Source organism: Saccharopolyspora shandongensis (assembly GCF_900106995.1).
In the GTDB taxonomy this organism is placed as follows: domain Bacteria; phylum Actinomycetota; class Actinomycetes; order Mycobacteriales; family Pseudonocardiaceae; genus Saccharopolyspora; species Saccharopolyspora shandongensis.
The window spans coordinates 170747-227364 of sequence record NZ_FNOK01000008.1 but is presented as its reverse complement, the minus strand read 5'-3'; the positions used below and the strand labels follow the sequence as shown (position 1 = coordinate 227364).

Genomic DNA, 56618 nt, shown 5'->3' with positions numbered 1-56618 from the left:
AGTTCGCGGTGCAGGTTGTTCATGACGGCGGGTTTCCCTTCAGGCTCCCGATGCCGAGCGACGCCCCGGCGGTCGGCGTTCCGGTCGGTTCCGGCGGTTGCTGCTCCAGGAACGTCAGCGTGGGCACGAAGAACAGCGATCCGGTCACGGCGGTGGAGAAGTCCAGGATCCGGTCGTGGTTGCCCGCCGGCGCGCCGACGAACATGTTGGTCAGCATCTGCTCGATGACCCAGGGGTCGGCGGCGTAGCCGATGAAGTAGGTGCCGAACCGGCCCCCGGTGAACTCGCCGAAGGGCATGTTGTCCCGCACGATCTGCCGTTCACTGCCGTCCTCGGCGGTGATGGTCGTCAGCGCGACGTGCGAGTCGGCAGGCTTCACGTCGTCGGCGAGTTCGATGTCGTCGAGCTTGGTGCGGCCGACGACCCGCTGCTGCTCCTCGATCGGCAGCTCGTTCCACGCCACCAGGTCGTGCAGGTACTTCTGCACGACCACGTAGCTGGCGCCGGCGAAATCCGGGTCCTCGTCCGCCGCGACCGCCACCGCGGCCCGCGCCGCCACCCCGGTCGGGTTCTCGGTGCCGTCCACGAACCCCAGCAGGTCCCGCTCGTCCCAGTACTTGAAGCCGTGCACCTCGTCGAGGATCGTCACCGCGCCCCGCAGCCGCGCCAAGATCTGCGCCGCCAGCTCGAAGCACAGGAACTCCTGCCTGGCCCGGATGTGCAGCAGGACGTCGCCCGGCGTGGACACCGACCGGTGCTTCGCCCCGACGAACTCCGGCAGGGGATGCAGGCCCGCCGGGCGCGGCCCCGAGAACAGGCGATCCCACGCCTGCGATCCGATCCCGGCCACGCAGGTCAGCCCGCCCTCGGGGTAGCGGAAACCGACCGCGCGCTGCAGCGCCGCGAGATCGCCGAGCGCATCCCGCACCTGCGACTCGCCGCCGGCCGAAACCGAGAGCACGAGGAAGATCGCCGAAGGCGTCAACGGCGCCAGCACCGGCTGCGGCACTGCATCGGTCGATTCGGGGCTCGACATCGTGGTGCTCACCTCCCAAGTGGCCGACTCTAAGGGGAAATTTCCGAATCGGCTCCGCGTACTGGTGCGGGTAGCGGCCCCTGCGGAAGTTGTGGCCGGGCCTGCTGCGGGATGCGGCCGACGCCGCATTCGACCGGCCCCGGTGCCACAGAGGCTGTCTTGGATGTGGTGCCGCAGGGTCGTGGTCGATCGGCTGGTGGCTTCGAGGTGGTGAGGCGAACGGACTGTTCGCCTCGCCTGTCGAGGCGAACGGGCCGTTCACTCCGCGCCGGCCAACGACGACTCACCACTGCGCCAACGGGTTCGAAAGCAGCCTCTACAGCCTGGTGTACGCGTCGATGTCGCGCTCGAACTCGGTGATGGCCTCCGCGGTGAGCGTGGGGCGGGTGTCCGCGATCGCCTGCAGGTACTCGTCGGTCGTCGCGAGGTCGCCGCGCTCGTGCAGCACGTCGCGCTCGAACGCGGTCTGCGCGCCCTGGCGCGCCGCGAACTCGATGTCCGCCGGGGTGAACAGCTCCGTCCGCTCCACCAGCAGGTCCAGGTCGACGTTGCCGCGCGCCGGGCCGAGGTAGCGCGACCAGATCGCCCGGCGCGCGGGCGGATCCGGCGGCCCCACCGGGATCAGGTAGTCGAACCGGCCCGGCCGCAGGAAGGCTGGATCCAGCGAGCTCACTGAGTTGGTGGCGCAGACCAGCAGGCGGTGGTCGTGCTCGCGGAATCCCGGGATGAGCTTGAGCAGCTCGTTGGTCACGCCGTGCGCGGGGCCCGCCGCCGGGCTGGAGCGGGTCCCGGCGATCTCCTCGACCTCGTCGATGAACAGCACCAGGTCGTCGAGTTCCTCCAGTTCCGCGAACACCTCCCGCAGGGAGGTCGCCAGCCCGTCCGGGGAGGCCGCGGCGAGACGGGACGGGAACAGCTCCACGAACGGCCATTTCAGCCGGGAGGCGATCGCCTTGGCGAAGCTGGTCTTGCCGGTGCCCGGCGGCCCGAACAGGACGATCGCCTTGGGCGGCAGGACCCCGTGGCGCTCGGCCTGCTCGCGGTGCGAGATCGGCAGCACGACCCGGCGTTCGATGACGTCCTTCTCCCGCCGCATGCCCGCCATCGCGTCCCAGCCGCCGGGCGGCAGGAGCCTGCCGCCGAGGTGTTCGAGGACGTCGAAGTCGGCGGGGTCGAGCTCCTGCACCTTCTCGAAGTAGGTCAGGTCGGTGCGGGGCCGGTAGCCGGAGTTCTCCATCGCCCGGAAGCCCGCGGCCCCCTCCGACACCAGGCTGGCGATGCGGTGCACCCCCGCGCTGCGCAGCTTCTTCTCCAGCTCGGCCAGCAGCGCGCTGCCGATGCCGCGGTTGCGCCACCGGGCGTCGAGGGCGAACATCGCCAGCCAGGCCCGGTCGCCCTCCACCTTCGACGCCGCCATGCCGACGACGTCCTGCTGCACCACCGCGACCAGGGCCGGGTGCCCGGCCCGCGCGAGCGACACCACCTCGGCGGCGGAGAACGCCGGCTCGCCGCCCTCCCTGCTCTGGTCCCAGATGTGGATCGCCTGGTCCAGGTCGTCGTCGTGGAAATCGCGCACCCGCCAAGTCGGCACGGCCCACCTCCCGGTCTTCCGCGCTGCGCGGCCGCGCCGGCCGCGAGCCTGTGTCGGGCATTACGAGTCGGGGTTTTCCGCGGTGCCGTTCCGCCTTCGCCGAATCGGCACCGGTCGAATTCTCCGCCGGGCATTCGGGGAAAGTCAAAGAGACATTTTCGATTTCGAAATAGGTCGCACCTATTTGCGCGCCGGGACGCCGTGTGCATGCGACGATACGCGGCTTTCGCATCCCGGGATAGGATGTTCCGCGGTCCTCTGGCGTTAGGTGAACAGAATGCTCTTCCGGCAGCTCGAGTACTTGGTGGCATTGTCGCGCGAACGGCATTTCGTGCGGGCCGCGCAAGCGTGCTCCGTTTCCCAGCCGGCGCTGTCCGAGGCGATTCGGAAGCTGGAGGAGGAACTCGACGTCCCGCTGATCCGCCGCGAGCGCCGTTTCCAGGGCCTGACGCCGGAAGGCGAACGCATCGTCCGCTGGGCCGAGAAGATCCTGGCCGACCGGGATTCGATGCGGCTGGAGGTGAGCGCCCTGCGCACCGGGCTGACCGGTCAGCTGTCGATCGGCGTCATCCCGACGGCCGCGCCGGCGGTGCCGCTGCTCACGGCGCGGTTCTGCGCGGAACACCCGCTCGCCCGCGTGCAGGTCATGGCGGACCTGCCCACCGACGAGATCTTCCGGCGGCTGCAGAACTTCGAGCTCGACGTCGCGATCGCCTACCTCGCCGACGCCGAGGCGGCCGGCATGGTCAGCGTCGCGCTGTACCGGGAGCGGTACGTGCTGCTGACGCCGGCCGAAGGTGAGTTCGCCGCCCGCGAGTCGGTGACCTGGGCGGAGGCCGGGCGGGTGCCGCTGTGCCTGCTGACGCCGTCGATGCGCGGCCGGCGCACCCTGGACGCGGTCTTCGCCGAGGTCGGGATTTCGCCCGTCCCGCAGCTGGAAACCGACTCGATTGCGGGCCTGTGCGCGCACGTCGCGATGGGACGGTGGTCCAGCATCGTGCCCGCCCCGTTCGCCCGGGCCATCAGCGACGCGACCGGGGTGCAGGCCGTTCCGCTGGTGGCCCCGGAGCACGAGGCGCGGGTCGGCCTGATGACGACCGCGCGGGAGCCCGGATCGGTGATGGGCCGGGCGTTCATCGAGGTCGCGCGGTCGGTGGACGTGGCAGGCGCGCTGGAGTGATCCTCACGGCACCGGGTCCGGCCGCAGCCGCTCGGCGCCGCTGTAGACGTTCATCGAGGTGCCGCGCAGGAAGCCGATGAGGGTCAGCCCGGCGTCCGCGGCCAGGTCCACGGCCAGCGAGGACGGTGCGGACACGGCGGCCAGCGCGGGGATCCCGGCCATCACCGCCTTCTGCACCAGTTCGAAGGAAGCCCTGCCGCTGACCATCAAGACCGAGTCGCGAAGCGGCAGCCGGCCCGCGCGCAGGGCGTCGCCGACGACCTTGTCCACCGCGTTGTGCCGCCCGACGTCTTCGCGCAGGCAGGTGAGCCGGCCGTCGGCGGTGAACAGCCCGGCCGCGTGCAGGCCGCCGGCGCTGTCGAACACCCGCTGGGCTTCCCGCAACCGGTCGGGGAGGACGGCCAGCGTCGACGGGTCGATCCGCAGCGAGTCCTCGCCGAGGGGCCAGGTCGTCGTGGTGCGCACCGCGTCCAGGCTCGCCTTGCCGCACAGCCCGCAGGACGACGTGGTGTAGAAGTTCCGCTCCAGCGACGCATCCGGCGGTGCGACACCGGGAGCGAGGGCGACGTCGACGACGTTGTAGGTGTTGCCGCCGTCGGAGGTGGCGCCCGCGCAGTAGCGGATCGAGGTCACGTCGTCGGCCGAACCGATGACGCCCTCGCTGACCAGGAATCCGACGGCGAGGTCGAAGTCGTGCCCCGGGGTGCGCATGGTGACGGTGAGCGGGCGGCCGCCGACCCGGATCTCCATCGGCTCCTCGGCCGTCAGGGTGTCCGGCCGCTGCGATCGCACTCCGTCGCGGATGCGCAGCACCGGCCGTCGCACGGTCACTCGGCCCATCGTCGCGTCCTTTCCTCGATTTCACCGGGCGATCCCGGCACGACGTGGTGTCCACATCGGATCGATCCGATGTGGACGTTCCGGTGGTGTCAGGAGCGGGGTTCCAGCCGGACCACGATTCCCTTCGAGGTGGGCGTGTTGCTGATGTCGGCCACGCTGTCCAGCGGCACCAGGACGTTGGTCTCCGGGTAGTACGCGGCGGCGGAACCGGGCGTCGTCGGGTACGCGACGACGCGGAAGTCCCGCGCCCGCCGCTCGACGCCGTCGTGCCACACGCTCACCAGGTCCACGGCGGCGCGGTCGGCGAGCCCGAGCGCGTCCAGGTCGACGGGGTTGACGAGCACGACCCGACGGGCGTTGTGGATGCCCCGGTAGCGGTCGTTCGGCGCGTACGGAATGGTGTTCCACTGGTCGTGCGAGCGCAGCGACTGCAGCACCAGATGCCCTTCGGGCGCGCTCAGCATCTCGAACTCGTTGCGGGTGAAGACCGCCTTGCCGCTGGGCGTGCGGAAGACCCCTTTGTTCACCGGGTTCGGCAGCGCGAACCCGCCCGGCCGGGCCACCCGCGCGTTGAAGTCCTCGAAGCCCGGCACCACCCGTGAGATGCGGTCCCGGATCGTGCCGTAGTCCGCCTCGAACTCCTCCCACGGGATGTCGGGATCTGCGCCCAGCGTCAGCCGCGCCAGGCGGCCGAGGATCGCCACCTCGCTGAGCAGCATCTCCGAGGCCGGTTCCAGCCGACCGCGCGAGGCGTGCACCACACTCATCGAATCCTCGACGGTGACGAACTGCTCGCCGCCGGACTGGATGTCCCGGTCGCTGCGCCCCAGCGTCGGCAGGATCAGCGCGATCTCGCCGCACACCGCGTGGGAGCGGTTCAGCTTGGTCGAGATGTGCGCGGTCAGCCGGCACCCGCGCATCGCCCGCTCGGTGGCCTCGCTGTCCGGCGTGGCCCGCACGAAGTTCCCGGCGACGCCGAGGAAGAACCTGGCCCGGCCGTCGAGCATGGCCCGGATGGAATCCACCGAGTCCCAGCCGTGCTCGGCCGGCGGGGTGAAGCCGAACTCCCGCCCCAGCGCGTCCAGGAAGGACTGCGGCATCTGCTCCCAGACGCCCATGGTGCGGTCGCCCTGCACGTTGCTGTGCCCGCGCACCGGGCAGGCTCCGGCTCCCGGCTTGCCGATGTTCCCGCGCAGCAGCAGGAAGTTGACGATCTCGCGGATGGTGGGGACGCCGTGCTTCTGCTGCGTCAGGCCCATCGCCCAGCAGACGATGACGCTCCTGCTGGCCAGCACCCGGTCGCGGGCCTGCTCGATCTCCTCGCGGGACAGCCCGGTGGCGGCGCGGACCTCGTCCCACGAGACCTGGCGGGCCTGCTCGGCGAACTCCTCGAAGCCGGTGGTGTGCGCGCGGATGAACTCGTGGTCGAGCACGGTGCCCGGGGCGGCGTCCTCGGCCTCCAGCAGCAGCCGGTTCAGCGCCTTGAACAGCGCGAGGTCGCCGCCGGGGCGGATCTGCAGGAACTGGTCGGCGATGGCGGTGCCGCGGCCGACGATCCCGCGGGCCTTCTGCGGGTTCTTGAACCGGATCAGCCCGGCCTCGGGCAACGGGTTCACGGCGACGACCTGTCCGCCGTTGCGCTTGGTCTCCTCCAGCGCGGACAGCATCCGCGGGTGGTTGGTGCCGGGGTTCTGGCCGACGACGAAGATCAGGTCGGATTCGTGGATGTCGTCCAGGCTCACGCTGCCCTTGCCGATGCCCAGCGTCTGCTGCATCGCGGCACCGCTGGACTCGTGGCACATGTTGCTGCAGTCGGGCAGGTTGTTCGTGCCGAACGCCCGCGCGAACAGCTGCAGCAGGAACGCGGCCTCGTTGTTGAGCCGGCCCGAGGTGTAGAACAGCGCCTCGTCCGGCGAGTCCAGCGCGCGCAGCTCGTCGGCGAGCAGGCCGAGGGCGTCGTCCCAGCTGATCGGCTCGTAGTGGTCCGACCCGGGGCGCTTGACCATCGGCTCGGTGAGCCTGCCCTGCTGGTTGAGCCAGTAGTCGGACTTGGCGCCGAGCTCGGAGATCGGGTGCTGCCGGAAGAAGTCGGCGGTGACCCGGCGCGACGTGGCCTCGTCGTTGACGTGCTTGGCGCCGTTCTCGCAGTACTCGTTGAGGTGCCGCTGCTTCGGGCCGGGTTCCGGCCACGCGCAGCCGGGGCAGTCGATTCCCTTGGTCTGGTTGAGGTTCAGCAGCGTCAGCATGGTTCGCCTGACCGAGGTCTGGCCCAGCGAGTACTCCACGGCGTGCGCCACGCCGGGCAGTCCCGCGGCCCAGGTCTTGGGCGGGGTGACCGAGAGGGCGTCCGCACCGGGATCTTCGATCTTGCTCATGGCGTGACAACCCCTCGTCCGTTTCGGAATTCCGCCGCGCTTTTCAGCGTTCGGGACCGGCGGGAGAAAGTCAAAGAGGGAGCGGCGATGATCTGATAGGCGCCGCTTATCGACCCCGGTGCGATCGGTGATAGGCATCGCTTATCGGCTGGTAGGGGCCTCCGCTTTGACCATTCGGACCCGGTACCGGAAACTGGTGCCCGACCGGGATTTCCGCATCGCCGAGAATTGCGAACCGCACCAGGCGTTCCGTCGGCGGCGCACCGGGCGGGGAATCAGATGGATCTCGCTGCACGAATCGGCGCCGAGGCGCCCGCGAAGAGCTGGGGGCAGGCGCGGGACGCCGCCAGGGACGCCGGGGAGCCGCTGCCCGCGGTTGCGCGCGAGCTCGCCGACGCGCTCGGCCACGCCCTCGCCGAACCGCTGGTCGCGCTCACCGACCTGCCGCCGTTCGACACGTCCGCAATGGACGGTTGGGCCGTGGCCGGGCCGGGGCCGTGGCGGCTCGGCGGCACCGGCGTGCTGGCCGGCGGGCGGCCGGAACCGCTGGCGGAGGGCACCGCCGTGAGCATCGCGACCGGCGCCGAGCTGCCACCCGGCCCGATCGCGGTGCTGCGCAGCGAGCACGGCGAGGTGGAGAAGTCGGCCCGGATCCTGTTCGACCGCGCGCCGAGCCCGCCCGCCCCGGGCCGCGATGTCCGGCCCCGGGGTCAGGAATGCCGCTCGGGCGAGCCGCTGCTGCCCGCCGGTACGACGGTCACGCCCGCCGTGCTGGGCCTGGCCGCGGCGGCCGGGTACGACCGGCTCGTCGTCCACCGGCGCCCGACGGTGGAGCTGCTGGTGCTCGGTGACGAACTGCTGGACTCCGGTCTGCCCCGCAGCGGCGCGGTCCGCGACGCGCTGAGCCCACTGCTGCCGCCGTTGCTGCGATGCGGCGGCGACGTGATCGGCCGGCGCCGGATCGCCGACGACTTCGAGCTGTTGCACGACGCGATTCGGCACTCACCGGCCGACGTCGTGGTCACCACCGGCAGCACCGCCGCCGGTCCGGTCGACTTCCTGCACGCAGCACTCGCCGAGACCGGCGCCCGGCTGCTGGTCGACTCCGTGGCCGTGCGGCCAGGGCATCCGATGCTGCTCGCGGAGCTTCCGCCAGCCGCGGACGGGCGGAACCGCCGCCTCGTCGGGCTCCCCGGCAACCCGCTCGCGGCCGTCGCGGGAACGGTCACGCTGGCCTTGCCGCTGCTGCGCCGCCTCAGCGGTCGGCCGGACGCGGAGCCGCGACGCGTCGCGGTCTCGGTCGAGCTGCTCGGCCATCCGCGAAGCACCAGGCTGCTGCCGGTGCTGCTCCGCGAGAACGCGGTCGCGCCGCTTCCCTTCGACGGTCCCGCGATGCTGCGCGGTCTCGCGCTCGCCGACGGCCTCGCGGTGGTCCCGCCCGGCGGTCTGCCCGTCGGCTCCACTGTGGACGTTCTGGAGGTGCCGCGGCCGTGATCACCCGGCGGGCTGCGACGGCTCCACGGTGACCTCGAGGTGCTTCATCAGCGGCTGGTCGCTCATGAACACCAGCGTGCGACCGCCGGGGCGCGCAGGAAGGCCGTTGCCGCCGACCGGAATCCGATCTCGGTGTCGTTCGCGGTGCTAATTTGGCGAAATGGCCCGCCCGTTCGAGTCGCTCGCCCGTTCATCTCAGCTCAAGCGGCTGCGTGAGCTCGCCTTTCCCACCCTCGAACGCCACGGCGTCGAAACGCGCGGGATCCGGCTCGTGCAGTACGAGGACAACGCCGTCTTCCTGGTCGACGCCGGTTCCGCGAAGTACGTCCTGCGCATGTCCGTGCGGCACGGCCGGAGCCCGCAGGAGCAGCGCTCGGAACTGGCTTGGCTGGCTGCGCTCGCGTCGGAAAAAGTAGTGCTGGTACCGAAATCCGCGGGGGAGGGGCGGGTGATCACGCAGCCGCTCGCCGGCTGGCCGGAGCCGGTGACGTCGGTCGTGTTCGAGTGGATTCCGGGGACGACGGCGCCGTCGTACTCGTCCCCGGGCGTCGCCGAGCAACTCGGCCGCCTCACCGCGAGGCTGCACGATCACGCGCACCGGTACCGCCCGCCCGCGGAATTCGCGCGACCGTCCTGGAACTTCGACGACGTGTTCACCGGCGGCGCCGCGCTGGCGGATCCGAAGGCGCGCGCCCGTCTCGACCGGGCGGAGCTGGATCTGCTGGGCCGGGTGTCGGCGATGGTCGGCGACCGGATGCCCGATCGCACCCCGGCGGACTGGGGGCTGAGCCACGCCGACCTCCACCGCGGCAACCTGGTCCGCACGCCGGGCGGCGACACGGCGGTCATCGACTTCGACGACTGCGGGTGGGGCTACTACGCCCTCGACATCGCCACGGTGCTCTCCTCCGTGCTGCGCGTCTGCGACGCGCGGTCCTACGCCCGGTTCGCGGCGGGATACCTGCGCGGATATCGCGCGGTGCGCGAGCTGCCCCCGGCGATGGCCCGGTTCGACGAGTTCCTCGTCATGCGCGACGTGATCATCCTGAACTTCGTGCTGAGCTCGGCGAACGAGGCGGTGCTGAGCTGGGGGCCGGGCCGGGCGAAGGAGATCTTCGAACTGATGCGGGCCTACGCGGAAACCGGGGAGTACGCCGGTCACCTGGACGTCACCGGCATGTCGCGGACGGCACCCGCTTGACGCGAATCCGCAAGCATGCGTGGACAGAACGCCACATGGAGATCGGGCTGCAACGACTGGGAGCAACCCGCCGCATCCCGATGCCCGGCGGCGCGGGTCAGCGGGCGTGCCTCAGGAAGTGGTTGGTGCCGACCGGGATTCGTCGAGCAGGCCCAGGTAGCGGCTGAGGTGGGTGGCCGCGTCGAGCATGGCGCGGCCCTGCGCCGTGAGCTTGCGCTGCCAGTCGGCCAGGGCGCGGGACAGCGCCTCGGTGCCGCCGGCCGTCCGGATCTGCTGGACCACGGTGGAGATGTGGCCCAGCGGGTAGCCGCCGCGCCGGAGGAGGTGGGCGAGCTCGGCGTCGCGGATGTCGCTCGCGCGGTAGCGGCGGTATCCGGTGGCCGGGTCCCGCGCGGGGACGAGGACGCCGGCGTCCTCCCAGTTGCGCAGGGTCGCGGGCGTGACGCGGAGCCGGTGCGCGAGTTCGCCGATGTTCAGGGGCACGGCGGTTTCCGGCTGGTCCGGCGCGGCATCAGGCTCCGCAGTCAGGTGATCTACGGCTTTCCGCACCGCGTCGAGGGTTTCGCGGTCGCGGAGCAGCTGGCCGTGGCCGCGATCGATGATCAGCAGGGCGTAGTCGAGCGCGTCGTCGTGGAGCGCGTTCATGATCTGGCCGCCGGCCGCGTGGCCGTACGCCGAGACGAGGGCGAGGTAGGCGCGCAGGGCTGCCGCGTGCACCTCGGTGTAGACCCGGTAGCCGCTGTGCGTGCGTTCGGCGGGCGGGAGGCACCCATCCCGCTCGTAGTTGCGGACCGCCTGGGTCGAGATGCCGTGCTCGCGCGCGAGGTCGGCTGGTCGCAAAGTTCTCACCGGTTTGAGACTTTACCGCATGGAGTCGTGACCATTGCTCCGGAAGTCTCAATAAGGTTTTTCCAACCTCGATTTGCGTGGCGGTGCGGGTGGCGGAACCTCAGAGGCTCCCTGGTCTGTGGGTGCCCCTCCTGATGTATGTCCGATACACGGCGTCAGGGCCGTCCTCGCCAGGAAGCCTCTGAGGACCCGCGGCGGTGCAAGTGTCGTAGGTGGGCTATGCGCCTGCGGCGCATGCGACACCCCATCGACGTGCACCTTTGCGGCCCGCGGCTGCGGGCCGACCAGGATGAAAAGGCTCAACCGATCTTTCAAGGATACGATTCAGACACATGAGTCAGGACATCAACGACTTCGTGACCCCGGCGTGCGACCTGCTGGCCTTCGGCGAGCCGACGCACCTGGAGCAGTCCTTCGGGCGGGTTCGCAACCGGCTGTTCGCCCAGCTGGCCGACCGGGGCTTCCGGTCGATCGCCCTCGAAACCGATCGCGTGGCCGCGCACGCCGTGAACGACTACGTCCAAGGGGGCGCGGGCACCCTCGACACGGCGATGAGCGAGGGTTTCTCCCACGGCTTCGGGGAATTCGACGCCAACAGGCGGCTGGTCGCCTGGATGCGCGAGTACAACGAGAACCGCCCCGCGGAACAACGCCTGGTCTTCCACGGCTTCGACGCCGCCATGGAGACGATGAGCGCGCCCAGCCCGCGCGGCTACCTCGAATTCGCCCGCGACTACCTGGGAATCGACCTCGACCTCGCGAGCCTCGCCGGGGACGACGAGCGGTGGAGCCGCACGGAGGCGATCCTGGACCCGGCCGAGTCGGTCGGCGACACCGCCGAGGCGGAGAAGCTGCGAACGATCGCCGACGACATGCTCACCACGTTCTACGTGCGCGCACCGGAGCTGATCGCGGGGACATCGCGCGCCGAGTGGATCAGGGCCAAGACGCGCCTCACCGCCGGTCTCGGCCTGCTGCGCTACCACAAGCAGTCGGCGAAGCGCATCGAGCAGAGCGTGCGGGTCGCCGGCCTGTCCGCCACCCGGGATGCGCTGATGGCCCAGAACCTCCTGGAAATCCGGGACATCGAGGCCCGCCGCGGCGCGACGCTGGTCTCCGCGCACAACCTGCACCTCAAGCGGAGCCCGAGCTACATGCGCATGGGAGACATGGACGTCAACTGGTCCGGGGCCGGCGCCATCCTCGCTTCGCTGATCGGCGAGCAGTACACCGTCGTCGCGGGCAGCCTGGGCCGCAGCGCCGCCATCGGCCTCGGAGAGCCCGAGCCGGACACCTACGAGGGCATCCTGCAGACCCGCATCACCACCTGGGGCCTGGCGAAGCCCACCACGATCACGGCGGCCCGCACACGCACCGACACCACCCCGCAACAGGGCTACTTCCCCCTCGACGAGGCGATCCTCGGCGCGGTCGACGCGATCCTGCACATCGCCGACGGCGCGATCCCGGAGTGACGTGACCGGCGCTGCCGTTCGCGGGATTGCCGTGCGGTGAACCACGTCGCTGCTTTTCACCAAAGACTGCCGCGGCGTTCGCCGGTCACCGGGGCGAATCCGGTGACCGGCGGTTGCGCGAGGCGAAGCTGCGGGCCTTGTTGCGGTTGCCGCAGACCCGCATCGAGCACCAGCGCCGGCTGCGGTTCTTCGAGTTGTCCCAGAAGACCCAGCCGCAGTCCTCGGCCGGGCAGCGCTTGATCCGTTCGATCTCACCGGTGATCAGCAGTACGGCGAGCGCGGACGCCAGGGTGGCGAACGCGCGGGGCACGGCGGGCAACTCCGGTGCCGGTCGCAGGGCGGGGCCGTCGTCCTGCAGCGCAGCGGAGGCCGAAACCAGCAGCGGCAGCTCGCGCAGCACGGAATCGGCTTCGGCGAGCACGTGGGCACGCTGGTTCTCGGTGCCGAGCAGTTCCCGGACGCCGCTGCGGAACCGGTGGCAGCGGTCGTGGTCCTCGGCGGTGACGACCGGCGTCGAAGTGGTCAGGTCGGCATCGGCCAGCCACCGGGCCAGGCCCGCAGTGTCGGCGAGCGCGTCGGTGTCGTCCTCGATGTCGACGGTGTTCGCGAAGGCGATGACCAACTCTGCCTGCGCCGACGGATCGGTCACCGGGCCACCTCCCTGACGTTCGATAACCGGTCAACGCAATGGCAGGTTACCCATTCGCGGGATGGCTGTGTAATGATTCGCGTCGCCACTATCCACCTAAAGGCTTTTGCTGGTTACATCGAGGTGTGTTGAGATGACTGACCGACTCGCCGAGCACGCGCCCCCGGACATGGCGGCGCTCCGGGAGCCCCGCGATCGCAGCGCGCACAACACGCTGGTCCTGGTGGTGTTCACCGCGATCACCAACCTGGCCGACGGTGTGATCAAGATGGCGTTGCCGCTGATCGCGACGACGCTGACGGCCTCGCCCGCCGCGGTGGCGGCGGTGTCGATGACGCTGACGCTCCCGTGGCTGCTGACGGCGCTGCACGTGGGCGTGCTGGTCGACCGGTTCGACCGCCGGAAGCTGTTGTGGCTGGCCAACTCGATGCGCCTGCTGACGCTCGTCGCGCTGCTGTTCGCCCAGTTCTCCGGCGCGATCACCTTGTCGCTGCTGCTGGTCGGCGGCGCGGTGCTGGGGATCGCGGAAGTGATCGCGCTGACCTCGGCGATGGCGCTGACGCCGACCGCGGTCGGGCCGCGCTGGCGGGAACGGGCCAACGCCTGGATCACCGGCGCGGAGACGGTCTGCAACGAGTTCTGCGGCCCGTTCGTCGGCGGCCTGCTCGTCGCCGCCGGAAGCGCCTTCGCCCTCGGCGCCACCGCCGCCGGATACGTGCTGGGCACGGTCGTGCTGGTGTTCCTGGTCGGCCGGTTCCGCGTGCCGCGGTCGGTCGATCGGGCACCGGAGAGCGTGAGCCGCCAGATAGGCAGCGGCCTGCGATACCTGTGGCGACAGCGGCTGCTGCGGCTGATGGCCCTGGTGCTGACCGTGCTGTGCTCCTGCTGGGGAGCGTGGCTGGCGCTGATGCCGCTGATGGCGACCACGTTGCTGCGCCTGGACGCCCGCGAGTACGGGGTGCTGCTGAGCGCGCTCGGCATCGGCGGACTGGTGGGGGCGCTGACGGTCACCACGGTCAACCGCCTCACCGGACGCCGGTGGGCGCTGTTCGCCGACCTCGTCGGCACCTTCGCGATGGTGGCGACGCCGGTGCTGACCACGGAGCTGTGGATCCTGGCCGCGGGAGCGTTTCTCGGCGGCATGGGCGGCACGCTGTGGGCGGTCAACTCGCGCACCATCGCGCAGTACCTGGTCGCCCCGGAGATGATGGGCCGCTACAGCGCGGTGGCGCGGCTGTTCAGCTGGGGAGCGATGCCGGTCGGCGCCGGAGTGGTCGGGCTGCTGGCGGAGTTCTTCGGCATGCGCGCGGCGTTCATCGTGTTCGCGGTGGCGGTCCTGATCACGGTGCCCGCGTTCCTGCGCACGGTGACTCCGCAGGTCCTGGCGGACGTCGAGGAGGCCAAGCGGCGACAGCTCGCCGAAGCCGCTTCCTGACGACTGGAACGAGGCGTCGTCCGGATCTCCCTGCGTCGCAGGAGGTTCGGGCGACTGGGATTCCGGCGATGGTGCGTTGCCGGAACGGCCGACGACGGTCGACTCCACGGGATCACCAGGAATTCAGGCGCCGAGTATCGGATTCGGCGCGGGCCGCCGCCCATTGAGAACCCGAACGGTCGACGCGGTCGCGCATCCCGATCGTGTGCGCACGGCCCCTGGTCGGGTGCGGTGGCCGCCTGCGATGATCGGGACGTGGATGCCAACGCCCCGGACGGCCGCGCCGGTATCGACGCCGCCCTGGTGGAACGCCTCATCGACGCGCAGTTCCCGCAGTGGAGCGGCCTGCCCGTGACCCCGGTGGAGGTCGACGGCTGGGACAACCGGACCTACCGGCTCGGCGCAGATATGACGGTGCGGCTGCCCACCGCCGCCGGTTACGTCCCGGCGGTTGCGAAGGAAACCCGCTGGCTGCCGCGGCTGGCGCCGTCGCTGCCGGTCGCCGTGCCGCCGATCCTGGCGGAAGGCGCCCCGGGCGAGGGATATCCCTTCTCGTGGTCGGTGCGCGGGTGGTTGCCCGGCGAGACAGCCGATCGGGGCCGCATCGACGACATGCCGCGGTTCGCCGCTTCGCTGGCGGAGTTCATCAAGGCGCTCCAGCGCTGCGACGCCACCGGAGGACCGCTCGCCGGCGCCCACAGCTTCTACCGGGGCGCTCCGGTGCTCCGCTACGACGAGGAAACCCGCCGCTGCCTGACGATCCTCGGCGGGCACGTCGACACAGTCCGGGCCGCCGCAGTCTGGAACGCCGCCCTGGCGACCGAATGGCGCGACGAGCCTGTCTGGTTCCACGGCGACATCGCCCACGGGAACCTGCTGGTGGACAACGGGAATCTCGCGGCCGTGATCGACTTCGGGACCTCGGGCGTCGGCGACCCGGCCTGCGACCTGGTGATCGCGTGGACGTTCTTCTCCGGCGAGAGCCGCCGGACGTTCCGCGACGCGGTCGGCCACGACGGGGCGACCTGGGCACGTGCGAGGGGCTGGGCCCTGTGGAAGGCCATGCTGACGCTCGTGGGATGCATCGACGAAGACCCGGAAGGGGTCGCCGTCCAACGGCTCGTGATCGACGAAGTCCTCGCCGACCACGATCTCTTCGGCAATTGACCGTCTCATGTGGACTGCGGAGGGGAATGCGTGGATCAGTGGCCGTGATCTGCGGATCAGCACCGCCGCGCCGTCCTGGGTGGGACGCATCCGCGAGGCCCAGGCGGAACGAGCTCGCGCGCTCGCCCTGGAGCAACCGACCTGATCACGGCCGGGCCGACCGTGATCTTGGGGATCCGCTCCAACTCGCAGCTGCCGCCGCGAAAGCGCGAGGAAAGCGCGGCTTGCGACGATCTTCGGATGCTGACGGCCGACTCGGATGCAGGGGGCACCCGAGACGGCCGAACCGAATCGACGAAGCGGACAAGGCCGTCGCCGGGCGTTGGGCGTGACGTGATCGGGTTCAGCCACGTCGGTTTCGCCGGATGCGCACCTGTTCGGAGAAAACTGGGAACAAGGGGGGTCAGGTTCGAATCCGGCCGTGCCGGCGCAATTGGAGGCCCGCCGATCGGCAATGCGAGTGCTGATCGGCGGGCCTTTCGCCGGGTTCAGGCGGCGAGCCTCGCCCGCCACCACTCGACGGTCTTCGCGAGCGCTTCCGCGGCCGGGGTGGGCTCCTCCTCGAACGCCTCCGAGTAGGCGCTGGAGTCGATCACGAACGGCGAGTCGAACTGGTAGCGGATCTCGTGCAGCTCGCGGACCAGCGGGGACACCAGGCCGACCGCTCGCAGCGTCCACCAGGGCATGGCGGACACGCGGGGCGTCGAGAGGCCGGCGATCCGGCACATCTCCTCGACGGCCTGGCGCGCCGACATGGGCGGCGCGGTGGGCACGTGCCACGCGCGGCCCCATGCCCGTTCTTCCGCGGCCAGCCGCACCAGGGCGCGCGCTACGTCGGGCGCGTAGGTCCAGCTGTGCGCCGCGTCCGGGTCGCCGAGGACCTGGACGGGCCGTCCCCGGAGCAGCTTGGGCACGACGCGCTCGGCGAGGTGACCGCCCGTCGTCACGCCGGGGCCGATGAAGTCGGACGCGCGTGCTTCCGCTACGCGGACGCGCCCCTCCTGGTGGCGGGCCAGGGCGTCCCGCCAGACGCGGGCCCGCGCCTCGCCCTTGCGGAATCGGGCGTTCAGCGGGAGGTCTTCGGTCATGGGAACGTTCGTCGGGCCGTACGCGTAGAGGTTGCCGGTCAGGACCAGAACCGCGCCGACGCGTTCGGCGGCATCGAGCAAGCCGGCCGACAACCGCGGCCAGTCCTGGGCCCAGCGGTGGTAGGGCGGAGCGGCGCAGTTGTAGATGGCCACCGCGCCGGCGCTGGCCTCGGCGAGCCGCTCGGCATCGCCGGCATCCAGCGCGACTTGCTCGATCGAGCCCTCGGCTGGGCCGCCGGAGCGGCTGATCAGGCGAACCCGATGGCCCTGCTGTGCGAGCAGATTCGCCGTGGCGACGCCGATCGGCCCCTTGCCGACTACGACGTGGACGGACATCCGATCACCTTCCCTTCGATGCCGACGACGCTACCGGCCTGCGGTTCCCGGTGGTGCGCGAATCGGCACGGACGAGGTGTCCGCGCCGATCACCGGGCGGCCGGTTGTTCATCGCGCGGGTGTCGCATCGGACCCGGCAATCGGCATCCGGGCGACCGCGCGTAGCAGGGAGCAGTCGTATCCCTGGAGACGGGCGCAACCGCCGGGGGTGCGCATTGTCCACGTCGGACAGTCCGGCCCGCTCCCGCGAGCTGCGCCTGGCCGCGAGTTCCGCGCTGTGATCGATTCGGCCTCCGCGCAGATCCGGATCCGCCGAACCCGGGGGCCGCGACGATGTCCGGGAATCCCGGCTTGCGGTGTCCTGAGACAACGGCGTCGCCCTGGTGCACTGGTTCTACCGGGGGACTTGGCGTTGATCCATTTTCGTGATCGAGTCCGCCTATTCGGCCGATGGCGCCCGGGATACGCTTTCGGCTCGGCGGGAGTGGTTCGGGGCGTTGGGGTGATGCGTGGTGGCCGTGCAGCGGGAAGATCTGGTCCAGGAGGCCAGTGACGCCGTCCTGATCGACGCCGTGCGCGACGGGGACACCGATGCGTTCGGGGCGTTGTACGAGCGGCACGTCGGCGCGGCTTACACGATGGCGCGGCAGGTCACCAAGTCGCAGGCCGAGGCCGACGACGTGGTGTCCGAGGCGTTCGCGAAGGTGCTCGAGCTGCTGCGGGACGGGCGCGGGCCGACGAACGCCTTCCGGGCCTACCTGCTGACCGCCGTGCGGCACGGCGCCTACGACCGGGCCAACAAGGCGAAGCGGACACAAGCCGTCGACGACTTCGAGGCGGTGCCGAACATCGACATCAGCCAGCCGTTCCGCGACCCGGCCGTGGAGAACGAGGAGCGCTCGCTGATCTCGCAGGCGTTCAACCGGTTGCCGGAGCGCTGGCAGATGGTGCTCTGGCACGTGGAGATCGAGGGCGAATCGCCTTCGAAGGTCGCGCCGATGCTGGGCATGACGGCCAACGGCGTTTCCGCGCTCGCCTACCGGGCCCGCGAGGGCCTGAAGCAGCAGTACCTCCAGGTGCACCTGATGCGGTTGGACGCCGAGGCCGTCGAGTGCCGGTCGGCGATCGACCGGCTGGGGTCGTGGACTCGCGAGGGCCTGTCGAAGCGGGAGACGACGCAGGTCAACGAGCACCTGGGCAAGTGCGATCGGTGCGCGGCGCTGGCGGCCGAGCTGATGGAGATCAACGGCGTGCTCAAGGCGTTCATCGCCCCCGTGGTGCTGGGCGGGACCGCGTCGGCCACCGGATACCTCGCGGTGTCGGGCAGCGGGAGCCTGGTCGGCGCCGGGGTGGTCGGCGTGGTGCGGTCGAACCCGCGCAAGAGCCTCGCGGTGGGCGGCGCGATGTTGGCCGCGCTCGCGGCGCTGGGCATCGCGCTGGCGGCGAACCAGGCGGAACGGCCGCCGCTGGCCGCCGCGCCGGTCGACCCGGATTCGCCGACCCAGCGGTCGCAGGGCCAGGCCATGACGCCGCCGGCGCCGGCGGCCGATCCCCACCCGGCTCCGCCGCCGGCCCCGCCCGCGCAGGAACAGGTGCCCGGGCCTCCGGTGGACGAGGACGCACCGCTGCTCTCGCCGCTGCCGCTGCCGCTGGTGCCGTCGGATCGGCAGCACGTCGCCGACGTCGAAGTGAACCTCCCGCTGCCGCTGCTGAACCGGAGTGTGGCGGTGGATCTCGACGTCGACCGGGACCGGATCCAGCTGGACGCGGGCGTGACCCCGGGCCGCCCCGGCTAGCAGCCGATCACCGACCGGTCGGGATGAGTTCGCCGACGACGGGAATCAGCTTCTCGCCGGTCCAGTTCCGCGCGGGCTCGGCCGGAATCATGTTGCCGCGTGACCCGCTGCCGCCAGCCGCGGCCCGGACGATCTGCGACGCCGTCCCGCGCTACGGCCGCCCGAGCCCTGCGTCCATATTGGACGGCGAATGCCGGCCCGCCCGAAGTCGCGCTTCCGGCGGGGCCCGGTGCACCGTGATCGGCATTGTCAGGGGTCGCAAGTATGTTCGCCGCATCGCGTCGTTCTGGCGTGGAAGTCCGCCTCGTGCATTGGAGATGGTGTTGGAAGTTTGGGAGACGTCGAGCACGGCACGGGTGCTGCCACCCGCACGGCCGCGCAAGCTCGCCAAGGTCCCGTTCGTCGAGCTGGCGGACGGGCGCTTGCAGGGCGTGGTTTCCAGCGGGTCGGACATCGAGCGGGTCTACGTCTCGTCGGTCGCGGCCGGTGATCACGCGTTCGCCTGCAGCACCAACAACAACCGGCCCTGCGGCGGCGCCCGCGGCTCGTTCTGCAATCACATCCGGGCCCTGATCAACGAGGCGGTCCTGCAGTACGGCGCCGGTCGCGTCGCGCGCTACCTGAAGGTCGAGATCGCGGACGAGGAGTCGGGAGCTCATGCCATCGCCGACGGCATGAGCAGCGCGAATCCGCCGCAGGCCGACAGCAAGGCGGCCGCGACCGTCTTCAGCCGGTTCCTGCGCCACCTGGCCTACCTGGAGCTCGCCCCGTCCACCGCGCCGCTGCCGGAGATGCAGTGGTTCCCGCCGACCAGGGCGGTGGTGTGATGCGCGCCGATCTGCTCGCCGAAACCATCGCCGGGCTCGACGAAGCCCTGGCGGCCGTCGACGCCTTCGACCGCGCGCTCATCGGCGGCCTGCTCCGCCCGCAGCCCGCCCAGGCCGCCGAACTGGCCGAACTCGCCGATGCCGTCGCCGGAACGCCGCTGGCCGCCGCGGTCGCCGAGGCGGCCGAGAAGGCGGCGGCCGGGGCCGCGGGCGAAGACCACTTCGCCGCACTAGCCGCCGCCCGCACCGCGCTGCTCGGCTCCGTCCACGATGCACTGATGGCCCGGGTGGCGGAGGCGACCGGGCGGGCCGCCGACGACGATCTGGTCCCGGCGACCGGCGGGGAGCACGGGGCGAACCTCCTTGCGGCCGCCCGATCCTGGCTGTCCGATCTGGCGCGATCCGGCTGGCGGGGCATCGACCACGACGTGGTCTCCGCCTCGGCGCAGGTCGTCTCCGCGATGCTGCCGGACCCGGCCCTGCGCCGGCTGGCGTCGCTGCTCGACGGCTTCGCCGCCGAACTCGCGGCGTCCTGCCCGGGCGCGGCGCTGGCGCGCATCCCGGCGCGCCGCTGGGCCGACCTGTGGTCGCGCGCGATGCTGCTGACGCTGCCCGGGGCGGCCGACGTGCCGGAGACCGGCACCGCCACCGGCCGGCTCCTGCCGCTAGGCGTGGACGTGCACGAACACGCGACCGCGGTGCAGGCCCAGGTCCACGCGGTGTTCGAGCCCGCCGGCGGCACCGAACCCCGCCTGGTGCGGGCCAGCGTGTCGGCGCCCAAGCCCGACACCATCGTCGGAGCGGGCCTCTGGCAGCTGCTCCGCCCGCACATGTCGCTGCTGGCGGCGGTCAGCGAGGGCCGCTCGATGGAGCTCGACGGCATGCCGATCACCGCCGAGGGCGACCTGATCTGGAGCGACGAGCACGCCCGCCCGGGCGAGCCCGCCGACGCCTTCGCCACCGCCCGCGTCGCCCTGGTCGCCGCGACCGTTCCGGCGACCGCGCCGCTGGACCGGCACCCGGCGCGCATCGCCGTGCCCGTCTTCCTGGAGGGCTACACCGCCGAAGTGGACGGTGCGGCAATGGCTTTCACCGTCGCCGGGCACCGGTTGGCCATCGACGCCGACCGCATTCCGGCCGCCGGGCCGCTGACTCCCGAAGCGGTCGCGGCGTCGAGCGCGTGCATCGGCCTGCTCCGCTGGGATTCCGGCGCCTTCGGCGTCCAGCCGCTCGCAGTCGAGACGACCAAGCGGAAGAAGGCCGTCGCGGTTCACGCCGGGGCGTGGGCCGGCGGCACGACCGACAAGGCCGGCGTCAAGGCGGAGAAGGCCGCCACCGACGCCGCGGCGGTGCTCCGCGAGCGCGCCGGGAGGTTGTTGCGGAAGTGACCGAAGAGATCAGCTCCCACGACAACCGCCGCCAGGTCCTGTACTGGCGGCTGCTCGCCCGGCTCTTCGACGACGAGGAGCAGGCGACGCTGGAATCCGCGAGCGTCGCCGTGGTCGAGGACATCGGCCTGCCGCCCGCGCTGCTGGATCCGCAGGTCTCCGTCGACTCGATCGTGCAGCGCCATCCGGACCTGGCCGCCGAGTTCGACGGCCTGATGACCCCGGAGTCCACATCGGACGATGATGAGCGCGATCGGGCCGCCGAGGTGCGGCGCGCGGCGCTGGTGTCGAAGGTTCTGCTCAACGTCTTCAACTCCGGCAGCGGCACGGTCACGGCGGGACAGCTGTCGCGCTGGCAGTCGGATGCGGGCTGGCTGGAACGCGCGCTCGGCTGCAAGCCGGGGGAGCTGCGCGGTGGCCGATCCGGTGGCTCCGGCGGTGCGCACGGCCTCGGCCAGGAACTCGGTGTCATCGAGGCGGACCTGGTCAAGCGGATGCACCTCCGCGAGGTGCTGGCCGATCCCGCGCTCGCCGCGCAGCTGACCCCGAGCATGTCGCTGATCGAGCAGTTGTTGCGGGACAAGAGCAACCTGTCCGGCGTGGCGCTGGCCAACGCCAAGTCGCTGATCCGCCGCTACGTCGACGAGGTCGCCGAAGTCCTGCGCACCCAGGTGGAGAAGGCCACCGTCGGCGCCGTGGACCGCTCGGTCCCGCCGAAGCGGGTGTACCGGAACCTGGACCTCGACCGCACGATCTGGAAGAACCTCACCAACTGGAGCCCGGCGGAGGAGCGGCTGTACGTCGACCGCCTCTTCTACCGGCACACCGCCCGGAAGACGACGCCGCAGCGGCTGATCGTGGTCGTCGACCAGTCAGGCTCGATGGTCGACTCGATGGTGAACTGCACCATCCTGGCGTCGATCTTCGCCGGGCTGCCGAAGGTCGACGTGCACCTGATCGCCTACGACACGCAGGCGATCGACCTCACGCCCTGGGTGCACGACCCGTTCGACGTGCTGCTGCGCACCAACCTGGGCGGCGGGAACGACGGTCCGGTGGCGATGGCCATGGCCCGGCCGAAGATCGCGGAGCCGCAGAACACCGTCATGGTCTGGATCTCGGACTTCTACGAGTTCGACCGCTCGCAGCCGCTGTTCGAGGGCATCGAGGCGGTCCACCGGTCGGGCGTGAAGTTCATCCCGGTCGGCTCGGTGACCAGCTCCGGCCGCCAGGAGGTCAATCCCTGGTTCCGCGAGCGCTTCAAGGCACTCGGCACGCCGGTGATCTCCGGCCATATCCGCAAACTCGTCCAAGAACTCAAAACTTTCCTCGGGTAATGGGCCGGTTCCCGGACTCGCCCTGCCAACACAAGCTCTGAGAAAGGCCCCTCAACATGTCCGATCTGTTGCGCGCCCCGGCCGAGATCAAGTACGCCGAGGAATTGGACTGGCTGGAGTCGATCGACGACAACCCCAAGCCGTTCGCCTGGCGGCTGTCCCCGAAGATGGTCCGCCTGTTCGTGCTCGGCTCCGAGCGGGCCGACGGCCTCGACCGGGAGATCGCGCCGAAGTGGTTCGGCGACCGCAGCTTCGTCGAGCGCGCCATCGTCACGCTGGCCTCCGACCGCGGCCTGCTGCTGATCGGCGACCCCGGCACCGGCAAGAGCTGGCTGGCCGAGCTGCTGGCCGCCGCGATCAGCCGGAACTCCACGCTCGTCGTGCAGGGCACGGCGGGCACCACCGAGGACCAGATCAAGTACTCGTGGAACGTGTCCATGGTCATCGCCAAGGGGCAGTCGCGGGAGTCGATGATCCCCTCGCCGATCATGACCGCCATGGAGTCGGGCGCGATCGGCCGCTTCGAGGAGCTCACCCGCTCCACCAGCGACGTGCAGGACGCGCTGATCTCGATCCTGTCGGAGAAGTACATCTCGGTCCCCGAGCTCGACGGCGACAACATCGTCTTCGCCAAGCCGGGCTTCTCGATCATCGCCACCGCCAACAGCCGCGACCGGGGCGTCAACGACCTGTCCTCGGCACTCAAGCGCCGCTTCAACTTCGTGCGCATCCCGGTGGTGACGAACAAGAAGAGCGAAGCGGAGATCGTCCGCTTCCGCACCGAGGAGTTGTTGCGCCGCCACCAGATCGAGCTCGACGTGCCGCCGACGCTGCTGGACGTGCTGCTGCGGAGCTTCGCCGATCTGCGCGCCTCCGCCGCCGCGGCCGGCAGCGACGACGAGAAGCTCGAATCGGCGCTGTCCACCGCGGAGCAGATCGGCGTGCTCGAAGACGCGATCCTGCACAGCAACTTCTTCGGCGACCACGCGCTGACCGCCCGCGCCCTCGCCTCCTCGCTCGTCGGCTCGCTGGCCCGGCGAGCGCCGGAGGACCTGGCGATCCTCAACAAGTACCTGCACGGCGTCGTCGAGCCGCGCAGCAAGGACGAGGGCGGATCGTGGCCGGAGTTCCTGGAGGGCGGCCGCGACGCGATCGCCACCCTGTCATGAGCGGCGCCTTCGACGCGCTCCGCACGCAGCTGCGGGAAGCCGCCGCGACGTTCGCCGACGGGCCCGACGCGCTGGAGGGCATCCTGCTCGGCATCGTCGACGACGTCGACCGCGCGCAGCGCGAACCGCTGGAGATCTTCCCGGTCTGCCACCACTCGCCGGCCTCGGCCATCGCGATGGCCCGGCGGCTGCGGCAGAAGCAGCCGAAGGTGGTCTACCTGGAGCTGTGCGAGGACATGGCGCCGCTGCTGACCGAACTGCGCAACTGCCGGCTCCCGGTCGCGGTGCAGGCGTTCGCGACCGAGGTCGAGGGGTTCCCGGCGGAGTGGTCGCCGCTGTCGGTGGTCGCCCCGATCACCGAGGCGTCGGCCGAGTACCAGGCGATCGCCTACGCGCTGGAAACACCGGGCGTGGAACTGGTCCTCGTCGACCGGTCCTCCGACCACGTCTTCCAGTGGGAGGCGGGCGAAGCCGAGCCCGCCGACCCGGACGCGCCGCCGGCGGAGGAGGAGGCCGCGCTGCACGGCGACGCGATCGGCGTGGAGATCGGCGACCTGCGGCCCCGCTTCGGGGAGCTGGAGGAGCACCTGCTGCGCCACGGCCGGGTGCGGCACTGGTCGGAGTGGTGGCACCAGTACGTCGAACTGCCGCTCGGCGACAGCGACCACGACGCCTACCGGCAGGTCATGCTCCTGATCGGCAGCCTGTTCCGCCGTCTCGCGCCCGGCGATCCGCGGCGGGTGCGCGTGGATGAGGACCGCGAGCGCTACATGTGGACCAGGATGCGCGAGCACCTGGCCGCGACCGGCGCCGATCCGGCGGACTGCTTGTACGTCTGCGGCGCGTTCCACGCGGCCAGCCGCGTCGCGGAGTTCGGCGTGCACGGCACCGACACCTTCGAGATCGGCCCGCCCAGCGCCAGCAAGTGGCAGCACGGCCTGATCCCGTCCAGCAACGCGGCGATCGAGGCGCAGTTCGGCCTGGCCGCCGGTTCGGTGTCGATCGCCGCGACGGAGTGGGCGAAGAACCTCAAGCGCACCAAGGTGCAGCCGTTCCGGCTCGCCGGGCAGGCGGGTGCGAAGAAGAAGCCGGGGAAGACCGCGCCGCCGGTCGATCCCGCGCCGACCGGGCCGTCGGACAAGCTCTCCGGCTTCCTCCAGCGGCCGCCCGTCGTCGACCGGCTGGACGAGGCCGAGCTGCTGGGCTGGTCGGTGGACATCGTGCGCGCCGCGCGCCGCAACGGATACCTCGCTTCCACCGCGGACGCGATCGCCGTGTTCGAGACGTCGATCCTGCTGGCCGGGATGCGCGACCGGGCGAAGCCCACGCCGTACGACTTCCAGGACGCGGCGATCACCTGCATCGAGAAGGACGCCGTGCCGGGCAGGCGCGACGTGCGCCGCCTCGTCGAGATCATGATGGGCGGCGACCGGATCGGTCAGGTCGGCTACGACGCGCTGCCGCCGCTGGCGCGCGACGTGCACGACCGGCTCGCGCCGCTGGAGCTCAAGCTCCAACAGCGCGGCGTGCAAAGAGCGTTGCTGGACATCGCTTCCCGGCCGGAGCTGGCGCAGTGCTCTGACGTCTTGTGGATGCTGCGCTACCTGCTGCCGCACGGCGCCGCGCGGCCGATCATGGGCGAGCGGCGGCTCGGCGAGCGGCCGATCCAGGAGTCGTGGGACGTGGCGCTCGGCACCCATCAGCGGGCGCTGATCGAACTCGGCTACGAGGGCGTCAGCATCGAGCAGGTGCTGGAGCAGCGCCTGCGCAGCGCGGCGTACGGTCCACATGCGACCACGGCCACCGTCCTGGAAGCAGTCGAGGACGCGACGCTGTACCTGCGCAGCCGGCGCCTCGCCAACGAACTGGGCACGCGTGCCCTGGAGGTCCTGGCGACCGAACGCAGCGTCGACGGCGCGCCGGAAGTCCTGCGCCGGGTGCGCCGGCTGCTGGCGTACTACCGGACCAGCGAGCCGGTGCTGCCACCGTGGATCGAGTCGTTCGTCAAGACCGGCTACGCGCACTACTGCACCCTGCTGCCGACGGCGTTCACCGACGAGGACGCGACCATCGACCAGGTCGCCGCCATGTTGGGTTTCCTGTTCAGCATGGAGGGCCTGGCGCTGTCGCTGGGCTGCGACCGGGCGCAGCTGGAGCTGGCGTTCGCGCAGTCGCACCCGCAGGAGCCGGCGAAGCTGGCTTTGCTGTGGGCGGCTCAGGTACAGCTCGGGCAGCTCTCCCGCGCGGAGCTGCGGGAGCGGTGCGACGAGTTGCTCGGCAACCCCTTGGTGGTGCCCGTTTACCCGCGCTATCTAAGCGGATTCGTGCACGCGCTGGAACCGGTGCCGGGGCTGACCGACTTCGTCGTGGAAGCGGTGTCGAACGCCTTCCGGCGGCTGCCGGACCCGGTGCTGCTGCCGTGGTTGCCCAGCCTGATCAGCACCCTCCGCTCCGGCGGTGCGGAGCTGGCGCCGATGCTCATCCGCGAGGCCGGGCGGATCTTCCCCGACCGCCTCGCGGCGCTGGACGAATGGGTGCCGCCGTGGCTGGCCCAGCCGGCGCCGGAAGCGGTGCAGCCGCGGCGAACGCCGCGCGGGAGTGGGGCCGCGCTGCTCGCCGCACACCCTGCGACCTGCGACGCGGTGGCGGATCTGCTGGGCTGCGACGGAATGTGGCAGACGGCCGATCCCGGTGGGGCAGGCGCCGAGCTGCTCGGCCGCTACCCGGAAACGGCGGCGGCGCTGGCGGAACTGCTCGCCAAGCCATGACGTCTACACAGCAACGTGACTATTTCGGGTTGTGAGGTGCCCGGCCGGGGCCGGGCACCTCAGCCGAATCAGCCGTTGCGTCCCGCCTTGACGTGGGTCAGGAAGCTGGACCAAGCGACGCTGTCGAAGACCAGCGTGCCGCCGTCGCGGTCCTTGGTGTCACGCACGCCGACAACGCCCGGAACCATCGCCACCTCGACACATTCGTTCTGTGTGGGGCTGTAGCTGCTCTTGAACCACGCCGCGTCGGCCAGGACACGTCGTTCGATCATGGTGGGGCCTCACGTTCACTCCGAGTACTGCTGTCCCACCGATCGTATGACCTTCAGCGATTCTTTCGGGCCGAGCGCTGCTGCTTGTATCCGGTTCCACAGCGTCGTGTACGCCGCTACTGCTTCTTTCGCGTCGAGGTAGCGGGCATCATCGAAGCTCTCGATGTAGACGAATTCCAGATCCGCGGCGATCCCGTGCGACGGGATCTGCAGCAGTGTGAAGGCGAAGGAGATCCCACCTGTCGAGGTCTCTGCGTCGAACGGCATGACCTGAATGGAGATGTTCTCGTGTAGTGCCACTTCCGCCAGATGGTTGAGCTGCTCGCCCATGACGTCCGCGTCGCCGATCCTTCGGCGCAAGCACGACTCGGACAGGAGCCAGTCCTGCGATACGACGGTGTGCGGCAAACGGGTAGCGATGGCCAAGCCGAGCGAGATGGACTGGTGCACCGCGCCGACTTGCCGGGACTGCAACGGAATTCTGCGCGAAGAACAGGAGTAACCGCCTGCCGCCAAGAAGCCCGAGCTGCGAAAGCCGGTGCCTTGAAGACCAGGTTCGATGCCGCTGATGCCCCCGACTCGGCATCGAACCCTCCGGCCGGTCGGCGCATTCCTCCCCCTCCCGGTGCGCCGACCGGCCCCTGGGCTCGTGAGTGCTTTGTGTCGCTATAGCAGCACAAAGCACTCACGAGATCTCGGCGACTACTGATCACGAACCGCGCGGGTGGACGGCAAGGAGCACCGTGCCCCGCTCGGCGGCTGACAGGGAAATTCGCGTGATCTTAAGCTGCCAGCTAGATCATCTGATCGGGGCGCCCGCACTCGCCTGCACTCGCGATGTCGCGCCGTATGAGAGGAGTTGCACGTGACCGCTCTTGGTCTCCACCGGGACTTCCTCCCGCAGTACGCCCAACTGGACGAGCAGGTGCGGCGAGACGTCGACGAGATGCTCGCCGAATTCGGCGCGAACGGGCGAACGAGCCTGCGACTGGAGGATGTGGCCGGAGCCAAGGACCCGAGGATCCGCGTCCTCCGAATCGACGATGCCTGGAGCAGCGTGGTGGTTGCGCACGGCGAGAGCGACAGCTACCTCCTGCTGAGCGTGCGCCGCCACGGCGAAGCCCTTGAGTGGGCGCGAAAGCAGCGCATCACCGAGAACAACCTCAGTGGCGGCATCGAACTCCGTGATGACCTGGCGATTTCCGCCGTGGTGCGGGATCTTGGCGCCTGTCACCCGGCTGAATCGCCGGACGCGAGACTGTTCGACCGTATTCCTGACGAGGAGCTGGCCAGGTTGGGCATCGACGAGGGAGTTCTCGCCGCGTGCCGGAATCTGCGCACCGTCGACGAACTCGACATCCTTCGCCCCGTGCTACCGGAATTGCAGTACGACGTGCTCGCCGACCTCGCAGCCGGCCTCAGCCCCGAAACCGTCTGGCAAGAACTCCTCCAGAACTTCCCGCGCGCAGATGAGGGACAGGACAGCCGACCCGCAGTGCAGGAGGGTCCGGGCACGTTCACCGGGGCGATGAAGCGGTCCCACGGCCACATCGTCGTGGTCAACGACTCGGAAGAACTGGCCGACATCTTGCGACAGCCGTTCGACCTGTGGCGCGTGTTCCTTCATCCGACACAACGGCGCATCGCCGAGCACCCGCCCTACAAAGGGCCCACGCGGATCACCGGCGGAGCCGGGACCGGGAAGACGTTGGTAGCCCTGCACCGCGCTCACCACCTCGCCCGCAATGCGCAGTTGGTCAGGAAATCGATCCTGCTCACCACCTACACCAAGAACCTCGCCGAGGAGCTCGCCCGCAATCTCGACCTGCTCATCACCGACCGCGTCGTGCGCGGCCGGATCGAGGTCGCCAACGTCGACGTGATCGCCCTTCGCTACTTCCGGCAACGCCACCCGAACTCCTTCGACCGGGTCCCAGAAAAGGACCGGCGGAATCGGTGGCAGCAGCTGGCCCTCCGCCACCACCTCGGGTTCACCGCTACTTTTCTCGATCAGGAGTGGCGACAGGTTGTGCTCGGTCAGCAGATCACCACGGCTGAGCAGTACCGCGAATCCGACCGAAGGGGCCGTGGAAGCCGCCTCGCTCCCGCGGTCAGGGACAAGTTGTGGTCCGCGTTCGAGGAATTCACGGCACAGCTACGCGAAGAGAACAAATGGGCCTTCGAGGAGATCGCCGACGAGGCCGCGCGGGTGCTGTGTGAGGATGAGGTGAAGCCGTACCGGCACGTCATCGTCGACGAAGCTCAGGATTTGCATCCCGCCCACTGGCGCATGCTGCGCGCCCTCGTCTGGGAGGACGATGATGACCTGTTCATCACCGGCGACACCCATCAACGCATATACGACAACAAGGTGTCGCTGCGCAGCCTGGGCATCCGCGTCACCGGCCGGTCCACGAAGTTGCGCATCAACTACCGGACCTCCCGGGAAATCCTGTTGTGGAGCACGGCCCTGCTCTTGGGTGAACGCGTCGACGACATGGACGAAGGCGAAGAGAATCTCGTCGGCTACCGCTCCAGTTTCCGTGGACGTGAGCCCGAGCCTGCGGGCTTTGCTGACGAATCCGCCGAAGTCGCGGCCATCGTGCAGCGGGTCCAACGCTGGCTGTGCAACGGCATTCCCCCGGAGACTATCGGGATCGTCTCGCGCACCGGGCAGTTCGGTGACGGCCTGACCAGGGCGCTGAAAGCTGCTGGGATTCGCGCGGCTCAACTTGGCGGTAGCGCGAGAACCAGAGGCGTCCGAATCGGCACGATGCACAAGATGAAGGGCCTTGAATTTCGCTGCGTCGTTGTCGCCGCCGTCAGCGCGAGCATGGTTCCGCTGGAAGCTGCGCTCGCCAATGCCGGCGACGATTCCCAGCAACACCAGCAGGTTCTGCAAGCCGAGCGAAACCTGCTGTTCGTCGCGTGTACCCGCGCCCGCGACGCACTGTTCGTATCTTGGCACGGGGAGCCCAGCAAGTTCCTCGCGCCTGTGCTTTCCGCCGAGTGAACGAGCAGGTGACGGTGAAGGGCCCGCTGACCGTCATGCGAGTGCTGGTCAGCGGGCACTTCGGATCGCGCGGTCTCAGCGGGTGGCGGGGAGGACGAGGGCGATGATCTGCGTGACCTCCGCGGGGTGGAAGTTGTCGTCACTGACCAGGACGACGGTGGACTCGCCGGTGCGCAGCCGGGGGTCCAAGTCATGCCTTCCACGTTGTCCACCGTGGAGAGCCCGAGATCGTGGAAGTCGGCGATGAGGCGCTTTCGCATGGGCTGGACGTTCGAGGCGGACCGGTGGGGATCGTCGGGGGGCGAGGATGGCGGGCACCCCGGTGTCCGGTTTCCGGACGGGCCACCGCGCCAGGTCCATAGTGGACCACCTGTCGTGGGCCGCGGGATCCTTCACGGCGCGTCATCGGCAACGCACTCATGGTGCTCCCCGTTACCGGATGTCGTGGTCCGGATGGGTCTGGTCGTACTGCTGCCGTGCCTCCGCGATGACGGCGCGATGGGTGAGGGACCAGTCGGCGAGCGCTTTGACCAGGTGGGTCAGGCTGGTCCCGGTCTCGGTCAGGCGGTAGTCGACCTGGGCCGGGACGGTCGGGTACACGGTGCGCAAAATGAGCCCGTCGCGTTCCAGCCTGCGCACGGTGAGCGTGAGCATGCGCTGGGAGATGCCGTCGATCGCGCGTTGCAGCTCGCGGAAGCGGCGCGGTCCGCCGGCCAGTTCGACGATCACGAGCACCGACCACTTGTCCCCGATGCGGTCCAGGACATCGCGGATCCCGCAGTCCGGGTGATCCGCGCGCCCGCAGGGATCCAGGTCGGTGGTTACCGCGGTGTGCGTGGGTGACATCGAACTGCCTCCTTGTGGCAGGAACTCGGGCTGATCAGGATCAAGCGTAGTTACCGAAGAGAACCACGACGGGAAGACCATGACTGACACGATCTTGGTGACCGGGGCGAACGGGAACCTCGGCTCCGCCACTCTCGCGGCGCTGCGCGCCCGCGGCGCCATCGCGACGGGCGGCAGTCGCACTCCGGGTGACGGGATGCGGCGGCTCGATTTCGACGACCCCACCGGCATGAACCTCGCCGGTGTGTCGGTCCTGGTGCTGATCTCCGCCGGCTATGCCGAGGACGACCAGGTCATCGGGCGGCACGCGGCCGTCCTGGACGCCGCCGCCCGGGACGGCGTCCAGCACGTCATCTACACGAGCCTGACCGGCGCCGGCGACCACCTCGGTTTCGCACTGGCGCACCGCGCGACCGAACGGCTCTTGCGCGCTTGCGGCCTGCCGTGGACGATCTTGCGCAACGGCCTCTACGCCGAACTCTTCGGCGGCCTCCTGATGTGGGCCGACGACGGGCTAGAGTCCGCATTCGGCGACGGTGCCGTGGCCGCGGTCACTCGCGCAGACCTCGCCGAGGCCGCGGCGCTCATCGCGGCGGACCCGGCGCAACACGGCGGGCGCACCTACGATCTGGTCGGCCCGCCGATCACGGCGGAGCAGGTGGCCGACCGGCTCGGAGTCCCGCACCGCACCATCGGCCTGGGGGAGTTCCGGCGCAGGGTCCTCGACGAGATGCCGGGACTCCTGCCGTTCCAGCCGCCCATGCTCGCTTCGATCGCGACCGGCATCCGGCACGGCTTCCTGGCCGGCGCCGGTCCCGACCTCGCCGACATCCTCGGCCGCCCGGTTGGCGACCCGCTGGCGACGGCTGTCGCGGTCGCCTCCGCCACGAGGCCGGGACAACCGGGCGGCGGCCGGTAATACGCACCCGGGCGATGATGTCCGGCACCGGCGCGGAGGCATGCATCCGGCCCTGTTCCAAGCGGGTGTAGCAGTCAGTGCTGATGGCCGCGAGCAGCGCGACCTTCTCGCGGCGCAGGCCCTTCACTCGCCGGGAACCACCGGTGTCGGGCAGCCCGACCGTGCGGGGGACGGGCCTCGAGGAACTCGCCGAGTTCGTTGCGGCGCGCGTTGTCGGGCGGCGGCCTGTGAGGGGGACAGTTCCGTCCCTGGCTGCGAGGAGGGGCCGAGCGATCAGCCGGCCGCGGGGAAGCCGCGCTGCCGAGCGGCCTCGTACAGCACCACCGTCCCCGCCGAGGCCGCATTGAGCGAGCTCGCGACGCCTCCGATCGGCACCCGGACGACGTCGTCGCACAGGTCGCGCCAGGTCGCGCTCATCCCGGACGTCTCATTGCCGATCACCAGCAGCACGGGCCGGGTGAAGTCGTACTCGGTGATCTCGGCCGTGCCGTGCTCGTCGGTGCCCACGACCGCGATCGGCACGCCGCGCCGCCGGTGCCCGTCGACCCAGTCGAGCACGTCCTGCGGCGAGGGCACCCGGACCGCGGGAACCGAGAAGAGCGAGCCCGTGCTGGCGCGCACCGACTTCGGGTCGTAGACGTCCGCGGCGTGCCCGCTGACGATCAGGCCGCCGGCGCCGAAGGCGTCCGCGGAGCGGGCCAGGGTGCCGATGTTCCCGGGGCTGGTGGGCCGATCGAAGACCAACCCGAGGAAGTCCTGCCCGACCGGCAGCCGGTCGAGGTCGTCGGCGGGCAGCTCGGCGACCGCGATCAGCTCCGGCGCCTCGGACTCGCGTTCGCCGAGTTCCCAGAGCAGATCCGGGTGCACCTCCACGGCGGTCGCATCGCATTCGTCGATCAGCCGCCGGGCCCAGGTGGACAGCTTCCGGCCCGACGGGTACAGGAGGTTGCGCAGCGGCCAGCCCTGCTCGACCGCCAGCGTGATCGGCCGGACGCCGTGGATCAGGAACTCGCCGGAACGCTGCCGCTTCGAGCGGTTCGACAACAATGCTTGCCACTGCTGGAAAAGCGCGTTCCGGGTGCTGACCCGGAGCCCTCGGGAACGGCCGCCCCCGCGCTGGTCCTGGCCCCTTCGTCCCCGATTACGTCCTGCGTCCGACACCGGGGAAGGCTAACAGGGCAGCGGCGACCGCGAGCGCTCGGCGGTCCAATGTCGACCGACGCCCGAGAACGCCCGGACGACGGGTCCGTCCGGCATCCGCGGCCTGTCCGCACGCTCCCGCACCGGCCTCGCAGCGCGGGAGCTCAGGTGCATCGCTCGCATTCTGGGGCGCACCCGCCGTAGGCTGGCTGGTGAAGAAGGCCGGCGCGCTGCGCGCCCGGTGCCGCTACTTCGTTGTGGGGCCGAAATGGCCAGTCGAACGTCGCGAAGGCTGGTGGGCAACCTCCCCGCCGAGCGGACGAGTTTCGTGGGCCGTCGGCAGGAATGCGCCGATGTGCGAGAACTCCTGTCGCGCTCCCGGTTGGTGACGCTGACCGGCGTCGGTGGAGTCGGGAAGACCAGGCTGGTCCTGCGGGTCGCCGCGCAACTGGGCCGCGCCTACCGGGACGGCGTGTGGCTGGTCGAGCTGGCCGAGGTGCGCGACGACGACCTGGTGGTGCACACCATCGCCCAGACGCTCGGCATCCAGGACTGGTCGTCCCGGGGCGTGGACGCCGTGCTCGCCGAATACGTCCGGGACAAGGACGTCCTGATCGTGCTGGACAACTGCGAGCAGGTGCTGGACGGCTGCGTCAAGGCCTGCGCCGTGCTGCTCGACGCCGCGCCCGGGCTGCGGATCCTGGCCACGAGCCGGCAGCCGCTCGACGTCTACGGCGAACACGTCCTCGTCGTGCCGACGCTGCCGGTGCCCGGACCGGCGGATGTCGACACCGGTGTGGACACGTCCAACTCGTTGCGGTTGTTCATCGACCGCGCCTCGGCCGCGGGCTTCCGGTGCACAGCGGGCCAGGAGGGCACCGTCGCCGAGTTGTGCCGGGCGCTCGACGGGATCCCGCTGGCGATCGAACTGGCGGCGGCCCGGACCCGGTTCCTGTCCCTGGACGAACTGCGGTCGCGGATCGGTGACCGCTTCCGGCTGCTCTCCAGCGGCACCCACACGCCGCGGCACCAGACGCTGCAGGCGACCATGGACTGGAGCTACGAGCTGTGCTCGGCCGAAGAACGCATGCTGTGGGCGCGGATGTCGGTCTTCGCCGGCGGCATGGACCTGACGGCCGCAGAGCACGTCTGCAGCGGCGACGGTCTCACCCCGGATCGCGTGCTGGACCTGATCGCGTCGCTGATCGACAAGTCGATCCTGATCCGCACCGCGAGCCCGGCCGGCGATCGCGCCGCCGGCACCCGCTACCAGCTGCTGTCGACCGTCCGCGAGTACGGCCAGAGCCTGCAGGACGAGGAGGAGCGGGCCCGGCTCCGCCTGCGGCACCGGGACTGGTATCTCGGCCTGGCCGAAGGCGCCGCCCGCGGGTGGTTCGGCCCGCACCAGCTCGAATGGCGCGCCCGCATCACCGCCGAGCACGACAACCTGCGGGCGGCCATGGAGTTCTGCGCGTCGAAGCCCGAGCACGTGCAGGCCGGGCTCCGCCTGGCCGGAGATCTGTGGTTCTACTGGACGGCCTGCGGTCTCATCGCCGAAGGACGGCAGTGGCTCGACCGGCTGCTGGCGTTGGATGCGAGGCCGACCGCGGCCCGGGGCACCGATCTGTGGGTCTGCAGCTGGCTGGCCTCGCACCAGGGCGACGTGGCCTGGGGACGGGCCACGGCCGAGCGGTGCATCGCGATCGCCGAGGAGCTCGACGATCCCAGCCTGGCGTCCTTCGGCATGCACCTGCGCGGCGTCGCCGCGTTGGCCGAAGGCGAGCTGGAGCAGGCCCACGAGCTCTGCGCGCAGGCGTGGGAGCGGCACCGCACGCGCGAGGAGATCACCAGCCCGATGGTCATGTCGCTGGTGCAGGCGGGTCTGGTGGCGTGCCTGCAGGGCGACGGCGAGCGCGCGATCGAGCACGCCGAGGAATGCCTGCGGATCACGTCGGAGGCCGGCGAGCTGTGGACCCGCTCCTGGTCGCTCGTGGTGCGCGGTCTCGCGCGCTGGATGCGGGGCGACGTGCAGGCCGCCGTCGCGGATCTCCGGGAGGGCATCGGCATCAAGGCCCGCTTCAACGACCTGTTCGGGCTCGGGGTGGCGGTGGAGGTCCTGGCGTGGTCGCACGTGTCGCTGGGCGAGCACGACCAGGCCGCCAGGCTGTTCGGCGTCCTCGGGCGGATCTGGCCGCTGGTCGGGATTCCGCTGCTGGGTTCGCAGCAGCTGATCGACTACCGGAGCCGGGCCGAAGCCGAAGCGCGCGCGGCGCTCGGGGGCAGCGCCTTCGACAAGCTGGCCGCGGAAACCGCGAAGCTGCGGCTGGAGCGGAGCCTCCCGATGGTGGTGCGGGGCAAGGCCCGGTCGGCGCCGGCGCCGACCGCGGCACCGCAGGCCGGGGACCGGTCGGGCGGGCCGCTGACCCGGCGCGAGGTCCAGGTCGCCGAAGCCGTCGCCCGGGGCATGTCCAACAAGGAGATCGCGGCGAACCTGGTGATCAGCCAGCGCACCGCGGAGGCGCACGTCGAGCACATCCTCACCAAGCTCGACTTCGGCTCGCGCGCCCAGATCGCGGCGTGGGTCGCGGCCCAGCACAAGTCGGAAGAGGCCGCCTGGCGGGCATCCGCACCCGGGGCGGTGCCGATCCCGCGGGAGATCGCGCCATCCCCGGAGGACGGCAGGCATCACGCCCGGTGATCGGCGCGGTGCGTTCGAGCCGGTGGCGGTTGATTTCTCGCGAAGTCGCGCGGCTTTGCGGTGGTGGTTGCCCGGCCGACTTCCTCGGACGCGGCGTTAGATCCGGTTGCGGATCATCGACATCAGCAGCTCGTGGGTTTCCGCGTCGGCGGCCGCCACGAGCCCGCGGCTCGTCTCCGCGATCGGGACGCCGTCGATCCCGGTGACCACGCAGCCGGCGGCGCGGCACAAGGCGATGCCCGCGGCGAAGTGCACGCTCCCGCACAGGGCGTCGCCATCGGTGACGTACGCGGCGCGCTTGCCCGCCGCGACCCACGCGAGAGCCAACGTCGTGGACACGACCCGCGGCCGGAAGCGCTCGACGAATCCAGGGTGGGCCAGCAGGTCCACGGCCCGGAATCCGGGCGCGCCCGGAAACGGCGGATCCAGGTTGACGTCCACCAGCCGGCTGGTCGGCGTGGGCGCCAGCGGCGCATCGACCCCGTCGCGCCGCACCCAGGCGGTCGCACCGTCGGTGGCGAAGACCTCGCCGCCGAAGGGATCGGCGACCGCCGCCGCGCCGTTGCGCAGCGCGACGTTGACGGCCACCACCTTGGTGCCGACGGCGTAGTTCAGCGTGCCGCACAAGGGATCCACCAACCACTGGCGCGCGGCGGCGGCCGATCCGCGCTGCCCGCCTTCCTCGCCGAGCACCGCATCCTCGGGCCGCGCGGCCCGGATGACGGCGAGGATCGCCTTCTCGGCCGCCACATCGGCGGCGGTGGCGAAGTCGCCGGCGCCCTTGTCGATGCGGGAGAGCCGGCGGCCGTACATGCTGCGCACCACGTCCGCGCCGGCACCTGCCGCGGCCGTTGCAACTCCGGCATCATCAGCAGCCGAGCACGAGTCGATCACGTCGCCAGGATATGACGCCCGGAGCCTGAGTAGTGAGTGGCCGAAGTGGATCAGGCCGGGGTCAGGCCGATGCCGATCGGCGCGTTCTCCTCGCCGCGCATCTGGCGCAGCACGGTCTCGTTGTCGAAGTAGATCCGCTCCGCGAGCAGCTTCGCGGCGTCATCCGTGCGGAACAGGTAGAACGCCGCCAGCTCGAACGAGACCAGTTGGCCGGTCGGCGGGACGCCGCAGTACTCGCCCTGGTGCGTTCCGCTGACCGTCACCTCGCGCACCGACGATCCGGGCATGTCGTACTCGGCGTTCACGGTGACGCGGAAGTCCGGTACGGCGGTCTCCAGGATCTGGTAGAAGTCCTGGACGCCTTCGAACCCCGCGTACCGCGTGCTCAGCGGGACGACGTCGTAGAAGGCGTGCTCGTCCTGGATGAAGGTGCCGTACACCCGGGACCAGTCGTGGGCGTTCTCCGCGTCGATGTGCTCGGCGATCGTGCGGCGCTGCAGCTCGATCCGTTTTCCGTCGCTGGTCGCCATGTCGGCCCCCGATTGCTCAGCCATGGCATTGGTTCCGGTTCGAGCCTACTCGTTCGGACTCTGGAGCCCGTGCGCTTCCGCGGTGCGCGCTCGCCGGCCGGGAAGCGGCGGCCCGGACAGAGGCAAAGGTCCCGGATTTAGGTAGTCACTACGTAGAACTCCCGTGTTCCCCCGGGGGCCTCGCGGGCCAAGCTGGGATCCGTACCGAACAGATACCCCTCAGGAAAGAAGACCATGCGCACCCCCCGATCCGCCACCGAACGACCGGCAGTCCGCACGCTCGATCCGCATTCCCCCCGTCAGCGGCCCCACGTCTACCGGAACCTGTTCATGGGCACCTGGATCTGCGATCAGGAAGGCACCCGGGCCAACCCCGGTCCGGAACACGCCCGCACCGTCTACCGCACGCACCTCGACGCGGTGCAGGCCGCCGTCGACATCGAATCCGCTCTGGTCGCCGCGTGACCGGCGAAGACGACGATTTCCCGAGTAGCCAGATGATTTTGCACAAGTGCACCGAGACCGAACTCGACGACCGAGCCCGACGCGCCGAGCACCACATGAACATCGCCCTCGAATCCCGGCGCTGGAACCTCGCCCAGCGCTACCGCGAGGAGATGCGTGCCGTGGCCGCGGAATGCGCCCGGCGAGACAAGAAGGCCTGAACGCACTGACCTGGTGCCCGCGTCACCAGGTCACCGGCAACTCCACCAGCGTGCTGGTCGTCCTCGACGGGCACGGCCCGCCGCAGGGCTGGGAACCGGGGGAGCAGCGGCGCGAACACCGTCCGCAGCTCGATCCGGGCCAGCGGCGCGCCGATGCTGTGCCACGGGCCGTGGGCGAACGCCACGTGCGGATTGCGCGCGCGAGTTACGCCGAAGGCCGTGTCGTCGAAGTTGGCGAGCGTCGTGTCGACAGCACCGCCTCCCCGTCGTGGATCGTGACGCCGCCGATCTCGAAGTCTTCGCGGGCGTAGCGCGAGCCGGCATCAGCCGGATGATCCTGTAGCGGCACTTCGAGTCCAAGACCGACCTGTACCGCGCCGTGCTGGAGCGCGCGATGGCCAGGCCGCCCACGGCCGCCGACGTGGAGGTCGGCCGGGCGAGCGCACACGCGCTGCTCCGGTGGGCCGATGCCGAGCCCGCCGGACTCCGGCTGCCGTTCCGCCACGCCGCCAGGGAACCGGAATTCCGCGCGGAGGTCGACGTTCGCGCGGCCATGGTGGACGAGGTGCGCATGCGGCTGACCGGAGAGATCGCCGCCGAGCCGTTTGCAGACTGGGCCGCGCAGCTGGCCACCGCCGTGTGCCTGGAGGCCATCATGGCCTGGCTGGACGCCGGACGCCCCGAGCCGACCGAGATCGCGGACCGGATCGACCGGGCGGTCGAGGCCGCGATCCAGGCGCCCAGGTAAGCCGGAAGGCCCCGAACAAAAGGAAAACCGCCTTCGCCGCACATAAAGTCCTAAGTAGATGATTTCTGGCGGGTGCGGGTGCGGGTGCGGGTGCGGGTGCGGGCTGAGGGTGCGTCTCAGAAGGCCCGGGGCAGGCTTCGTCCCGAATGCGCCGGACGGCTGACGAACGCCGTTTTCGCGCGAAAAACGTCGTCTCGCCCTCACACGGAACGCCGTTTTCGCGCGAAAACGGCGCCCTGCGGTCCAGGCGTCAGGCCTCAAAGGTGCCCGCGTCCCGTCCTGAAACGGCGCCTAAGTCTGAGCCCAGCGGTGCGTCAGCCGGATGAGGGCTCGGGCTGCCGCGCTGAGGTAGGCGTTCTCGCGGCGCAGGATGCTGACGGTGCGGCTGGGGAGACCGGGGTCGAGCGGAATCGGGTGCAGGTGGGCGTGTTCCCGCGTGATGGCATCCGGCAGCACGGTCGCCAGCGCGGTGCGTTGGATGATCTCGGTCAGCGCCGTGATCGTGTTGGTCTCGACCGCGATCGGCATCTGCGCCCGGTGCTGCGCGAAGTAGGCGTCGATGTGGCCCCTGGTGGCGAAGTCCTGGCTGAGCAGGGCTAGCTGGAGCTGCGCCGCTTCGGCGACCGGCAGCGGCCGGGTTCGCCCGGCGTGCGGATGGCCGGGGCCCACGACGAGGCTGAGGGATTCGGCGAACAGCGCGGTGCTCTCGATGCCCGGCAGGTGCGCGCCGGCGAAGGCGATGCCGAGGTCGAGTTCGTCGGCGAGCAGGGCGGCTTCGATCCGGTCCTGCGTCATCTCCCGGACGTCCAGCCGGATTCCCGGGTGTCGGTCGTGGAATTCGCCCGCGAGCGGCCCGATCAGGTAGGCCGTGAAGGTCGGCGTCATCGCCAGGCGCAGGTGGCCGCGGGTGAGGTCCTGGACGTCCAGAACCGCGCGCCGGCCCGCGGCCAGGTCGCGCAGCGCCCGCCGGGCGTGGTCGGCGTAGGTCGCGCCCGCGTCGGTCAGCCGCACGGTGCGGCCCGTGCGGTCGAGCAGTTGCACGCCCAGCGACTTCTCCAGCTGTTTGATCTGCTGGGACAGCGTCGGCTGGGAGATGTGCAGGTCCTCGGCGGCGCGGGTGAAGTTGGCGTGCTCGGCGACCGCGAGCAGGTAGCGCAGATGGCGCAGCTCAAGGGGCATGCCAACGACTATAGATGAGAACAATCGTGATCATGTGAATTGCGACTTGGACACTATTGTCCCAGCTGGTGCACGGTTGTGTGGTCGGTCCCCGAAGAAGTCCGGAAGGAGAGTGGGCATGCACCACCTCGCCGAGGGAATCCACCGCTTCCAGGAAGAGGTCTTCCCGGTCAAGGCGGACCTGTTCGCCCGCCTTGGTGCCGTCCATCGGCCGAGAACGCTGTTCATCGGCTGCTCGGACGCGCGAGTTGTCCCCGAGCTGATCACCCAGCAGGAGCCGGGCGAGCTGTTCGTCATCAGGACCGCGGGCAACCTGGTGCCCGCCTACGCCCCGGGCGCGGACGGCGTCACCGCGAGCATCGAGTACGCCGTCGCAGTCCTGGGCGTGTCCGACATCGTCGTGTGCGGGCACTCCGCCTGCGGCGCGATGACGGCCATCGCCGAGGGCCACGACCTGACCGGCATGCCCGCCATCGCCGACTGGCTGCGCCACGCGGACTCCGCCTCCGGCCGCACCGCACCCGGTGATCGCGATGCGGTGGGCGCGCTGGTCCGCGACAACGTCGCCGCGCAACTGGCGAACCTCGCCACGCATCCGTCGGTGGCGCGGGCCCTCGCGAAGGGCACCGTGCGAATGCACGGCTGGATCTTCGACATCCCGACCGGCACCGTCGACGAGCTCGACGCGGGCGACCCCCGACCCCAAGTCGCCTGACCCGGTCCCACGCCCCCCAAAAAATGCCGCCGCAGCGCGCGGCGGCCAGCCGAAAGGAAACACATCCCATGCCGCACGCCCAGTTCGACCCCACCGCCCGCCAGGCCGTGGCCGTGGCCGCCGTGGAGGCCAAGACCCGCAAGAACCTGACCTGGCAGCAGATCGCCGAGGCCGCCGGCCTGTCGCCGGCCTTCGTCACGGCCGCCGTCCTCGGCCAGCACGCCCTGCCTGCGGCGTCGGCCAAGGCCGTCACCGAACTGCTGGGCCTCGACGACGACGCCGAGATGCTGCTGCAGACCATCCCGACCCGCGGCTCCATCGACGGCGGTATCCCGACCGACCCGACCATCTACCGCTTCTACGAGATGCTCCAGGTCTACGGCACCACGCTGAAGGCCCTGGTCCACGAGCAGTTCGGCGACGGCATCATCAGCGCCATCAACTTCCGGCTGGACGTCAAGAAGGTCACCGACCCCGAGGGCGGCGAGCGTGCGGTGATCACCCTCGACGGCAAGTACCTGCCGACCAAGCCGTTCTGAGGCGGACCCGAACCAGCGCAACCGGAGTAAGGAATCCCGTGGACTTCGCACAACGCACCATCGACCTCGCGCGGCAGAACGTCGCCGAGGGCGGCCGCCCGTTCGCGACGGTGATCGTCAAGGACGGCCAGATCGTCGCGGAAAGCCCCAACAAGGTGGCCCAGACCGGCGACCCCACCGCGCACGCCGAGATCCTCGCCATCCGCGAGGCCTGCACGAAGCTCGGCACCGAGCACCTGACCGGCGCCACCATCTACGTCCTGGCGCACCCGTGCCCGATGTGCCTGGGGTCGCTGTACTACTGCAGTCCCGACGAGGTTGTCTTCCTCACCACCCGTGACGACTACGAGCCGCACTACGTGGACGACCGCAAGTACTTCGAGCTGGCTACGTTCTACGGCGAGTTCGCCAAGAACTGGGACGAGCGCCGCCTGCCGATGACCTACGACCCGCGCGACGCCGCCGTCGACGTCTACCGGGAATGGCAGGCGCGCAACGGCGGGGAGCGCCGCGTCGCCGGAGCCCCGACCGCGTGATCGCGGCGGCTCGGCCGGCCCGGCGCCGGGCCGGCCGAGCCGCCGCCGATGTCCTGCCCGGTCCGCCGGGGATCGGGAGCTTGTTCCCGGTCACCGGGGAGGACAGGACCACCGAGGTGGTAGCGCGTTCATCGACCCGGGGATCTCCTCCAGGCGGCCGACGTCCGGCACCGCCACCTTGAAGATCCAGCAGTCGTCGCCGACCACGTGGTGCGACTCCAGGACTTCCGGGATCTCCGTCAGCCGGTCGATCGATCCGTCGCCCGCCACGCGGACGTCCTGCGCGAGCAGTGGGACGGTGCCCGCGGCTGGTGAGACTGCGGATGCGCCGCCCGACCCCCGCCGGCGGCGCCGGTGCTCTCGTCAGGGGCGTCGCTGGCGGCGGTCGGCCTCCTTCTCCTTGATGCGCGCCGTTTCCTTACGGACCTCCGCCTGGGTGGCGCGCTCCTGCTGGAGCCACTCGGGGTCGTCCGCCTTCAACGCCTCGATCTGCTCCGTGGTGAGCGCCTCGGTGACCCCGCCGCGCGCGAGGCCGCCGATGGAGACGCCCAGCTTCGCCGCGACGACCTGCCGCGGGTGGGGCCCGTTGCGGCGCAGCTCGCGCAGCCACTCCGGCGGGCTGGTCTGCAGGGTGTTCAACTCGTCGCGCGAGACGACACCCTCCTGGAACTCCGCGGGGGTGGCCTGGAGGTACACGTTCAGCTTCTTCGCCGCGGTCGCGGGCTTCATCGTCTGGGGGGTCTTCTGCGACGTCATGTTCTCAAGGGTATCGACCGGGTGCGCACTACCTGCGACGACGCCCGGTAGCCTGGCCACGTGACAGGCTCGGACGGACAACCCTCGTTCACGCTCGCTTACGTACCGGGGGTGACGCCCGGCAAGTGGGCGCGGACCTGGCACGAGCGGTCGCCCGAGGTCCCGCTGCACCTCGTGCAGGTGACCGCCGCCGAAGCCGTCGGCCTGGTGCGGGCCGGTGACGCCGACGCGGTCCTCCTCCGGCTGCCGACGGACCGGGAGGGCCTGCACGCGATCCCGCTCTACACCGAGACGACGGTGGTCGTGGTGCCGAAGGACCACGTCGCGACCACGGTCGAGGAGGTGTCCGTCGACGACCTCGCCGACGAGCTCGTGCTGCACCCGCTCGACGACACCCTCGACTGGGAGCGGCCGCCCGGCCGCCCGGCGATGGAGCGCCCGGCCACGACCGCGGACGCCATCCAGCTGGTGGCCGCCGGCGTGGGGCTGCTCATCGTCCCGCAGTCGCTCGCCCGGCTGCACCACCGCCGGGACCTCACCTACCGGCCGATCGCCGGCGTGCCGCAGTCGCGCGTCGCGCTGTCGTGGCTGGAGGACGAGACCACCGACCTGATGGAGCAGTTCATCGGGATCGTCCGCGGTCGGACCGTCAACAGCACGCGCGGACGCCCACCGGCTCCGGCGCAGGCGAAGCGCAAGCGCCCCGAAGGCGACGGCAAGAAGGCCACCACCCGCAAGCCGACCGGTGGCAACCGGCAGCCGCGTTCCGGCGCGCCAAAGGGCGCGAAGCGCGGGAAGCCCCGCCGCCGCTCGTAAGTGCTCCGTCTACTGAGGACTCGACGGGCGGGTCTGGGTGACGCGCCACAGCCGTCGGGGTAGTTCGCCCTCTTCGAACGCGTGGACCTCGTCGAGGCGCCAGCCGGTGGCGAGGTCGTCCACGAGGGCCCGGTCGAAGAAGTGCACCGCGAAACCGCCGTGCTCGTAGATGTCGTCGCCATGCGAGATTCCGGCGCCCCAGTGCGCGTCGCCGGTGTGGCGGACGGTGTAGACGAGGGTGCCGCCGGGCCGCAGGACCCGCGCGATCTCGCCGACCAGTGCACGAATGTCCGCTGTGGACAGTGCCATGCACAGCAGCATGTGCGCGAACACGGCGTCGACGCTGCCATCCGCCAGCGGCAGCGGCTCGCGCGCATCGTGGACGGCGGTGGTGACCCGCTCGGCGAGCCCCTCCCGTTCGGCGTCCTGGGCCAGCTGCTGCAGGCCGACGGGGCTGAAGTCGGTGGCGTGCACGGTGAAACCGGCGCGCGCGAAGTGCATGGCGTCGCGCCCGTGACCGGCGCCGAGTTCGAGCACGGAACGCGCGCCGCGGGCGCGGAACAGCTCGGCGGCGTAGCGGGCGGGTTCCGAGGGCATGTCCCCGTACATGTGGGGGTGGTCCTGGTAGGCCGCTTGCCAGTGCTGCTGCTGGGCCGAGCCCAGATTCGGGGACATCGCTGCTTCACCTTTTGCGACTAGCGTTGCCCTCGAATTCTACGAGCCCCGGGAGTTCGCCGGACCCGCGGCAGGGCGGGGCAAGCCCGTGCCGCGGGCCCGGCGAGGCCGCCGTCAGCGCGATGCCGGGAGGCGGCCCGCGATGGCGTCGTCGAGCAGCGCGTCGACCGTTTCCCGGGCGCACGTCCGGTTGGCGCCGATGCCGCCGCTGGGTCCGCGCTTGATCCAGCCCACGACGTAGGTCCCTGGCCGACCGTCCACCCGGCCGTCCGCGTGCGGGATGGTGCCGGTGGCCTCGTCGAAGGGCAGGCCGGGCAGCTCCGTGCCCCGGTAGCCGATCGCCCGCACGACCTGACCGGCGGTGATCTCCGCGTCGCCGGTGCGACCCGTGACGCGCAGCGCGCGCACCTGCGTGTCACCGCTGATCTCCACTGGTGCGGAGTTGAAGCGGAGCACGATGCGGCGGCGCCCGTGCCGGGGCGGCGCGGACCAGTCGACGGCCTCGCGCGCGAGCCCCCGGAGCAGGCTCGCCTTGCCGTCGACGGGTGCCGCCTCGATGGCCGCCTCGATCTGCGCGTCGTGGCCGTCCACGACGAGTTCGACGTCGTCGAGCTGGGTGAGCGCGAGCAGCTCCGGCGTCGTGTACGCGGCGGATTCGGGGCCGCGGCGGCCGAGGAGCACGACCTCGCGGACCTTGCTCGACCGGAGCTGCGCCAGCGCGGCGGGGGAGATGGTGGTGCCTTCCAGGGCCGCCGGATCCGCGGTCAGGATCCTGGCCACGTCGAGCGCGACGTTGCCGTTGCCCACCACGACCACCCGCTCCGCCGAGAGGTCGATCGCGTCGGCCGGGACGTCCGGGTGCCTGTTGTACCAGCCCACGAGGGTGGTGGCGGCGACGCTGCCGGGCAGGTCCTCGCCGGGGATGTCGAGCCGGCGCGCCGAGGAGGCGCCGACGGCGTAGATCACCGCGTCGTGCCGGGCGGCGAGCTCGTCGGCCGTGACGTCCCTGCCGACCTCGACGCCCAGCCGCAGCCGCAGTCGCGGGTGGGTGTGGAAGCGGCCGAAGGTCTCGCCGATCTTCTTCGTCGACGGGTGGTCGGGTGCGACGCCGTAACGCACGAGCCCGCCCGCGACGGGCAGCCGGTCGATCAGCGTGACCCGGGAGTTGGTGCGCAGGAGCAGGTCCTCCACCGCGTACATGCCCGCGGGGCCGGTGCCCACGACCGCGACGTCCAGCGGCGCGAAGTCACTGGGGATGGCGCGGCCGAACACCGGCGGCCCCCAGTGGTGGAAGTTCGGCGCCGGATCGGTCGTCTCCGCGGTGGGCTCCACGCCCGCGTAGTAGGCGGCGTTGACCTCGGCGTACGCCTGCAGCGGCGCGGTCAGGTGTTCCACCGGGAAGATCGCCTCGACCGGGCAGGCATCGGCGCAGGCGCCGCAGTCGATGCAGGAGGCGGGGTCGATGTAGAGCATCTCGGTGGTGCCGAAGTCCGGCTCGTCCGGCGTCGGGTGGATGCAGTTGACCGGGCAGACCTTCACGCAGGTCGCGTCGTTGCAGCAGGTCTGGGTGATCGCGTACGCCATGGGCTCAGATCAGGTTCGCGCGCTTGTAGAACCACTGCGAGGCCTTGGTGAGCAGGCCGGCGGAGTTGAGGAACTCCATCAGGCCGGCGCAGCTGGAGCGCAGCATGGACTTGTGGTGCTCGTTCGCCTTCGCCTCGCGGATGGCCCGCTTCGGGTCGAGCCCGGCGTTCTCGTACACCTTGCGGTTCCACATGCTGGTGACGATGAAGTACGACGCGCCGGCGACCACGACCGCGGTGATCTGCCGCCGCAGCCGGCCCGCGCCCGCCAGCCGGGTCTTGGTCTCCTCGCGGGCGAACTTCATGTGCCGCGATTCCTCGACGACGTGGATGTTGTTCACCGTCCGGACGAACGGCACGACCCGCTCGTCGCGCATCCAGTCCCGCTGCATGACGTCCAGGACCTCCTCGGCGACCAGGATCGCCGCGTAGGCGGCCTCGCCGAAGGCGACGGTCTTGAACACGCGGCCGAGCTCCACCACCAACCGGGTCGGCCGGTACGCCGGGGCGCGCAGCTTCGCGGCGCCGCGCGCGAACATGATCGAGTGCCGGCACTCGTCGGCGATCTCGGTGAGCGCCCACTGGAAGGCGGGGTCGGTCGGGTCCTTCGCGTAGAAGTCCCGCAGCACCATCTGCTGCAGGATCATCTCGAACCAGATGCCGGTGCTCGCTACCGACGCGGCCTCCTGGCGCGTCAGCTCGCGCTGCTGCTCCGGCGTCATCTCCTGCCAGTAGGACGTGCCGTACAGCGTGCTCCACTCGGGGCTCGTGCCGTGGTAGCTCGTGTCCAGCGGCGTCTCCCAGTCCACCTTCTGGACCGGGTCGTAGGAGAGGATCTCCGAGGAGCGCAGCAGCCGGTCCGCGAACTCGGCGCGGTCGGACTGCGGCGGCGTTCCGTGGTCCCGGGCGATGCTGCCGGTCATGGGCGCTCCCTGCGACGGTGACGGCGGTGTCTCGCGTTACCCGGGCAATACCTGATACCGCGAGTAACAGGTATCAGGATCGATGACATTAACGACTGTGTCAATGAGTATTGCAATGATTTGGCGGCGGTGCCCGTCCCGGGCCCCGGTCGCGGTGGGCTGATTGGATGTCCCTCGTGGACATCCTGTTGCTTCATTCCGCGTTCGGCCTGCGACCCGCCGTGCACGCCGCCGCCGAACGGCTGCGCGTGGCCGGTCACGAGGTGCACGTCCCCGACCTGTTCGACGGTCGGACCGCGGAGACGGTCGAGGACGGCATGCGCATCACGGAGGAGATCGGCCGGGACGAGCTGCTGCGCCGCGCCGTGCAGGCGGCGGCCCCGCTCAGCGACAAGGGCCTGGTGTACGCCGGGTTGTCGTTGGGCGCGGCCATCTCGCAGAACCTCGCGCTGGCCGACGAGAAGGCCCGTGGCCTGCTGCTCCTGCACGGCACCTCGGACATCGCCGAGAACGCGGCCGTCGACGACCTGCCCGTGCAGCTGCACGTCGCCGACCCCGACCCGTTCGAGACGGCCGACTGGCTGAACTCCTGGTACCTGCAGATGCGGCGCGCCGGGGCGGACGTCGAGATCTTCCAGTACCCGGGCGCCGGGCACCTGTTCACCGACCCGGAGCTGCCGGACTACGACGCACAGGCCACCACGGAGGCGTGGTCGGTCGCGCTCGCGTTCCTCGAATCGCTCTGAATCGGGCTGCTATGAGCCTGTTTGGGATGTGGTGGTGCGGCGTCGTGGTAGGGCGGCTTGTGCCTTCAATGCGGTGAAGCGAATGGCCTGTTCGCCTCGTCTATCGGGACGAATGGGCCGTTCACCTCGCACCAGCCAACGGAGGAGCCACCACTACGCAAACGAGTTCTCGAACAGCCCCTATAACAAGCTCTAACCCCGGCCCCAGGCCTCGTTGACGGCGTCGACGATGTGTTGATAGCCGGTGCAGCGGCAGATGTTCCCGGACAGCAGCTCGCGGACGGCCGCGTCGTCGGGGTGCTCGCCGGGGTCGGCCGCGGACAGCGTCGTGATGAACCCCGGCGTGCAGAAACCGCACTGGAGCCCGTGGCAGTCCTTGAACGCCTGCTGCATCGGGCTCAAGCCACCGTCAGGGGTGAGGCCTTCCACCGTGGTCACCTCGGCGCCGTCGGCCTGCACGGTGAGCGTGATGCACGAACGCGCGGGCTCGCCGTCGATGAGGACCGTGCACGCGCCGCAGATGCCGTGCTCGCAGCCGGCGTGGGTGCCGGTGTGGCCGAGGTCGTCGCGCAGGAAGTCCACCAGCAGGCGGCGCACCGGCACGAGGCGGCGGACCTCGCGACCGTTGACGGTGAGCGCGATCTCGCGGTTCGCGGCCGGGACGTCAGTCATGCGCCACCTGCTCCAGGGCTCGCTGTGCCGCCGCGCGCAGTGCGGCGCGACGAGTTTCCGGATCGGCGTGGAGGTCGTCGGGCGGCGTGGCGGAATCGGCGGCGGCGCGTGCCGCGGCACCGATCGCATCGCCGTCGAGCGCCCGCCCACGCAGGACCTCTTCGGCCTCGGGCAGCCGCCGCACCGTGCCGCCGATGCCGAGACCGGCCAGTCGTGCGCGGGTCACGGTGCCGCCGTCGAATTCCAGGGCCGCGGCCACACCGGCGATGGCGAAATCCCCGGCCCGGCGGGCGATCTCGGCGAAGCCGTGGCGGGCGTCGCGGATCGGCAGCCGAACCTCGGTGAGGATCTCGTCGGCGGCCAGCGAGGTCTGGTACGGCGCGACGAACAGCTCGGCGGCGGCAACGGTGCGCCGGCCGTCGGTGCCCGTCACCACGATCTCGGCGTCCAGGGCGCACGCGGCCGCGCACAGCTCCGCCGCCGGATCCGCGTGCGCCAGAGAACCGCCGATGGTGCCGCGGGAGCGGATCTGGTGGTGGCCGACGTGGCGCAGCGCTTGCCCGAGCAACGGGCAGACCTGCCGCACCAGCGGCGAGGTCTCGGCGGCACGCTGCCGCACGCCCGCCCCGATGACCAGGACGCCGTCGTCGCGGCGCAGTTCGGTCAGCTCGGGCAGGCGGCCGATGTCGACCAGGACGCTCGGGCGGGCGAGCCGGAAGTTCATCATCGGCAGCAGGCTCTGCCCGCCGGCGAGGGCCTTCGCGTCCTCGTCGGCGGCGAGCAGCCGCACCGCTTCGCCGAGGCTGCCGGGGCGGACGTAGTCGAACGGCGGCGGCTTCACGATGCGGCCTCCTCGATCAGCCGCCGCACCACCGAGGGCGTCAGCGGCGTGGTGTCGATGTCGGCCACCCCGAGCGGTTCCAGGGCGTGCTCCACGGCGCGCACGATCGCGGCCGGCGGGCCGATGATGCCCGCCTCGCCGACGCCCTTGATCCCGAACGGGGTTTCGGGTGCCGGGCTGCACATCTCCTCGGTCGCGATGTCGGGGATCTCGCAGGCGGTGGGCAACAGGTACTCCATGAACGTGGTGGCCAGCGGCTGGCCGTCCTCGTAGGGCAGCTGCTCGTAGAGCGTGCCGCCGATGCCCTGCGCGACGCCGCCGTGGATCTGCCCGGCGACGGTCAGCGGGTTGATCACGCGCCCGCAGTCGTGCACGACCGCGTACCGCACCACCCGCACCTCGCCGGTGGCGGGATCGACCGCGACGACCGCGGCGTGCGAGGCGTTGGTGTAGGTGGTCGAGGCGTTCATCTTCCCGTCGGGACGCGGCACGTGGTCCATCCCGGGCGGCTCGTAGCTGGCGCGCGCGTCGAGCCCGGGTGCCACGCCCGGCGGCAGCTCGAAGGTGCGGGTCAGCGCCACCCGAGCCACTCGCGCCCAGGGCACCGAGCTGCCGGGGCTGCCGCGCACCTGGAATCCGCCGTCGGCGAGCTCCAGGTCTTCCGGCGCGGCTTCCAGCAGGTGCGCGGCGATCTCGGTTCCCTTGCGCCGCAACACTTCCGCCGCCTGCGCGATCGCGCCGCCGGCGACGACGGCGCCGCGGCTGGCCCAGCTGCCCAGGCCGAACGGGGCGGTGTCGGTGTCGCCCATCACGACCCGCACCTGCTCGATCGGCAGGGCTAGCTCCTCGGCGACGAGGGTGGCGACCGTGGTGTGCGCGCCCTGGCCCATGGCCGAGACGCCCACCGCAGCGGTGACGCCGCCGTCGGCGTCGAAGCGCACGTCCGCGGAATCCTGCCCGCTCCAGGTGCCGGTGATCGAGAACGCGCTGGCGGCAACGCCTTCGATGTAGGTGGCGTAGCCGACGCCGAGGCGCGTGCCGGGCTCGGCGCGTTCCCGTTCGGCGGCAAGCAACCGCTCGCCGATCTCGACGGCGCGGTCGAAGGCCGCGCGATGGCTGCCGGAGTCCAGCCGCGCACCTGCGGCGGTCTCGTAGGGGAGCTCGTGCGGCTCGAGGATCATCCGGCGGCGCAGCTCGACCGGATCGATACCCAGTTCGCGGCCGATCTTGTCGACCAGCCGCTCGATGGCGAAGGTGCCCTCCGGCATGCCGAAACCGCGATAGGCGCCGAGCGGCGTCTTGTTGGTGACCACGCCCTGCACCGCCACGCACTGGTGCGGAATCCGGTACGGCCCGCACAGCGATCCGACGGCGACCAGGCTGGGGCCGAACCCGCCGGGGAACACCTCGCCGGAACCCAGATCGGTGCGGACCCGGCCACGCAGCGCCGCGATGGTGCCGTCGTCGCGGACGGCGGCGGACAGCTCGATGCGCATGTCGCGGGCGTGGCAGGCGGTGATCAGGTGTTCGTGGCGGTCTTCGAGCCAGCGCACCGGGCGGCGCAGCCGCATCGCCAGCCACGGGATCACGTAGTCCTCGGGGTAGACCTCGTTCTTCTGCCCGAATCCGCCGCCGACGTCGGGCGTGATCACCCGGATGTCGCGTTCCGCCAGGTCCAACACTCGGGAGAGCATCGACCGCACGATGAAGGCGGCCTGGGTGGAGGTCCACACCGTCAGCCGGTCGTCGCGGTACTCGGCGACGACGCCGCGGGGTTCCATGGGCACGGCGGCGTGGCGATGCGTGGTGTAAGTGCCGCTGATCGTGCGCAGCCGCTCGAACGCCTCGTCCACGGCGGGATTCTCCGGGGCGGGCATCGACAGCAGGAGGTTGTCGCCCCACTCCGGGTAGAGCAGCGGTGCGTCCTCAGCGAGGGCGTCCTCGGCGGTGTCGACGGCGGGCAGCGGTTCGAGGTCGGCGTCGACCAGTTCGGCGGCGTCCTCGGCGAGATAGCGGTCGTCGGCGACGACCACCGCCAGCGGGCAGCCGACGAAGCGCACCCGGTCGCGCGCCAACGGGAAGTGCTGCACGCCGCGCACCCACGGCATCAGGTCCGGAACGGCGCGAACGTCGAGATCCGCACCGGAGAACGCCGCGTGCACCCCAGGGGAATCCAGCGCGGCCGCAGTGTCGACACCGCGCACCCGCGCATGCGGCACGTCGCTGCGGACGAACGCGGCCTCGACCATGCCGGGCAGGACGACGTCGGCGATGTACCGGCCGCGCCCGGTGACCAAGCGGTCGTCCTCGATGCGGGGGACCCGGACGCCGAGCAGCGTCGGGCGCATGCTCTGTTCCGGTTGCACCATCGGGCCTCCCGACCGCCGAGTGCGCCGCAGCCCGGTGGCGGTGGCGATCCCTCGGGTAGCGTGCGGCAGCCCCGGCGCGCGCGCAATCCTCCGGAAGTTGGCTCTGAAGGCTTCGGGTAGAGATATCCGCAGGTCACGGGTCGTGAGTGGTTTGGAGCGCCATGGCACTCCAAACCACTCACGAGCTCTGACCAGGCTTCTGCGTGCTTAGCCCTTCAAGGTGCCGAGGAACCGCGCGAAGGAGCCGGAGTCGAAGACGAGCACCGGGCCATCGGGATCCTTAGAGTCCCGAACACCGACGACAGCCGACTGAACAGCAACCTCGACGCACGCAGCGCCGTTGGAACCACTACGGCTGCTCTTGCGCCATGCCACTTCGATGCACTGGCCGCCGTTGGAGCCGCTGTAGCTGCTCTTGCGCCAAGTTGCGCCGGTGAAATCCGGGGTAGGCATTGTTACCCCTCCTGGTCACTCACTGGTGTGTCGTTGCCACCTTATAGATGAGGTCCCGGGATTCCGAGGGCGGGAGAGCGGCCGCTCTGAGGCGTCCGTAGACGACGCTGTAGCGCGTGTACTCGTCTGGTTCCCAGAGGTAGGTCGCGCCGAGAACGTCTTCCAGGTAAACAGCCGACAGTTCCTGCTGGGAGAGTTGGAAGAGCGTGAAGGAGGAGAGAACCGTTATCCGGCTTGCTGCTTCGAACGGCATTACTCGAAGCTCGACCTTGGGCTGCTCCGAGAGATCGAGCAAATGATGCAGCTGGGCACGCATGATCTCCCTGCTGCCCTGAACCCGTCGAAGTGCGGCTTCGCTGACCACCATGTCCAAGATCTGTAGCTTGCTTGCCTTCTGCAGGATCGCTTGGCGCTGCATGCGGGTTTGAACCTGGCTCTCGATCAACCGAGGATCTGCGGCAGGTTCCCAGTTTCGGATCGTCGAGCGAGCGTAGTCCTCCGTCTGCAGCAACCCCGTGACAGTCTCGAGTTCGTAGTTGTGAATTTCCGATGCGTCGCTTTCCAGCGCCAGGAAACGCTGGAACCAGTCTGGTACGGCGTCGCGGTACATGGTTCGGCGACGACTGCGTTTCGGGACCTGCGCTGCGAGTCCCACCAGGTACTTCCGGCGTTTCGCTGGTGTGCCGTAGAGGTCGGCCAGCTTCTCGACTTCTTCTGGCGTGGCGGCCTGCTTGCCGTTCTCGATCTTGCTGATCTTGGGTACCGCGCCGCCCAGGGCCTCTGCTGCTTCGGCTGCTGTGTGACCTGCGTTCTCGCGCAAGCGGCGCAACTCGATCCCGATCTGGATCTTGAGCACCTTCGAGTCCGGGGGCATCGCCATGTTGCTCATCTTGGCACCCCGCTGCACCCAAATCGGCTACCGGAAGATCGATCACCTGGATCAGCGACTGTTAAGGAGCAAGTTTCTCGCTAACCTTCTTGCAGGTTGATCGGCAGATGGGAGTCGGGATGTTGGAGCGGCGTTTTTCGTTGGGCCCTTGGGGTGAGGACGAGCTTCCGGCCGTGCTGGAGGACCTGGCCGGGGCTCACCAGCCGAGGAAGTTCGCGTTGTGCGAAGTCGCGCGCGATGGTGATGGGGTCACCGACGCGCGGATCTACCTGTGGGGCCTGGACTTTCGCCGTGCTCCCGGCGCCGACGGTCCGGGCGCGGTGTTCGTCAGCCCGCACGGCTGGACCGGCAACTCCGACTCCGCCGAAGGCGCGCTGGAATGCTTCTCGTTGATCCGAGACCTCCGCCTCGTCTGGCTCTGAAGGGGTGGGTGTGGGCCGTGAGTCTGTGGCGCGCCAAAAGGCTCGCGGCCCCGCTCGCCGGTCAGCGGCAGGTAGCGGGAAGTGCTGCACGTCGCGCACCCACGGCATCAGGTCCGGAATGGCGCGAACGTCGAGGCCCGCGCCGCTGCGGGTTCAGCGTTGCGTTGCAGTTGCCGCACCGCTCGGCGTTTTCTTCGCGGCGCCGATGGCGAGTGCCAGCAGCGCCAATGCGCTCAGTCCGAGGACTGCCGCGACGGCCGGCAGCAGTCCGGCCCCCAGGCTGCTCAGGGTCAACCCTCCGATGGCTCCGCCCAACGAGACTCCGAGGTACGTGCCCGACGTGTTGAGCGCCAATGCCTGCGGTGCGGCCGGTCCGGCGAGCAGGTGGAGGCGCGCTTGGATCGCCGGGGAATTCCAGAAGGCCATGCCGCCCCAGACCGTTCCCACCACGAGGAGGACGGAAAACGGTACAGGGCGGGCGAACCAGAGCACGCCCAAGAGCACCATGATGCCGGTGAAGGTGCCGATCCCGGCGACCAGCGTGCGGTCCGAACCCCACCGGTCGGTGGCCTTCCCGCCTGCCCAGATGCAGACGATGCCGGCCAACCCGGACGAGCTGAAGGAGAGCGCGCGCTGATCGACGCCGGCGTTGCTCACCGCGTCGAGGTAGGGGGCCGTGTAGGTGAGCATCATCATCGATCCGGTCATGAGCGCGCAGTTCGCCATGAGCCCGAGCGATACCGGCGCGCTGGCGAGAGCGCGCAACTGTTCGGGGATGCTCGGCACGTCGCCGGCCTCGCCGCGCTCGCGAGGCAGGGTTGCGAGCAAGAATGCCAGCGCCGCGGCTCCGGCCACCGCCATCGAGACGAATGTCGTTCGCCAGCCCCAATGGCCGCCGATCCAGGTGCCGATCGGGACGCCGGCCGCGATCGAGCCCGTGACGCCGAGCGCCACAACTGCGACGTACCTGCCGATGTGGCTTTCCGGAGCTCGCTCGGCGGCGTAGGCGAACACCGCCGGGGTGGACGCCGCCGCCGCGATCGCCGCCACGACCCGCAGGGTCACCAGCAGGCCGAAGCTGGTTGCGGTGGCCGCCAGGAGGTTCGCCACGACGAAGATCACGAACGAGGTGGTGAACAGGTACCGGCGGGACACCCGGGCCAGGGTGACTCCGGCGATCGGCGCGGCGAGAGCGACGGTGAGGGAGAAGACGGTCACCAGCTGCCCGGCGTGCGCCTCGCTGACACCCAGATCTCGCGCGATCTCCGGAAGAACACCCGCGATCACGTAATCATCGGTGTAGAAGACGAAAGCCGCTGCGAGCAGTGCGAACAGCCACGCGGGCACAACCGATCTCCCTTTGCAGTACGACAATCCCTGACAGTGCGCGTACCAGGTCACTGGATGGTCGGTTCGGTGTCGGCTCGTCGAGAACGCCCCTGGGCACACCGGCCCTGTTCGGCCACCGGGCGGAAGACCGGGATTCGTCGTGCGGAAACGACGAATCCCGGTCGACGCTCAAGCAACTCCCTGACCAGGTCTGCTGGCATTGCCGCACACTATCACAGGTGTGATAGAAGGCTCGGCGGTCAGCGGCCTGCCGGGTAGAGGTACTGCTCGGGCGGGATCGTCGTGCTGTGCGCCCAGGCTTCGAAGAAGCCGTCGAGGTCCTTCCCGGACACTTCCTTCGCCAGCTCCTCGAACTTCGGCCAGGAGGCGTTGCCGCCCGCGTACCTGGTCTGCCACTGCTGGAGGGTGCCGAAGAACGCCTCGTCGCCGATGCTCCGGCGCAGCGCGTGCACCATCAGCGAGCCCTTGTCGTACAAGGCTTGGTGCAGCGGGTTCTCCGGGCCCGGGTCGTACAGCTTCACCGACCAGAAATCCGGATTGTTCCGCTCTTTCTCCACAGTGGATTTGTAGAACGACTTGTCGATGTCGACGCCGTTGTGCTCCTGCCACAGCTGGGGGGAGTACTGGGCGAAGCACTCGGCTATGCAGCCGTCGCGCCAGTCGGTGAACGACACGTTGTCGCCGAACCACTGGTGGGTGTTCTCGTGCAGCAGCGGGTAGTCGAAGATGGCGCCGAAGTACGTCGGCCGGGTCTGGGTTTCCAGTGCGCCCGGGTTCTCCCCGGAGCTCTGGCCGAGCACGATGCTGCCCGCTGAGGAGAACGGGTACTTCCCGAACTTCTCGGCCAGCACGTCCATGATCTCGACGTATTGCTCCTCGGTGGCCGGGTCGATCTGCGTGCCGGGGGAGTAGGCGTTGATGACCGGCGTGCCGTCGGAGAGCTTGGACGTTCGAACGGTGAACTTGTCGATCGCGACCGTCGTCAGGTAGGTCGCGATCGGCTGGTCTTCGTGCCACCGGAAGGTCGCCTTGCCGCCGGCGGTGGTGGTCTCGCCGGGCAGCCCGTTGCCGATCACCGTCCAGCCCTCGGGGACGGTGGCCGTCAGGTGGAACGCGGCCTTGTCGGACGGGTGGTCGTTGGCCGGGTACCACGACGTGGCCGAATGCGGCTCGCCCAACGCGTTGGCGCCGCCGTTGGGGAACGTGTGCCAGCCGCCACCGCCCGGCTGCCCGGAGTACCGGACGCGCACGGCGAACGAAGCACCCGCGGCGATGGGGCTGGCGGGGGTGATCACCAGCTCGTGCTCGCCCGCGCGGCCGAACGACTTCGCGGCGACGCCGTCGACGGACACCTCGGTGACCTGAAATCCGGACAGGTCGAGGTGAAAGTCGTCCAGCTCCGCGCTCGCAGTCGCGGTCACCGTGGTGTCGCCTTCCAGATAGCCCGGCCTGGCCGGGTCGTAGCTGATGCCGACGTCGTAGCGGGTCACGTCGTAGCCGGAGTTCCCGTCGTCCGGGAAGTACGGGTCGCCCAGGCCGCCGCTGCCGGGCTGGGCCGACGCGGTCGCGATGCCCAGCGTCATGACGCCGGCGACGGCGCCTGTCACGAGGAGTCGGTTACGCACCGGCCACGCTCCAGACCGCCTGGATGATGGCGTTCGTGCTGATGACCTCGGCTTCCGGATCGACGTTGTCGATCGTGTCGCAGGCGTCGTGGATGCACGCGCCGATGCCGTTGGTGAACCCGGACACCGGCACCCCGGCCGCGTCGAAGGACTCGTGGTCCGAGCCGCCCACGCCGATGTCGAATGTCGGGATGCCCCGGTCGGCGAAGTGGCGTTCGAACACGTCCGTCGCGGGCGCGCCCGCGTGGATCACCAGCCACTGCCGGTCGCCCTTGGAGCCGGTCATGTCGAAGTTGAGGTACACCGCGATCTTCGCCAGCTCCTCGGGCGTGCGCGCCGCCACGTACTTCGCGGAGCCGATCAGCCCTGGCTCCTCCGCGCCCCACCAGGCGAACCGGAGGTGCTTGGCCGGGGCCAGATGCGCCTCGCTCACGGCCAGCGCGGTGGCCAGGATCGCGGCCGAACCGGTGGCGTTGTCGCTGATCCCCGGGCCGGCGGGCACGCTGTCGAGGTGGGCGCCCAGGAGCACCACCTGGTTCTCGTCGCCGCCCGGCCAGTCCGCGATCAGGTTGTAGCCCTTGGCGCCGTCGTGCTCGAACTCCTCGACGGAGGTCCGGAAACCCGCTGCGTCGAGCCGTTCCTTCACGTAGTCCAGGGATTCCTGGTACCCGCGGGTGCCGTGCGCCCGGTTGCCGCCGTTGCGGTCCGCGATCCGCTGGAACTCCTGCAGGTGCGGCAGGACGTCGGCGGTGGACACGACGGGAGTTTCGGCGGCGTGCGCGGCGGGTGCCCAGGTCAGTGCGGCACTTGCGGCGAGCACGGCCGCCAGGGTGCGTGATCTCATGCCCTGGAACGGTAGGGACGAGCTGTCAAGAACCTGTTGTGATCGAATGAGATTCCCTTTCGGGACCGATTTCCGGGGCCTGCTCACCGGCCGGCCCCGGAAGGCGTCGATCAGATCAGGATCTGCAGGGGATTTTCGACGGTCTTGGTGAACGCGTCGAGCCACTTGGCCGCCAGGGCGCCGTCCGCGGGCCGGTGGTCTACCGACAGCACCACGTCGATCACCTCGGCGGGCACCACCTGGCCGTCGCGGACCACCGCCTCTTCCCGGACGGCCCCGACCGCCAGGATCGCCGCCTGCGGCGGGTTGATGATGGCGTCGAACTCCGCCACCCCGAACATGCCCAGGTTGGAGATCGTGATCGAGCCGCCCTGCAGTTCCTCGGGGCGGAGCCCGCCGTTCTTGGCTCTGTCGACGTAATCGCGCATCCGCCCGGCGATCGCCGAGACCGACATGTCCTCGACGCCGCGCAGCACGGGCGTCACCAGCCCGCCGCCGGTCGCGACGGCGACGGAGACGTCGACGTGGTGGAACCGGCGGATGGCGTCGGGCAGCCAGATCGCGTTCATCCCCGGCACCGCGGCATGCGCCTTGGCGACCGCCTTGATCAGCAGGTCGTTGACCGAGACCCGCACCGGGCCGGTCGAGTTGACCTGCTCGCGCAGCGCCAGCAGCGCTTCGACCTGGATTCGGGCCCGCAGGTAGAAGTGCGGGGTGGTCTGCTTGCTCTCGGTGAGCCGGGCCGCGATCGCCCTGCGCATCCGGCTGTGCGGAACGTCCTCGTAAGCATCGGAACGCGGTGCGGGCTGCGGGGATTCGGCCTGCTGCGGCGAGGCTTCCGGTGGCTCCTGCCGTCGTGCGGCGATGGCGGCCTCGATGTCGCGGCGCACGATCCGGCCGCCCGGGCCGGTGCCGGTCAGCTCGGCCAGGTCCAGGCCCGCCTCCTTGGCCTGCCGCCG

54 protein-coding genes (2 of these 54 running past the window's edge) are annotated in these 56618 nt (G+C 70.4%); 25 read left to right on the top strand and 29 right to left on the bottom strand.

The window, feature by feature from the left end:
* The 3 genes from BLW84_RS11650 to BLW84_RS11640 form a co-directional block, all read right to left on the bottom strand.
* A protein-coding gene (locus BLW84_RS11650; RefSeq protein WP_093264837.1) for a family 1 encapsulin nanocompartment shell protein crosses the window boundary here: on the bottom strand, positions 1–23 show its 5' portion. It extends 790 nt beyond the left edge of the window; the window shows 23 of its 813 coding nt (coding positions 1–23); its start codon is at positions 21–23; its stop codon lies beyond the left edge, outside the window.
* Positions 20–1036, bottom strand: a complete 1017-nt coding sequence (locus BLW84_RS11645) for a Dyp-type peroxidase (protein ID WP_093264887.1) — start codon at positions 1034–1036, stop codon at positions 20–22. The genes BLW84_RS11650 and BLW84_RS11645 overlap by 4 nt, the downstream gene beginning before the upstream one ends.
* Before the next feature lie 316 nt (positions 1037–1352).
* Positions 1353–2627 (bottom strand): ATP-binding protein, encoded by a 1275-nt coding sequence (locus BLW84_RS11640; protein ID WP_093264836.1) that lies wholly within the window; start codon positions 2625–2627, stop codon positions 1353–1355.
* A 277-nt stretch (positions 2628–2904) separates the two neighbouring features.
* Between BLW84_RS11640 and BLW84_RS11635 the strand changes: the two genes are divergently transcribed.
* A complete protein-coding gene (locus tag BLW84_RS11635; RefSeq protein WP_093264834.1) occupies positions 2905–3807 on the top strand; it encodes a LysR family transcriptional regulator in 903 nt (300 codons plus the stop codon).
* Positions 3808–3810: 3 nt separating this feature from the next.
* Here the strand turns inward: BLW84_RS11635 and fdhD are convergent, their stop codons facing one another.
* The gene (gene fdhD / locus BLW84_RS11630) at positions 3811–4647 is read right to left on the bottom strand and encodes a formate dehydrogenase accessory sulfurtransferase FdhD (RefSeq protein WP_093264832.1); all 837 of its coding nucleotides are present in this window, start codon (positions 4645–4647) and stop codon (positions 3811–3813) included.
* A gap of 89 nt (positions 4648–4736) precedes the next feature.
* Positions 4737–7022 (bottom strand): FdhF/YdeP family oxidoreductase, encoded by a 2286-nt coding sequence (locus BLW84_RS11625; RefSeq protein WP_093264831.1) that lies wholly within the window; start codon positions 7020–7022, stop codon positions 4737–4739.
* A 279-nt stretch (positions 7023–7301) separates the two neighbouring features.
* Here BLW84_RS11625 and BLW84_RS11620 point away from each other — a divergent pair, with 279 nt between their 5' ends.
* Both BLW84_RS11620 and BLW84_RS11615 read left to right on the top strand, forming a co-directional pair.
* Positions 7302–8516, top strand: coding sequence for a molybdopterin molybdotransferase MoeA (locus BLW84_RS11620; protein WP_093264829.1), 1215 nt, complete (start codon positions 7302–7304; stop codon positions 8514–8516).
* Positions 8517–8676: 160 nt separating this feature from the next.
* On the top strand, positions 8677–9717 hold the full coding sequence (locus BLW84_RS11615) for a phosphotransferase enzyme family protein (RefSeq protein WP_093264828.1): 1041 nt from the start codon (positions 8677–8679) through the stop codon (positions 9715–9717).
* 111 nt (positions 9718–9828) lie between these two features.
* On the opposite strand, the gene BLW84_RS11610 is transcribed toward BLW84_RS11615, so the two are convergent.
* Positions 9829–10566, bottom strand: coding sequence for a TioE family transcriptional regulator (locus BLW84_RS11610; protein ID WP_093264825.1), 738 nt, complete (start codon positions 10564–10566; stop codon positions 9829–9831).
* Positions 10567–10898: 332 nt separating this feature from the next.
* Between BLW84_RS11610 and BLW84_RS11605 the strand changes: the two genes are divergently transcribed.
* Positions 10899–12041, top strand: coding sequence for an erythromycin esterase family protein (locus BLW84_RS11605; protein WP_093264822.1), 1143 nt, complete (start codon positions 10899–10901; stop codon positions 12039–12041).
* Between the two features lie 85 nt (positions 12042–12126).
* On the opposite strand, the gene BLW84_RS11600 is transcribed toward BLW84_RS11605, so the two are convergent.
* A complete protein-coding gene (locus BLW84_RS11600) occupies positions 12127–12690 on the bottom strand; it encodes a CGNR zinc finger domain-containing protein (RefSeq protein WP_093264819.1) in 564 nt (187 codons plus the stop codon).
* Between the two features lie 133 nt (positions 12691–12823).
* Between BLW84_RS11600 and BLW84_RS11595 the strand changes: the two genes are divergently transcribed.
* Positions 12824–14125 (top strand): MFS transporter, encoded by a 1302-nt coding sequence (locus BLW84_RS11595; protein ID WP_245761078.1) that lies wholly within the window; start codon positions 12824–12826, stop codon positions 14123–14125.
* A 255-nt stretch (positions 14126–14380) separates the two neighbouring features.
* A complete protein-coding gene (locus BLW84_RS11590) occupies positions 14381–15292 on the top strand; it encodes an aminoglycoside phosphotransferase family protein (RefSeq protein ID WP_093264817.1) in 912 nt (303 codons plus the stop codon).
* Positions 15293–15780: 488 nt separating this feature from the next.
* On the opposite strand, the gene BLW84_RS11585 is transcribed toward BLW84_RS11590, so the two are convergent.
* The gene (locus tag BLW84_RS11585) at positions 15781–16716 is read right to left on the bottom strand and encodes an NAD-dependent epimerase/dehydratase family protein (RefSeq protein ID WP_093264814.1); all 936 of its coding nucleotides are present in this window, start codon (positions 16714–16716) and stop codon (positions 15781–15783) included.
* A 512-nt stretch (positions 16717–17228) separates the two neighbouring features.
* On the opposite strand from BLW84_RS11585, the gene BLW84_RS48355 reads away from it, so the two are divergent.
* The 6 genes from BLW84_RS48355 (at position 17229) to BLW84_RS11555 (ending at position 26001) form a co-directional block, all read left to right on the top strand.
* Positions 17229–18512, top strand: coding sequence for a sigma-70 family RNA polymerase sigma factor (locus BLW84_RS48355; protein ID WP_245761077.1), 1284 nt, complete (start codon positions 17229–17231; stop codon positions 18510–18512).
* Between the two features lie 323 nt (positions 18513–18835).
* Complete coding sequence (locus tag BLW84_RS11575) at positions 18836–19339, top strand: hypothetical protein (protein WP_245761076.1); 504 nt, start codon at positions 18836–18838, stop codon at positions 19337–19339.
* The gene (locus BLW84_RS11570; RefSeq protein WP_093264811.1) at positions 19309–20727 is read left to right on the top strand and encodes a hypothetical protein; all 1419 of its coding nucleotides are present in this window, start codon (positions 19309–19311) and stop codon (positions 20725–20727) included. Before BLW84_RS11575 ends, BLW84_RS11570 begins: the two co-directional genes overlap by 31 nt.
* Positions 20724–22064 (top strand): VWA domain-containing protein, encoded by a 1341-nt coding sequence (locus BLW84_RS11565; protein WP_093264809.1) that lies wholly within the window; start codon positions 20724–20726, stop codon positions 22062–22064. Before BLW84_RS11570 ends, BLW84_RS11565 begins: the two co-directional genes overlap by 4 nt.
* 56 nt (positions 22065–22120) lie before the next feature.
* Complete coding sequence (locus BLW84_RS11560; RefSeq protein ID WP_093264806.1) at positions 22121–23233, top strand: ATP-binding protein; 1113 nt, start codon at positions 22121–22123, stop codon at positions 23231–23233.
* Positions 23230–26001, top strand: a complete 2772-nt coding sequence (locus BLW84_RS11555; protein WP_093264803.1) for a DUF5682 family protein — start codon at positions 23230–23232, stop codon at positions 25999–26001. Before BLW84_RS11560 ends, BLW84_RS11555 begins: the two co-directional genes overlap by 4 nt.
* Before the next feature lie 68 nt (positions 26002–26069).
* Here BLW84_RS11555 and BLW84_RS11550 read toward each other — a convergent pair whose 3' ends face one another.
* Together BLW84_RS11550 and BLW84_RS11545 are read right to left on the bottom strand one after the other, a co-directional pair.
* Complete coding sequence (locus tag BLW84_RS11550; protein WP_093264800.1) at positions 26070–26273, bottom strand: DUF397 domain-containing protein; 204 nt, start codon at positions 26271–26273, stop codon at positions 26070–26072.
* A gap of 15 nt (positions 26274–26288) precedes the next feature.
* On the bottom strand, positions 26289–26723 hold the full coding sequence (locus BLW84_RS11545) for a DUF5753 domain-containing protein (protein WP_218157281.1): 435 nt from the start codon (positions 26721–26723) through the stop codon (positions 26289–26291).
* Between the two features lie 415 nt (positions 26724–27138).
* On the opposite strand from BLW84_RS11545, the gene BLW84_RS11540 reads away from it, so the two are divergent.
* Positions 27139–29286 carry a UvrD-helicase domain-containing protein gene (locus BLW84_RS11540; protein WP_093264795.1) on the top strand — a complete coding sequence of 716 codons (2148 nt, stop codon included), beginning with the start codon at positions 27139–27141 and terminating at the stop codon, positions 29284–29286.
* A 432-nt stretch (positions 29287–29718) separates the two neighbouring features.
* On the opposite strand, the gene BLW84_RS11535 is transcribed toward BLW84_RS11540, so the two are convergent.
* Entirely contained in the window at positions 29719–30132 is a 414-nt protein-coding gene (locus BLW84_RS11535; RefSeq protein ID WP_093264792.1) for a winged helix-turn-helix transcriptional regulator, read from the bottom strand.
* A gap of 79 nt (positions 30133–30211) precedes the next feature.
* Here BLW84_RS11535 and BLW84_RS11530 point away from each other — a divergent pair, with 79 nt between their 5' ends.
* Positions 30212–31051 carry an NAD(P)H-binding protein gene (locus BLW84_RS11530; protein WP_093264789.1) on the top strand — a complete coding sequence of 280 codons (840 nt, stop codon included), beginning with the start codon at positions 30212–30214 and terminating at the stop codon, positions 31049–31051.
* Positions 31052–31324: 273 nt separating this feature from the next.
* Here the strand turns inward: BLW84_RS11530 and BLW84_RS11520 are convergent, their stop codons facing one another.
* Entirely contained in the window at positions 31325–32212 is an 888-nt protein-coding gene (locus BLW84_RS11520) for an RNA methyltransferase (protein ID WP_093264786.1), read from the bottom strand.
* A gap of 247 nt (positions 32213–32459) precedes the next feature.
* On the opposite strand from BLW84_RS11520, the gene BLW84_RS11515 reads away from it, so the two are divergent.
* A complete protein-coding gene (locus BLW84_RS11515; protein ID WP_093264783.1) occupies positions 32460–34889 on the top strand; it encodes an ATP-binding protein in 2430 nt (809 codons plus the stop codon).
* Positions 34890–34985: 96 nt separating this feature from the next.
* Here the strand turns inward: BLW84_RS11515 and BLW84_RS11510 are convergent, their stop codons facing one another.
* Together BLW84_RS11510 and BLW84_RS11505 are read right to left on the bottom strand one after the other, a co-directional pair.
* Positions 34986–35783, bottom strand: a complete 798-nt coding sequence (locus BLW84_RS11510) for an inositol monophosphatase family protein (RefSeq protein ID WP_093264780.1) — start codon at positions 35781–35783, stop codon at positions 34986–34988.
* A 50-nt stretch (positions 35784–35833) separates the two neighbouring features.
* The gene (locus BLW84_RS11505; RefSeq protein WP_245761074.1) at positions 35834–36337 is read right to left on the bottom strand and encodes an ester cyclase; all 504 of its coding nucleotides are present in this window, start codon (positions 36335–36337) and stop codon (positions 35834–35836) included.
* 210 nt (positions 36338–36547) lie between these two features.
* Between BLW84_RS11505 and BLW84_RS11500 the strand changes: the two genes are divergently transcribed.
* From BLW84_RS11500 to BLW84_RS11485, 4 genes are all read left to right on the top strand, one after another.
* The gene (locus BLW84_RS11500; RefSeq protein ID WP_093264778.1) at positions 36548–36778 is read left to right on the top strand and encodes a hypothetical protein; all 231 of its coding nucleotides are present in this window, start codon (positions 36548–36550) and stop codon (positions 36776–36778) included.
* Between the two features lie 32 nt (positions 36779–36810).
* A complete protein-coding gene (locus BLW84_RS47395; RefSeq protein WP_177226404.1) occupies positions 36811–36978 on the top strand; it encodes a hypothetical protein in 168 nt (55 codons plus the stop codon).
* A 50-nt stretch (positions 36979–37028) separates the two neighbouring features.
* Positions 37029–37289, top strand: coding sequence for a hypothetical protein (locus BLW84_RS11490; protein ID WP_143060925.1), 261 nt, complete (start codon positions 37029–37031; stop codon positions 37287–37289).
* Between the two features lie 83 nt (positions 37290–37372).
* The gene (locus tag BLW84_RS11485) at positions 37373–37726 is read left to right on the top strand and encodes a hypothetical protein (RefSeq protein ID WP_093264771.1); all 354 of its coding nucleotides are present in this window, start codon (positions 37373–37375) and stop codon (positions 37724–37726) included.
* Positions 37727–38017: 291 nt separating this feature from the next.
* On the opposite strand, the gene cynR is transcribed toward BLW84_RS11485, so the two are convergent.
* Entirely contained in the window at positions 38018–38905 is an 888-nt protein-coding gene (cynR, locus tag BLW84_RS11480; RefSeq protein WP_093264768.1) for a transcriptional regulator CynR, read from the bottom strand.
* A 118-nt stretch (positions 38906–39023) separates the two neighbouring features.
* On the opposite strand from cynR, the gene BLW84_RS11475 reads away from it, so the two are divergent.
* The 3 genes from BLW84_RS11475 to BLW84_RS11465 all read left to right on the top strand — a co-directional run bounded on the left by BLW84_RS11475 (position 39024) and on the right by BLW84_RS11465 (position 40695).
* Complete coding sequence (locus tag BLW84_RS11475; RefSeq protein WP_093264765.1) at positions 39024–39620, top strand: carbonic anhydrase; 597 nt, start codon at positions 39024–39026, stop codon at positions 39618–39620.
* Between the two features lie 68 nt (positions 39621–39688).
* Positions 39689–40159, top strand: a complete 471-nt coding sequence (gene cynS, locus BLW84_RS11470) for a cyanase (RefSeq protein ID WP_093264763.1) — start codon at positions 39689–39691, stop codon at positions 40157–40159.
* 38 nt (positions 40160–40197) lie between these two features.
* The gene (locus BLW84_RS11465; RefSeq protein ID WP_093264761.1) at positions 40198–40695 is read left to right on the top strand and encodes a nucleoside deaminase; all 498 of its coding nucleotides are present in this window, start codon (positions 40198–40200) and stop codon (positions 40693–40695) included.
* A gap of 90 nt (positions 40696–40785) precedes the next feature.
* On the opposite strand, the gene BLW84_RS11460 is transcribed toward BLW84_RS11465, so the two are convergent.
* Positions 40786–40965, bottom strand: coding sequence for an Lrp/AsnC ligand binding domain-containing protein (locus BLW84_RS11460; protein ID WP_218157280.1), 180 nt, complete (start codon positions 40963–40965; stop codon positions 40786–40788).
* Between the two features lie 93 nt (positions 40966–41058).
* Positions 41059–41451, bottom strand: a complete 393-nt coding sequence (locus tag BLW84_RS11455) for a DUF5997 family protein (protein ID WP_093264759.1) — start codon at positions 41449–41451, stop codon at positions 41059–41061.
* A gap of 60 nt (positions 41452–41511) precedes the next feature.
* On the opposite strand from BLW84_RS11455, the gene BLW84_RS11450 reads away from it, so the two are divergent.
* Positions 41512–42267, top strand: a complete 756-nt coding sequence (locus BLW84_RS11450; RefSeq protein WP_093264757.1) for a LysR family transcriptional regulator substrate-binding protein — start codon at positions 41512–41514, stop codon at positions 42265–42267.
* Between the two features lie 9 nt (positions 42268–42276).
* On the opposite strand, the gene BLW84_RS11445 is transcribed toward BLW84_RS11450, so the two are convergent.
* From BLW84_RS11445 to BLW84_RS11435, 3 genes are all read right to left on the bottom strand, one after another.
* The gene (locus tag BLW84_RS11445) at positions 42277–42942 is read right to left on the bottom strand and encodes a class I SAM-dependent methyltransferase (protein WP_093264754.1); all 666 of its coding nucleotides are present in this window, start codon (positions 42940–42942) and stop codon (positions 42277–42279) included.
* A gap of 114 nt (positions 42943–43056) precedes the next feature.
* Positions 43057–44526: an FAD-dependent oxidoreductase gene (locus BLW84_RS11440; RefSeq protein ID WP_093264751.1), complete on the bottom strand. Its 1470-nt coding sequence runs from the start codon at positions 44524–44526 to the stop codon at positions 43057–43059.
* A gap of 4 nt (positions 44527–44530) precedes the next feature.
* Complete coding sequence (locus BLW84_RS11435; protein WP_093264749.1) at positions 44531–45448, bottom strand: AurF N-oxygenase family protein; 918 nt, start codon at positions 45446–45448, stop codon at positions 44531–44533.
* Between the two features lie 167 nt (positions 45449–45615).
* Between BLW84_RS11435 and BLW84_RS11430 the strand changes: the two genes are divergently transcribed.
* Positions 45616–46194 carry a dienelactone hydrolase family protein gene (locus BLW84_RS11430; protein ID WP_093264746.1) on the top strand — a complete coding sequence of 193 codons (579 nt, stop codon included), beginning with the start codon at positions 45616–45618 and terminating at the stop codon, positions 46192–46194.
* Positions 46195–46386: 192 nt separating this feature from the next.
* Here BLW84_RS11430 and BLW84_RS11425 read toward each other — a convergent pair whose 3' ends face one another.
* The 5 genes from BLW84_RS11425 to BLW84_RS11405 form a co-directional block, all read right to left on the bottom strand.
* Entirely contained in the window at positions 46387–46866 is a 480-nt protein-coding gene (locus BLW84_RS11425) for a (2Fe-2S)-binding protein (RefSeq protein WP_093264744.1), read from the bottom strand.
* Positions 46859–47707, bottom strand: a complete 849-nt coding sequence (locus BLW84_RS11420; protein WP_093264741.1) for an FAD binding domain-containing protein — start codon at positions 47705–47707, stop codon at positions 46859–46861. The genes BLW84_RS11425 and BLW84_RS11420 overlap by 8 nt, the downstream gene beginning before the upstream one ends.
* Complete coding sequence (locus BLW84_RS11415; RefSeq protein WP_093264738.1) at positions 47704–50076, bottom strand: xanthine dehydrogenase family protein molybdopterin-binding subunit; 2373 nt, start codon at positions 50074–50076, stop codon at positions 47704–47706. Before BLW84_RS11415 ends, BLW84_RS11420 begins: the two co-directional genes overlap by 4 nt.
* Positions 50077–50283: 207 nt before the next feature.
* The gene (locus BLW84_RS11410) at positions 50284–50529 is read right to left on the bottom strand and encodes a DUF397 domain-containing protein (RefSeq protein WP_093264736.1); all 246 of its coding nucleotides are present in this window, start codon (positions 50527–50529) and stop codon (positions 50284–50286) included.
* 19 nt (positions 50530–50548) lie between these two features.
* Positions 50549–51418 carry a helix-turn-helix domain-containing protein gene (locus BLW84_RS11405; protein WP_245761073.1) on the bottom strand — a complete coding sequence of 290 codons (870 nt, stop codon included), beginning with the start codon at positions 51416–51418 and terminating at the stop codon, positions 50549–50551.
* A 119-nt stretch (positions 51419–51537) separates the two neighbouring features.
* Here BLW84_RS11405 and BLW84_RS11400 point away from each other — a divergent pair, with 119 nt between their 5' ends.
* Positions 51538–51840 (top strand): hypothetical protein, encoded by a 303-nt coding sequence (locus tag BLW84_RS11400; RefSeq protein ID WP_143060924.1) that lies wholly within the window; start codon positions 51538–51540, stop codon positions 51838–51840.
* Positions 51841–51993: 153 nt separating this feature from the next.
* On the opposite strand, the gene BLW84_RS11395 is transcribed toward BLW84_RS11400, so the two are convergent.
* From BLW84_RS11395 to BLW84_RS11380, 4 genes are all read right to left on the bottom strand, one after another.
* Positions 51994–53187, bottom strand: coding sequence for an MFS transporter (locus BLW84_RS11395; RefSeq protein WP_093264730.1), 1194 nt, complete (start codon positions 53185–53187; stop codon positions 51994–51996).
* Positions 53188–53429: 242 nt separating this feature from the next.
* On the bottom strand, positions 53430–54815 hold the full coding sequence (locus BLW84_RS11390; protein WP_218157279.1) for a M1 family metallopeptidase: 1386 nt from the start codon (positions 54813–54815) through the stop codon (positions 53430–53432).
* On the bottom strand, positions 54808–55659 hold the full coding sequence (locus BLW84_RS11385) for a M28 family peptidase (protein WP_093264728.1): 852 nt from the start codon (positions 55657–55659) through the stop codon (positions 54808–54810). Before BLW84_RS11385 ends, BLW84_RS11390 begins: the two co-directional genes overlap by 8 nt.
* 110 nt (positions 55660–55769) lie before the next feature.
* A protein-coding gene (locus tag BLW84_RS11380; protein ID WP_093264725.1) for a 2-oxo acid dehydrogenase subunit E2 crosses the window boundary here: on the bottom strand, positions 55770–56618 show its 3' portion. Its footprint extends 402 nt past the window's final position; the window shows 849 of its 1251 coding nt (coding positions 403–1251); the start codon falls outside the window, past its right edge — the gene reads right to left on this strand; its stop codon occupies positions 55770–55772.

Coding starts and splice junctions, on each gene's coding strand:
- BLW84_RS11475 (WP_093264765.1), top strand. CDS start 39,024: ATGCACCACCTCGCCGAGGGAATCCACCGCTTCCAGGAAGAGGTCTTC.
- BLW84_RS11635 (WP_093264834.1), top strand. CDS start 2,905: ATGCTCTTCCGGCAGCTCGAGTACTTGGTGGCATTGTCGCGCGAACGG.
- BLW84_RS11550 (WP_093264800.1), bottom strand. CDS start 26,273: ATGATCGAACGACGTGTCCTGGCCGACGCGGCGTGGTTCAAGAGCAGC.
- BLW84_RS11400 (WP_143060924.1), top strand. CDS start 51,538: ATGTTGGAGCGGCGTTTTTCGTTGGGCCCTTGGGGTGAGGACGAGCTT.
- cynR (WP_093264768.1), bottom strand. CDS start 38,905: ATGCCCCTTGAGCTGCGCCATCTGCGCTACCTGCTCGCGGTCGCCGAG.
- BLW84_RS11555 (WP_093264803.1), top strand. CDS start 23,230: ATGAGCGGCGCCTTCGACGCGCTCCGCACGCAGCTGCGGGAAGCCGCC.
- fdhD (WP_093264832.1), bottom strand. CDS start 4,647: ATGGGCCGAGTGACCGTGCGACGGCCGGTGCTGCGCATCCGCGACGGA.
- BLW84_RS11620 (WP_093264829.1), top strand. CDS start 7,302: ATGGATCTCGCTGCACGAATCGGCGCCGAGGCGCCCGCGAAGAGCTGG.
- BLW84_RS11560 (WP_093264806.1), top strand. CDS start 22,121: ATGTCCGATCTGTTGCGCGCCCCGGCCGAGATCAAGTACGCCGAGGAA.
- BLW84_RS11410 (WP_093264736.1), bottom strand. CDS start 50,529: ATGCCTACCCCGGATTTCACCGGCGCAACTTGGCGCAAGAGCAGCTAC.
- BLW84_RS11535 (WP_093264792.1), bottom strand. CDS start 30,132: ATGTCACCCACGCACACCGCGGTAACCACCGACCTGGATCCCTGCGGG.
- BLW84_RS11385 (WP_093264728.1), bottom strand. CDS start 55,659: ATGAGATCACGCACCCTGGCGGCCGTGCTCGCCGCAAGTGCCGCACTG.
- BLW84_RS11430 (WP_093264746.1), top strand. CDS start 45,616: ATGTCCCTCGTGGACATCCTGTTGCTTCATTCCGCGTTCGGCCTGCGA.
- BLW84_RS11595 (WP_245761078.1), top strand. CDS start 12,824: ATGACTGACCGACTCGCCGAGCACGCGCCCCCGGACATGGCGGCGCTC.
- BLW84_RS11405 (WP_245761073.1), bottom strand. CDS start 51,418: ATGAGCAACATGGCGATGCCCCCGGACTCGAAGGTGCTCAAGATCCAG.
- BLW84_RS11425 (WP_093264744.1), bottom strand. CDS start 46,866: ATGACTGACGTCCCGGCCGCGAACCGCGAGATCGCGCTCACCGTCAAC.
- BLW84_RS11435 (WP_093264749.1), bottom strand. CDS start 45,448: ATGACCGGCAGCATCGCCCGGGACCACGGAACGCCGCCGCAGTCCGAC.
- BLW84_RS11605 (WP_093264822.1), top strand. CDS start 10,899: ATGAGTCAGGACATCAACGACTTCGTGACCCCGGCGTGCGACCTGCTG.
- BLW84_RS11485 (WP_093264771.1), top strand. CDS start 37,373: ATGGCCAGGCCGCCCACGGCCGCCGACGTGGAGGTCGGCCGGGCGAGC.
- BLW84_RS11440 (WP_093264751.1), bottom strand. CDS start 44,526: ATGGCGTACGCGATCACCCAGACCTGCTGCAACGACGCGACCTGCGTG.
- BLW84_RS11585 (WP_093264814.1), bottom strand. CDS start 16,716: ATGTCCGTCCACGTCGTAGTCGGCAAGGGGCCGATCGGCGTCGCCACG.
- BLW84_RS11500 (WP_093264778.1), top strand. CDS start 36,548: ATGCGCACCCCCCGATCCGCCACCGAACGACCGGCAGTCCGCACGCTC.
- BLW84_RS11515 (WP_093264783.1), top strand. CDS start 32,460: ATGGCCAGTCGAACGTCGCGAAGGCTGGTGGGCAACCTCCCCGCCGAG.
- BLW84_RS11445 (WP_093264754.1), bottom strand. CDS start 42,942: ATGTCCCCGAATCTGGGCTCGGCCCAGCAGCAGCACTGGCAAGCGGCC.
- cynS (WP_093264763.1), top strand. CDS start 39,689: ATGCCGCACGCCCAGTTCGACCCCACCGCCCGCCAGGCCGTGGCCGTG.
- BLW84_RS11645 (WP_093264887.1), bottom strand. CDS start 1,036: ATGTCGAGCCCCGAATCGACCGATGCAGTGCCGCAGCCGGTGCTGGCG.
- BLW84_RS11455 (WP_093264759.1), bottom strand. CDS start 41,451: ATGACGTCGCAGAAGACCCCCCAGACGATGAAGCCCGCGACCGCGGCG.
- BLW84_RS11505 (WP_245761074.1), bottom strand. CDS start 36,337: ATGGCTGAGCAATCGGGGGCCGACATGGCGACCAGCGACGGAAAACGG.
- BLW84_RS11625 (WP_093264831.1), bottom strand. CDS start 7,022: ATGAGCAAGATCGAAGATCCCGGTGCGGACGCCCTCTCGGTCACCCCG.
- BLW84_RS11615 (WP_093264828.1), top strand. CDS start 8,677: ATGGCCCGCCCGTTCGAGTCGCTCGCCCGTTCATCTCAGCTCAAGCGG.
- BLW84_RS47395 (WP_177226404.1), top strand. CDS start 36,811: ATGATTTTGCACAAGTGCACCGAGACCGAACTCGACGACCGAGCCCGA.
- BLW84_RS11530 (WP_093264789.1), top strand. CDS start 30,212: ATGACTGACACGATCTTGGTGACCGGGGCGAACGGGAACCTCGGCTCC.
- BLW84_RS11415 (WP_093264738.1), bottom strand. CDS start 50,076: ATGGTGCAACCGGAACAGAGCATGCGCCCGACGCTGCTCGGCGTCCGG.